This is a genomic window from Acaryochloris marina MBIC11017, assembly GCF_000018105.1.
Classification (GTDB): domain Bacteria; phylum Cyanobacteriota; class Cyanobacteriia; order Thermosynechococcales; family Thermosynechococcaceae; genus Acaryochloris; species Acaryochloris marina.
Map to the genome: position 1 here is coordinate 56,001 of NC_009927.1, position 54,864 is coordinate 110,864.

The 54,864-nt window shown below is 46.1% G+C and carries 65 protein-coding genes, 2 pseudogenes and 1 riboswitch (2 of these 68 running past the window's edge); of the genes and pseudogenes, 33 read left to right on the forward strand and 34 right to left on the reverse strand.

Annotated elements, in window-relative coordinates; translation table 11 throughout:
* The 8 genes from AM1_RS30730 to AM1_RS39100 form a co-directional block, all read left to right on the forward strand.
* Positions 1-2, forward strand: a 2-nt sliver of a protein-coding gene (locus tag AM1_RS30730) for a hypothetical protein (RefSeq protein ID WP_012166960.1). Its footprint begins 469 nt before the window's first position; just 2 of its 471 coding nucleotides fall inside the window; its start codon lies beyond the left edge, outside the window; its stop codon straddles the left edge of the window (only 2 of its three bases are visible, at positions 1-2).
* 108 nt (positions 3-110) lie between these two features.
* Entirely contained in the window at positions 111-539 is a 429-nt protein-coding gene (locus tag AM1_RS30735) for a hypothetical protein (protein WP_012166961.1), read from the forward strand.
* A 46-nt stretch (positions 540-585) separates the two neighbouring features.
* Positions 586-828 (forward strand): hypothetical protein, encoded by a 243-nt coding sequence (locus AM1_RS30740; protein ID WP_012166962.1) that lies wholly within the window; start codon positions 586-588, stop codon positions 826-828.
* A 174-nt stretch (positions 829-1,002) separates the two neighbouring features.
* Positions 1,003-1,380 carry an AbrB family transcriptional regulator gene (locus AM1_RS30745; protein ID WP_012166963.1) on the forward strand — a complete coding sequence of 126 codons (378 nt, stop codon included), beginning with the start codon at positions 1,003-1,005 and terminating at the stop codon, positions 1,378-1,380.
* Between the two features lie 202 nt (positions 1,381-1,582).
* On the forward strand, positions 1,583-1,858 hold the full coding sequence (locus tag AM1_RS30750; protein ID WP_012166964.1) for an HU family DNA-binding protein: 276 nt from the start codon (positions 1,583-1,585) through the stop codon (positions 1,856-1,858).
* A 175-nt stretch (positions 1,859-2,033) separates the two neighbouring features.
* Complete coding sequence (locus AM1_RS30755) at positions 2,034-2,840, forward strand: sigma-70 family RNA polymerase sigma factor (RefSeq protein WP_012166965.1); 807 nt, start codon at positions 2,034-2,036, stop codon at positions 2,838-2,840.
* Positions 2,841-3,350: 510 nt separating this feature from the next.
* The gene (locus AM1_RS30760) at positions 3,351-3,674 is read left to right on the forward strand and encodes an STAS domain-containing protein (RefSeq protein WP_012166967.1); all 324 of its coding nucleotides are present in this window, start codon (positions 3,351-3,353) and stop codon (positions 3,672-3,674) included.
* 121 nt (positions 3,675-3,795) lie between these two features.
* Positions 3,796-4,083 (forward strand): diguanylate cyclase domain-containing protein, encoded by a 288-nt coding sequence (locus AM1_RS39100; protein ID WP_071820008.1) that lies wholly within the window; start codon positions 3,796-3,798, stop codon positions 4,081-4,083.
* Here AM1_RS39100 and AM1_RS30765 read toward each other — a convergent pair.
* Positions 4,010-4,360: a hypothetical protein gene (locus tag AM1_RS30765; protein WP_012166968.1), complete on the reverse strand. Its 351-nt coding sequence runs from the start codon at positions 4,358-4,360 to the stop codon at positions 4,010-4,012. The two genes, AM1_RS39100 and AM1_RS30765, sit on opposite strands and share 74 nt — an antisense overlap.
* Before the next feature lie 141 nt (positions 4,361-4,501).
* Complete coding sequence (locus tag AM1_RS43520) at positions 4,502-4,747, reverse strand: hypothetical protein (RefSeq protein WP_049783874.1); 246 nt, start codon at positions 4,745-4,747, stop codon at positions 4,502-4,504.
* 691 nt (positions 4,748-5,438) lie between these two features.
* Between AM1_RS43520 and AM1_RS39105 the strand changes: the two genes are divergently transcribed.
* From AM1_RS39105 to AM1_RS30775, 3 genes are all read left to right on the forward strand, one after another.
* A complete protein-coding gene (locus tag AM1_RS39105) occupies positions 5,439-5,618 on the forward strand; it encodes a hypothetical protein (RefSeq protein WP_012166970.1) in 180 nt (59 codons plus the stop codon).
* A 5-nt stretch (positions 5,619-5,623) separates the two neighbouring features.
* On the forward strand, positions 5,624-5,830 hold the full coding sequence (locus AM1_RS39110) for a hypothetical protein (RefSeq protein ID WP_012166971.1): 207 nt from the start codon (positions 5,624-5,626) through the stop codon (positions 5,828-5,830).
* Between the two features lie 82 nt (positions 5,831-5,912).
* Entirely contained in the window at positions 5,913-6,947 is a 1,035-nt protein-coding gene (locus AM1_RS30775; RefSeq protein WP_012166972.1) for a TolB family protein, read from the forward strand.
* 113 nt (positions 6,948-7,060) lie between these two features.
* Here AM1_RS30775 and AM1_RS30780 read toward each other — a convergent pair whose 3' ends face one another.
* Both AM1_RS30780 and AM1_RS30785 read right to left on the reverse strand, forming a co-directional pair.
* Positions 7,061-7,762 (reverse strand): pentapeptide repeat-containing protein, encoded by a 702-nt coding sequence (locus AM1_RS30780; protein WP_012166973.1) that lies wholly within the window; start codon positions 7,760-7,762, stop codon positions 7,061-7,063.
* 773 nt (positions 7,763-8,535) lie between these two features.
* A complete protein-coding gene (locus AM1_RS30785) occupies positions 8,536-8,721 on the reverse strand; it encodes a hypothetical protein (protein ID WP_012166975.1) in 186 nt (61 codons plus the stop codon).
* Between the two features lie 807 nt (positions 8,722-9,528).
* Here AM1_RS30785 and AM1_RS39115 point away from each other — a divergent pair.
* Positions 9,529-9,732: a hypothetical protein gene (locus tag AM1_RS39115; protein WP_012166977.1), complete on the forward strand. Its 204-nt coding sequence runs from the start codon at positions 9,529-9,531 to the stop codon at positions 9,730-9,732.
* Positions 9,733-9,881: 149 nt separating this feature from the next.
* Here the strand turns inward: AM1_RS39115 and AM1_RS30790 are convergent, their stop codons facing one another.
* From AM1_RS30790 to AM1_RS30805, 4 genes are all read right to left on the reverse strand, one after another.
* Positions 9,882-10,565: a PEP-CTERM sorting domain-containing protein gene (locus AM1_RS30790; protein WP_012166979.1), complete on the reverse strand. Its 684-nt coding sequence runs from the start codon at positions 10,563-10,565 to the stop codon at positions 9,882-9,884.
* Between the two features lie 658 nt (positions 10,566-11,223).
* Positions 11,224-11,565, reverse strand: coding sequence for a VOC family protein (locus AM1_RS30795; protein ID WP_012166980.1), 342 nt, complete (start codon positions 11,563-11,565; stop codon positions 11,224-11,226).
* Positions 11,566-11,606: 41 nt separating this feature from the next.
* Complete coding sequence (locus AM1_RS38285; RefSeq protein ID WP_063710577.1) at positions 11,607-12,026, reverse strand: GNAT family acetyltransferase; 420 nt, start codon at positions 12,024-12,026, stop codon at positions 11,607-11,609.
* Entirely contained in the window at positions 12,023-12,499 is a 477-nt protein-coding gene (locus AM1_RS30805; protein ID WP_012166982.1) for a hypothetical protein, read from the reverse strand. Before AM1_RS30805 ends, AM1_RS38285 begins: the two co-directional genes overlap by 4 nt.
* 169 nt (positions 12,500-12,668) lie before the next feature.
* Here AM1_RS30805 and AM1_RS30810 point away from each other — a divergent pair, with 169 nt between their 5' ends.
* The 10 genes and pseudogenes from AM1_RS30810 to AM1_RS44560 form a co-directional block, all read left to right on the forward strand.
* Positions 12,669-13,169 carry a hypothetical protein gene (locus tag AM1_RS30810; protein ID WP_012166983.1) on the forward strand — a complete coding sequence of 167 codons (501 nt, stop codon included), beginning with the start codon at positions 12,669-12,671 and terminating at the stop codon, positions 13,167-13,169.
* Between the two features lie 114 nt (positions 13,170-13,283).
* A complete protein-coding gene (locus tag AM1_RS30815; protein WP_041661224.1) occupies positions 13,284-13,673 on the forward strand; it encodes a cytochrome P450 in 390 nt (129 codons plus the stop codon).
* Positions 13,674-13,710: 37 nt separating this feature from the next.
* Positions 13,711-14,019 (forward strand): transposase, encoded by a 309-nt coding sequence (locus tag AM1_RS30820; protein ID WP_012166984.1) that lies wholly within the window; start codon positions 13,711-13,713, stop codon positions 14,017-14,019.
* 2 nt (positions 14,020-14,021) lie between these two features.
* The gene (locus AM1_RS30825; protein WP_012166985.1) at positions 14,022-14,564 is read left to right on the forward strand and encodes a transposase; all 543 of its coding nucleotides are present in this window, start codon (positions 14,022-14,024) and stop codon (positions 14,562-14,564) included.
* Positions 14,565-14,614: 50 nt separating this feature from the next.
* Positions 14,615-15,577, forward strand: coding sequence for a cytochrome P450 (locus AM1_RS30830; RefSeq protein ID WP_012166986.1), 963 nt, complete (start codon positions 14,615-14,617; stop codon positions 15,575-15,577).
* 2 nt (positions 15,578-15,579) lie between these two features.
* A complete protein-coding gene (locus tag AM1_RS30835) occupies positions 15,580-16,191 on the forward strand; it encodes a hypothetical protein (protein WP_012166987.1) in 612 nt (203 codons plus the stop codon).
* Between the two features lie 75 nt (positions 16,192-16,266).
* Positions 16,267-16,881: a hypothetical protein gene (locus AM1_RS30840; protein WP_012166988.1), complete on the forward strand. Its 615-nt coding sequence runs from the start codon at positions 16,267-16,269 to the stop codon at positions 16,879-16,881.
* Between the two features lie 537 nt (positions 16,882-17,418).
* Positions 17,419-18,522: a CobW family GTP-binding protein gene (locus AM1_RS30845; protein ID WP_012166989.1), complete on the forward strand. Its 1,104-nt coding sequence runs from the start codon at positions 17,419-17,421 to the stop codon at positions 18,520-18,522.
* 230 nt (positions 18,523-18,752) lie between these two features.
* A complete protein-coding gene (locus tag AM1_RS30850) occupies positions 18,753-19,148 on the forward strand; it encodes a GlcG/HbpS family heme-binding protein (protein WP_012166990.1) in 396 nt (131 codons plus the stop codon).
* A gap of 5 nt (positions 19,149-19,153) precedes the next feature.
* Positions 19,154-19,481: pseudogene (locus AM1_RS44560) on the forward strand (hypothetical protein); the annotation flags it as partial.
* Positions 19,482-19,492: 11 nt separating this feature from the next.
* Here AM1_RS44560 and AM1_RS30855 read toward each other — a convergent pair.
* The 3 genes from AM1_RS30855 to AM1_RS44100 all read right to left on the reverse strand — a co-directional run bounded on the left by AM1_RS30855 (position 19,493) and on the right by AM1_RS44100 (position 23,195).
* Positions 19,493-21,346, reverse strand: a complete 1,854-nt coding sequence (locus AM1_RS30855; protein WP_012166993.1) for a calcium-binding protein — start codon at positions 21,344-21,346, stop codon at positions 19,493-19,495.
* Positions 21,347-21,844: 498 nt separating this feature from the next.
* The gene (locus tag AM1_RS30860; protein WP_012166996.1) at positions 21,845-22,888 is read right to left on the reverse strand and encodes a formamidase; all 1,044 of its coding nucleotides are present in this window, start codon (positions 22,886-22,888) and stop codon (positions 21,845-21,847) included.
* A gap of 172 nt (positions 22,889-23,060) precedes the next feature.
* Positions 23,061-23,195 carry a hypothetical protein gene (locus tag AM1_RS44100; RefSeq protein WP_269150241.1) on the reverse strand — a complete coding sequence of 45 codons (135 nt, stop codon included), beginning with the start codon at positions 23,193-23,195 and terminating at the stop codon, positions 23,061-23,063.
* On the opposite strand from AM1_RS44100, the gene AM1_RS40230 reads away from it, so the two are divergent.
* Positions 23,194-23,367, forward strand: a complete 174-nt coding sequence (locus tag AM1_RS40230) for a pentapeptide repeat-containing protein (protein WP_148216018.1) — start codon at positions 23,194-23,196, stop codon at positions 23,365-23,367. The two genes, AM1_RS44100 and AM1_RS40230, sit on opposite strands and share 2 nt — an antisense overlap.
* Positions 23,368-23,538: 171 nt before the next feature.
* Here AM1_RS40230 and AM1_RS30865 read toward each other — a convergent pair whose 3' ends face one another.
* The 7 genes from AM1_RS30865 to AM1_RS30895 form a co-directional block, all read right to left on the reverse strand.
* Positions 23,539-23,943, reverse strand: coding sequence for an ExbD/TolR family protein (locus tag AM1_RS30865; protein ID WP_012166998.1), 405 nt, complete (start codon positions 23,941-23,943; stop codon positions 23,539-23,541).
* The gene (locus AM1_RS30870) at positions 23,927-24,580 is read right to left on the reverse strand and encodes a MotA/TolQ/ExbB proton channel family protein (RefSeq protein WP_012166999.1); all 654 of its coding nucleotides are present in this window, start codon (positions 24,578-24,580) and stop codon (positions 23,927-23,929) included. The genes AM1_RS30865 and AM1_RS30870 overlap by 17 nt, the downstream gene beginning before the upstream one ends.
* Positions 24,581-24,795: 215 nt before the next feature.
* Positions 24,796-25,872 carry an iron ABC transporter permease gene (locus AM1_RS30875; protein WP_148216019.1) on the reverse strand — a complete coding sequence of 359 codons (1,077 nt, stop codon included), beginning with the start codon at positions 25,870-25,872 and terminating at the stop codon, positions 24,796-24,798.
* A 9-nt stretch (positions 25,873-25,881) separates the two neighbouring features.
* Positions 25,882-26,661, reverse strand: a complete 780-nt coding sequence (locus AM1_RS30880; RefSeq protein ID WP_012167001.1) for a metallophosphoesterase — start codon at positions 26,659-26,661, stop codon at positions 25,882-25,884.
* The gene (locus tag AM1_RS30885) at positions 26,658-27,974 is read right to left on the reverse strand and encodes an ABC transporter substrate-binding protein (protein ID WP_238549349.1); all 1,317 of its coding nucleotides are present in this window, start codon (positions 27,972-27,974) and stop codon (positions 26,658-26,660) included. The genes AM1_RS30880 and AM1_RS30885 overlap by 4 nt, the downstream gene beginning before the upstream one ends.
* Positions 27,937-28,824 carry a (2Fe-2S) ferredoxin domain-containing protein gene (locus AM1_RS30890; RefSeq protein ID WP_012167003.1) on the reverse strand — a complete coding sequence of 296 codons (888 nt, stop codon included), beginning with the start codon at positions 28,822-28,824 and terminating at the stop codon, positions 27,937-27,939. Before AM1_RS30890 ends, AM1_RS30885 begins: the two co-directional genes overlap by 38 nt.
* A 24-nt stretch (positions 28,825-28,848) precedes the next feature.
* Positions 28,849-30,915 (reverse strand): TonB-dependent receptor plug domain-containing protein, encoded by a 2,067-nt coding sequence (locus tag AM1_RS30895; RefSeq protein ID WP_012167004.1) that lies wholly within the window; start codon positions 30,913-30,915, stop codon positions 28,849-28,851.
* Positions 30,916-30,934: 19 nt separating this feature from the next.
* Positions 30,935-31,077, reverse strand: a riboswitch (cobalamin riboswitch).
* Between the two features lie 194 nt (positions 31,078-31,271).
* On the opposite strand from AM1_RS30895, the gene AM1_RS40235 reads away from it, so the two are divergent.
* Positions 31,272-31,460 carry a hypothetical protein gene (locus AM1_RS40235; protein WP_187152983.1) on the forward strand — a complete coding sequence of 63 codons (189 nt, stop codon included), beginning with the start codon at positions 31,272-31,274 and terminating at the stop codon, positions 31,458-31,460.
* A 379-nt stretch (positions 31,461-31,839) separates the two neighbouring features.
* Here the strand turns inward: AM1_RS40235 and AM1_RS30905 are convergent, their stop codons facing one another.
* From AM1_RS30905 to AM1_RS30920, 4 genes are all read right to left on the reverse strand, one after another.
* The gene (locus tag AM1_RS30905; protein WP_012167009.1) at positions 31,840-32,799 is read right to left on the reverse strand and encodes a pyridoxamine 5'-phosphate oxidase family protein; all 960 of its coding nucleotides are present in this window, start codon (positions 32,797-32,799) and stop codon (positions 31,840-31,842) included.
* 36 nt (positions 32,800-32,835) lie between these two features.
* The gene (locus tag AM1_RS30910; RefSeq protein ID WP_012167010.1) at positions 32,836-33,435 is read right to left on the reverse strand and encodes a glutathione S-transferase family protein; all 600 of its coding nucleotides are present in this window, start codon (positions 33,433-33,435) and stop codon (positions 32,836-32,838) included.
* 111 nt (positions 33,436-33,546) lie between these two features.
* Complete coding sequence (gene grxC / locus AM1_RS30915; protein WP_012167012.1) at positions 33,547-33,822, reverse strand: glutaredoxin 3; 276 nt, start codon at positions 33,820-33,822, stop codon at positions 33,547-33,549.
* Between the two features lie 41 nt (positions 33,823-33,863).
* The gene (locus AM1_RS30920) at positions 33,864-34,841 is read right to left on the reverse strand and encodes an NAD(P)/FAD-dependent oxidoreductase (RefSeq protein WP_012167013.1); all 978 of its coding nucleotides are present in this window, start codon (positions 34,839-34,841) and stop codon (positions 33,864-33,866) included.
* Between the two features lie 294 nt (positions 34,842-35,135).
* Here AM1_RS30920 and AM1_RS30925 point away from each other — a divergent pair, with 294 nt between their 5' ends.
* Entirely contained in the window at positions 35,136-35,702 is a 567-nt protein-coding gene (locus AM1_RS30925; RefSeq protein ID WP_012167014.1) for a TetR/AcrR family transcriptional regulator, read from the forward strand.
* Between the two features lie 489 nt (positions 35,703-36,191).
* Here AM1_RS30925 and AM1_RS30930 read toward each other — a convergent pair whose 3' ends face one another.
* The 3 genes from AM1_RS30930 to AM1_RS30940 all read right to left on the reverse strand — a co-directional run bounded on the left by AM1_RS30930 (position 36,192) and on the right by AM1_RS30940 (position 38,714).
* A complete protein-coding gene (locus tag AM1_RS30930; RefSeq protein ID WP_012167015.1) occupies positions 36,192-36,698 on the reverse strand; it encodes a TIGR02652 family protein in 507 nt (168 codons plus the stop codon).
* A 190-nt stretch (positions 36,699-36,888) separates the two neighbouring features.
* Positions 36,889-37,284 carry a Fur family transcriptional regulator gene (locus AM1_RS30935; RefSeq protein ID WP_012167016.1) on the reverse strand — a complete coding sequence of 132 codons (396 nt, stop codon included), beginning with the start codon at positions 37,282-37,284 and terminating at the stop codon, positions 36,889-36,891.
* A 308-nt stretch (positions 37,285-37,592) separates the two neighbouring features.
* A complete protein-coding gene (locus AM1_RS30940; protein ID WP_041661268.1) occupies positions 37,593-38,714 on the reverse strand; it encodes an NAD(P)/FAD-dependent oxidoreductase in 1,122 nt (373 codons plus the stop codon).
* 386 nt (positions 38,715-39,100) lie between these two features.
* Here AM1_RS30940 and AM1_RS30945 point away from each other — a divergent pair, with 386 nt between their 5' ends.
* The gene (locus AM1_RS30945; protein WP_012167019.1) at positions 39,101-39,529 is read left to right on the forward strand and encodes a Fur family transcriptional regulator; all 429 of its coding nucleotides are present in this window, start codon (positions 39,101-39,103) and stop codon (positions 39,527-39,529) included.
* Positions 39,530-39,682: 153 nt separating this feature from the next.
* On the opposite strand, the gene AM1_RS30950 is transcribed toward AM1_RS30945, so the two are convergent.
* Positions 39,683-40,108: a Fur family transcriptional regulator gene (locus tag AM1_RS30950; protein ID WP_012167021.1), complete on the reverse strand. Its 426-nt coding sequence runs from the start codon at positions 40,106-40,108 to the stop codon at positions 39,683-39,685.
* Between the two features lie 521 nt (positions 40,109-40,629).
* On the opposite strand from AM1_RS30950, the gene zigA reads away from it, so the two are divergent.
* The 5 genes from zigA (at position 40,630) to priA (AM1_RS30975) (ending at position 47,063) form a co-directional block, all read left to right on the forward strand.
* A complete protein-coding gene (zigA, locus tag AM1_RS30955; RefSeq protein ID WP_012167023.1) occupies positions 40,630-41,838 on the forward strand; it encodes a zinc metallochaperone GTPase ZigA in 1,209 nt (402 codons plus the stop codon).
* 248 nt (positions 41,839-42,086) lie between these two features.
* The gene (locus tag AM1_RS30960) at positions 42,087-42,572 is read left to right on the forward strand and encodes a Fur family transcriptional regulator (protein ID WP_012167024.1); all 486 of its coding nucleotides are present in this window, start codon (positions 42,087-42,089) and stop codon (positions 42,570-42,572) included.
* A 171-nt stretch (positions 42,573-42,743) separates the two neighbouring features.
* On the forward strand, positions 42,744-44,771 hold the full coding sequence (locus AM1_RS30965; RefSeq protein WP_012167025.1) for a GspE/PulE family protein: 2,028 nt from the start codon (positions 42,744-42,746) through the stop codon (positions 44,769-44,771).
* A gap of 369 nt (positions 44,772-45,140) precedes the next feature.
* Complete coding sequence (locus AM1_RS30970) at positions 45,141-45,461, forward strand: hypothetical protein (protein ID WP_012167027.1); 321 nt, start codon at positions 45,141-45,143, stop codon at positions 45,459-45,461.
* A gap of 36 nt (positions 45,462-45,497) precedes the next feature.
* Positions 45,498-47,063, forward strand: coding sequence for a replication restart helicase PriA (gene priA / locus AM1_RS30975; protein ID WP_390610078.1), 1,566 nt, complete (start codon positions 45,498-45,500; stop codon positions 47,061-47,063).
* A 24-nt stretch (positions 47,064-47,087) separates the two neighbouring features.
* Here the strand turns inward: priA (AM1_RS30975) and AM1_RS30980 are convergent, their stop codons facing one another.
* Positions 47,088-48,332, reverse strand: coding sequence for an ISL3-like element ISAcma10 family transposase (locus tag AM1_RS30980; RefSeq protein ID WP_012160803.1), 1,245 nt, complete (start codon positions 48,330-48,332; stop codon positions 47,088-47,090).
* A gap of 100 nt (positions 48,333-48,432) precedes the next feature.
* Between AM1_RS30980 and priA (AM1_RS30985) the strand changes: the two are divergent.
* Positions 48,433-49,383, forward strand: a pseudogene (priA, locus tag AM1_RS30985) (replication restart helicase PriA); the annotation flags it as partial.
* A 42-nt stretch (positions 49,384-49,425) separates the two neighbouring features.
* Here priA (AM1_RS30985) and AM1_RS39125 read toward each other — a convergent pair.
* The gene (locus AM1_RS39125) at positions 49,426-49,593 is read right to left on the reverse strand and encodes a metallothionein (protein WP_071820010.1); all 168 of its coding nucleotides are present in this window, start codon (positions 49,591-49,593) and stop codon (positions 49,426-49,428) included.
* 153 nt (positions 49,594-49,746) lie between these two features.
* Here AM1_RS39125 and AM1_RS30990 point away from each other — a divergent pair, with 153 nt between their 5' ends.
* The gene (locus tag AM1_RS30990) at positions 49,747-50,118 is read left to right on the forward strand and encodes an ArsR/SmtB family transcription factor (RefSeq protein ID WP_012167029.1); all 372 of its coding nucleotides are present in this window, start codon (positions 49,747-49,749) and stop codon (positions 50,116-50,118) included.
* Positions 50,119-50,310: 192 nt separating this feature from the next.
* On the opposite strand, the gene AM1_RS30995 is transcribed toward AM1_RS30990, so the two are convergent.
* From AM1_RS30995 to AM1_RS44105, 6 genes are all read right to left on the reverse strand, one after another.
* Positions 50,311-52,191, reverse strand: coding sequence for a fatty acyl-AMP ligase (locus tag AM1_RS30995; protein ID WP_012167030.1), 1,881 nt, complete (start codon positions 52,189-52,191; stop codon positions 50,311-50,313).
* Positions 52,192-52,582: 391 nt separating this feature from the next.
* Positions 52,583-53,629 carry a cobalamin biosynthesis protein CobW gene (cobW, locus tag AM1_RS31000; protein ID WP_012167031.1) on the reverse strand — a complete coding sequence of 349 codons (1,047 nt, stop codon included), beginning with the start codon at positions 53,627-53,629 and terminating at the stop codon, positions 52,583-52,585.
* 58 nt (positions 53,630-53,687) lie between these two features.
* Positions 53,688-54,095 (reverse strand): DUF1636 family protein, encoded by a 408-nt coding sequence (locus AM1_RS31005; protein WP_148216020.1) that lies wholly within the window; start codon positions 54,093-54,095, stop codon positions 53,688-53,690.
* A gap of 7 nt (positions 54,096-54,102) precedes the next feature.
* Positions 54,103-54,279, reverse strand: coding sequence for a hypothetical protein (locus tag AM1_RS42545; protein ID WP_012167033.1), 177 nt, complete (start codon positions 54,277-54,279; stop codon positions 54,103-54,105).
* Positions 54,269-54,733, reverse strand: a complete 465-nt coding sequence (locus tag AM1_RS31010; RefSeq protein WP_012167034.1) for a hypothetical protein — start codon at positions 54,731-54,733, stop codon at positions 54,269-54,271. Before AM1_RS31010 ends, AM1_RS42545 begins: the two co-directional genes overlap by 11 nt.
* Positions 54,717-54,864, reverse strand: partial view of a methionine synthase II (cobalamin-independent) gene (locus tag AM1_RS44105; RefSeq protein ID WP_041661225.1) — the 3' portion only. It continues 137 nt past the right edge of the window; only the last 148 of its 285 coding nucleotides appear in the window; the start codon falls outside the window, past its right edge — the gene reads right to left on this strand; the stop codon is at positions 54,717-54,719. The genes AM1_RS31010 and AM1_RS44105 overlap by 17 nt, the downstream gene beginning before the upstream one ends.

The following is a 54,864-nucleotide window of genomic DNA, read 5'->3' on the forward strand; positions in this document are numbered from 1 at the left end:
AATCGTTATTGATGCAGACTCAGATACTTACTCACGGAGGCTGTTCCAAACTTGAAGGTGTGATGCAGAATCTGATAGGTTGCCCCTAATCCTCTGAGTAGAATTTAATTATGTCTCAGCAATCTGAGTCCCCACAATGGCAACCCATTAGGGTGATGCACGAGTGTATTCCGATGGTCGATGGCATGTTGGAGGAGGTGCAAAGCCAGCACAGCAATATGCTGGAAGCCCAGAAGAAACCCCATACGATGGATGATGCCACCATTCAACGGGTGATTGACGTGTATTCTGAGCAGCATGAATTCTTGTGGGTCTATCGGGAGCAGTTCTCTCGTTGGAAACAGGAAAGCCCCTCACCACAACAGTTGAAGGATATCATCAGGCTTGAACAACAGGTGGAAAAGATTGCCCAAGCGCTCACGGGCATTCTGAACATTGTCGACGACATCAAGGACAAAACCATCGAGAGCATTCTGGGTAAAAGCGACATGGAACTAGCAATGGACGTGCTGATGGGCAACCTGAAGATGCCCGAGTAGGGTTGCTAGCATGAGTTTAGATGATTGAACTGGGGAGATATTCCAAATGCCCAGCACTCAAGAGCCCGTCAGAGGTATTCCTCTGAAAGAAAAACCAGAAGGCATATCTCGGTGTGGGATGTCTCATGCAACGATTGCCCAGAATATTTTTACGAGTCGTTGGTATGAGATATCTGCGAACGGGCAAGTCATTGGTTCGGCTTTGGATTTGGACTTTTACAAACAGGATGCTACTCAAGGGCAAAATTCTGGGTCTACAGTCAAAACTAAGGAATTATCGAAGGTTTAAGGCTGAGTTACTAACACAATCGCTCATCCTATTTCAGTTGAAGCTTCTTATGTAAAAATTCGATATCCCATATCACCCTGACTGATAGGGTCGGTTATCCGCTAACCACAAACCAAAAACTCTATGCAATCATTTAGTGGTTCAAGTGATACTGTCAGAGAGATTTTTTAACCCATGCCGAGAAAGAAAAAGCAAACTAAACCCTTAACAGGAAAAGACTTAGTAGCCAAAGTAAAGCAATTGAGTGATTACACTCGTGAAGAAAAAGCGAAAGCTTGCGGATACATTTCTGCTGATAAAGATGGCTCTGAACGAATTAAAACTATCGCGTTTCTCAATGCTCTATTGGATGCGGAAGGCATCGATTTAGATAGCCAATCTCCTAACGGAAACGGCAATAGTGGGCGCAAAGCAAGTTATAAAGTCAGCGTTCAATCCAATGGCAATATTTTGGTTGGCCGTACATATACCCAAGCACTAGAACTCGAGCCTGGGGATGAATTTGAAATTGCTGTCGGTCGCAAACATATTCATTTGACCAAGGTTGCCTAGAAGTCTTAATTGTTTATCCAAACTCCTCTGTTAATTTTTTACGGGGGAGTTCAACACTCTGATGAGTAATGAATGATATACCTGGGAAACCTGGAGTGTTCTCCACCACCTCTTTCCTGATTCAATCAAAATCTTAATCCTCAAGAAAACCTCACATAGAAAGCCTAAAATCCAGTGCTGACCCACTCTTTAAGGTATAGCCATGAACAAAGGCGAATTAGTTGATTCTATTGCTGAGAAATCTGGAGCGACTAAGAAACAGGCTGATGCTATTCTCTCAGCCGTTACCGAAACGATTATCGATAGTGTTAGCTCGGGCGAGAAAGTCACTCTCGTAGGCTTTGGCAGCTTTGAGGCAAGAGACCGAAAGGCCAGAAATGGACGCAATCCACAGACAGGGAAAAAGCTCACAATCCCAGCAACAAAAGCACCTGTATTTAGTGCTGGCAAGGTCTTCAAGGAGCAGGTGAAAGACTGATAGACTGGGAATATCGCTAAAGTTTTAACCTCATTCCGACATCCAAGCTGGTGGATATTTCTATGATTCTGCCAGCTTCTTTTTGCATATCTTGACCTTAAGAAACATCAATTATCCTTCCCATAACGGGCCATTCGAGGTAATTCTCTACCAGTGACGTTTGCGAGGTGATGTGATGGCTACGAACTATGACAGTCTTCATTACTACCTCCAAGAGATGGGCCGTTACCCACTCCTATCCCATGAAGAAGAAATCGAGCTTGCCAGACAAGCTAAAGCGGGAAGCCTCCGAGCTAAGCAAAGGATGATTGAGTGCAATCTGCGTTTAGTTGTCTCTATTGCCAAGAAACACCAGAACAGAGGACTACCACTCCTAGACCTGATTCAAGAAGGCAGCATTGGGTTGAGCACCGCAGTAGACAAATTCGAAATAGCCCAAGGTTGTCGTTTCAGCACCTATGCCTACTGGTGGATTCGACAAGGAATTACGGCTGCCCTCCGAGCAAAGTCACGTCCTATTTACCTTCCTCAGTATCAATGGGAGATGATCAACAAGATCAAGAAGCACTACCGAGAACTCAATCAAAAGCTCGGTAGAGAACCATCCTTATCCGAATTATCCGAATCCACCGAAATCAAACCGAAGACCATTAATCTGACCCTGCAATTATTCCAAAAGATATCATCCCTGGATCAGCCCGTTGGACCTGAACAAAAAGATTCTCTCCTCGATCTATTGCCAGGAGATAATCAACCCACGCTTTATATGGAATCCCTACAACGTGACGAGCAACTGTTTCATGTAATGGCTCATCTGGATGAACGGGAGCGCTTAGTACTCAGTCAGAGGTATGGGCTGGAGGATGATCAGCCCAAATCGATGAGGGAAATCGGTGAACAGATTGGATTGAGCCATGAAGGGATTCGACTGATTCTCAAGAAAATTATGAAGAAGCTAGAGAGATACGCTGAGTCTGCTTAGAGCAGTAATCATGGGTATCCAATATTGATCAAGAGGCAGCGCAAATTCAAACCAATGCGGAGAGAATATTAATGATTGGTAGACTGAGATACTAGATGACTATTTCGTTCAAATACCTCACTCTTTGATCACATACAAAGACACTGGTCTGCACCTTAAAGGAGCTGCCAATGTTTTTATAGATAACGACCCTCGACAGGTCCAGAACGCCCCTACAACACAGCATCTCCTTGGGGTATACAGGTAAGAAGTTTTAGATCATAGATACAGGAAGGCTCTGACAAAACCTCATTCAAATCAGTTCACTTAATTCTGGGGAAACCCTGGAGGCTGATTGCATTCTTGATGGTTTAAGGGTATTTCAGTTGGACTGAGAGTACTCCCTCGCTTTCAGTATCGGTAATTCTTTATACAAAGAATTGTGTTCTGGTTTGTAAGCCATTTTTTTATCCAGTGCCTTCACCCCTGCCTGGCTCACCCTCCAAAAGGACTGATTTAGGAGTTCTATCAATGAGCTACAAAATTATCCAACCTACTGAGTTCATGGATGATAGCAGTGCCAACCAGATACGCTATGAAATTAGCAAGGCAATGGCTAATGGTGTGAAGACGATTCTTGTGGATCTGCAAGAAGTCGCCTTCATCAATAGTTCCGCAATAGGTGCTTTAGTGGCAACCCATAAAGTAGTGTACGAAAAAGGGGGCACCCTTTCTTTATGTTCACTGAACGAGCAGGTTAAAATCTTCTTTGCTTTAACCAAAATGGACCATATTTTCGATATTTTTATAGACCGTCATGAGTTTATGCAGAAAAATGGTAGCGCCACCAACTAGCCATATCCAGGCGAGATGACTCCCACCGAAGCCTTCTACAACGGCCCCCATCCTGACTGCCTAACAGAAGTATCTCAAAGCCTTTATTTTCATGGTTTCTAAGAAAAGAGTGGGTTGACATGTGAGGCTAGACTTAACCACAAATCAGCGTTACTCAAATGTCAGGCTCCACCCAAATTTATCGTCAACTGCTTATTTCAAAATCTATAGCGATACCCACGGACATCTTCAGGGTGATCTGTGTCTATCTCGGGTCACATTCACCATTCAGCAATGCCTCAAACGCCTGCTAGCAGGACGATATAGTGGCGAAGAATTTTCCGCATATCTCGACTCTAACAATGCCATATCGTCTTTTTTGCCAGTGCTTGGAAATCTGACGTTTCATCTGGGAGTTCTAATTCCTTGAGGGGCTGACCCAACTCATAGAGTGAGTTTCTAGTTTTAACATAAACATGGCCTGCACCGCCGAAGTACCGCTGAATTGTGGAGGTCGTCATACTGACACCAAGGGGATGTTGAGGATGGCCATATAGTTTCCCTCTGATCACCGCTATGCCATCTTTTTCTACATCAATCCAAGACTCAATAATAGGGATATTCTGAGTATCTTCTTGTGGGGTTTGGCCAGACTTATAAGAGGCGTTCTCCACAAAAAAGCCAGTGATATCTTCAATCGTCAACATGGAAATTTGGGGTTGCAAAAATATACAAAATAGAAAATAAGCAATTTAGATAAATTATTACTATATATATAATTTAATTAAAATCTAGTCATATTAACTCAGGAATATTACTGAGTTTCAGGATGTCTCGGCAATTTATAATCACAGCAAATGTATTCCGTTAAAGGAGTAACATGCTCTCCTAAACGAGAGAGCTGCATTATGGTCAGCAATGTGAATGGCTAGAGCCTCAATCAGTTCTTGATGACTCATTTCAGATGATTGATTTAATGTCTGTTTAATCATGAAATCAGCCATTGGACCAATATGAATAGCCAGTTCTTGTTTGCACTGACTGATAAACTCCTCATCATCATTGGCTAGTTCCAAGGCTTGCTGAGTTGCCATTTCAGGAGGTGTAGACGGCACTCTCTTTTGAGGTGGCTTTTGAGTAGCTGGAGTCACCTTAAGTGATTCAAGCGAAGTTGATAATTTTTCCTCGGACTTCGAAGAATGCAGAGATTGAGCCTGAGTAGGGAGTGCAGCCTGACGACATCGCCAAGTCATCAAGTAAGTAGGGAACTCAACTAATATATACTTCACCCCTTTAGTACAAGCTTCCTCACAAAACTCTATGGCTGTCTGACGCCACGATTTATGAAAAGACGGACCTGGCACAAAACTTTCCCCCTGGATTTCCAAGGAAGATGACCGATCATGCAAGAATCCTCGTGCTTCTAATTCTTCAGATATAAAGATGGACGCCACTTTTTCCTTAAGTCATTTGTATCTCGCGATAAAAAGCTAGGTCTTAAGTTCATCTGAACTGACTGTGGATGAACTCGCCTTGATAAGCCACTACTCTCAGGTTGCCCTAAAGGCTGATTGCAGCCATCAAAAATAGGTATGGGTTGATCAACTCTTCTATACAGATCACCAAAAGAGGATCAGACCTACAATTTGTGCGATCGGTCTTTAAATTGACAATGCCAAAGAAACCCTCCAATAAAATCTGTCAGGCACACCCAAAACAACGGGGAAAGACATGAAAATCATTAAAAAAGGGAATAATAAGCTCTAGGCACATCAGTAGCTTGACATGACAAATTTCACACTTCAAACATCAGATCTATCACCAGAAATTGCTGCGTTGAAGATGCAGTTAGCAATTAGTCTGCAATTTCATCACAGGAAAACAATAGAGCGTTTGCCACTAGAAGCAGCCATGCAAGTGATGGCTGAAGTTTGGGATGCTTGCGACCATCAACGAAGTAGCTAAATCCAATGAAACCCACCCAAGCCTTCTACAACGGCACCCCCATCGCCCCACCCTCAAACCATCCGACGATAGAACAGAATATGGAGCTACTGGACTGGCATCCGATTTTCACGGGACGGTGCCCCAACTGTGAGAGGCCGATCCGGAAGACTACGCCACCGAGGAGTCACTGGGACTGTGGGAGTTGTGGGTGGAGGGATGATTCAGATTAACGATACAACTAACCTGATTCCTATTTTTTCGTGAGAACTAATCGATATACTTGATGTACTCCAGCCAGCATGAGATGACTCAATGCAGCCTGACAGTTATCCTCTAATTGCGCTCAAGATACTACTCTGCATTGGTCTCTGTACTGCCTGTACTAGAACGAACTCAGAAGACTTTGTTATTGCCTTCACGGGCGAGCAAGATAAGAACAACAGAGATATTTTTCTCATGACGGCTGATGGTTCAAACCGTAAACGGTTAACCACACACCCAGGAGAAGACTGGAGTCCTGTTTGGTCGCCAGATGGCACTCGCTTAGCCTTTATATCTGACCGAAATGGTCAATCAGACCTCTATCTTATTAATTTAGATGGTAGTCAGTTAACACGCCTTACTTCACATGCTGCTAGGGATGAAGATCCCGCGTGGTCTCCTGACAGTCAACACATTACCTTTGTAAGCAAACGCGATGCCAATCAACAGCATCCTTACAATACTGAGATTTATCTACTCAATATCAAGGACTCCGAAATCAAGCGTCTGACTGAACACGTGGGGGAAGACAGTAGTCCAAGCTGGTCTCCTGATGGACAGCAGATTGTATTTTCTCGCAAGATCCAAGACAATGCAGATTTATTTCTGATGACCCCTGAAGGGACAGAGTTCAAACAACTCACTGATGATCCAAATGATGATTGGAATGCTGACTGGTCTCCTGATGGACAGCAGATTGTATTTACCTCAGGTCGAAGTAATAATGTTGACCTTTACGTGATCAATGCTGATGGGTCTAATCTCAAGCGCTTAACCCAAGATCCTGAAGACGAGAACCAAGGGCGATGGTCGCCCTCAGGCCATAGGATCGCTTATATTTCACTATCGCAAAATCAATGGGATCTTTACACGATTCTCCCAAACGGCACAGGACGGACTCGTGTGACCAATGATGATGCTTTGGAACTTGCCTTTGACTGGTTACCTAACAGCAATAAAATTCTTTTTGAGAGTAAGGATGGTATCTATCAAGCTAATGTCATTGGATCTAAAAAGCAGCAGATGACAGATAATCCAAAAGATGGTTCTCCTACATGGAAACCATTATCTAAAGCTTTTAAATAACTCTGTTTCACGACAAAATCATCTTTAGCCATCTCATATTCTTAATTTTGCAAGTCGTTTAATGGACTTCAGTCATTTTGGAGTATTGAATATCGAAGCACCGTCAACCGCAACTAGTCAGCCAATAGTATTGAATCTGAACCAACGTCAGAATTACCATCTGAAACCATCGATCCATCAAACCTTTGCTGAATTCCATTTCCTTGGCTACTCTCATCCTTCCACTCCTGCGGTATATCTCTAGCATCGGCCCAACTACCAATTGATGACCAATTGGTTTCAGGATCAAAACGGATATTGAGAAGGTCTGATCTCTCAAAATTAGCTCCTTCAAGATCCGCACCAGAAAGATCCGCTTCATAGAGATTAGCCTCACATAGGTAGACTTCACAAAGGCTAGCTTGACTGAGGTCTGTCTCACTAAGATTGGCTTTGTAAAGATAGGCTCTACAAAGGTTAGCACCACGGAGATCGGCTTTATAGAGGTTGACGTTATAGAGATTGGCTTTCCAGAGACTAGCCCTACACAAGTCAGCCTCAATGAGGTTGGCCTCTTTCAGGTTCGCTTTACTTAAAATGGCACCACGAAGATTGGCTTTCCAGAGGCTGGCTTCACAAAGGCTGGCCTGATTGAGATTAGCACCCGTGAGATTAGCCCCGATCATGATCGCTTTATGAAGGTTAGCCCCATGTAGATCCATCCCAGTCAGACTGGCCTTGCTGAGGTTAATCGATACCTTGAGATTTTCCTTTCTCCACTCGTTCCAAACTTCAACACCCTGACTCAGCAAGGCTATCTGTTCCTGATTAGCCATCGTTAGTTCTCAAGAATGCTCTGAAGTCAATTCTCTTATCCCATGCATGATAGCAATGCTATCGGGAAATTTTGGAAAGCAAACATGAGATTGAAATCCCCATATTCCCAGTAACCCAGAAACATCAAAGAAAAGGTCTTGGAATAACTTGAGACAACTCATCTAAGCTACTGGGGGAATTCGTTAGACTAGGGAGTAAGGCTTGCAAACTGCAATCCTCACACCACACTAAACTGACAGTTACCCATAACACTGTCAGTTTTTCATAGCCAACACCCCTCACCAGGTCCAAAACAGAAAGACCCCCTTAAAGTACGGGGGACTCCAGGGGGTAGACTGTTAAGAACTTTTGGTTCATAGATACAGGAGGTTCTGAGGCCCCCTTCAGAATCTATCAAGTAAATCTGAGGAAATTTGGGGGCAACCCCCTCTCGCATACTCCCAAACATGTTTACCAGAGCGTTGTTTAGGACATTCTTATTAACTTAAGGTGCTGAATTATATGAAGGTAATTGAGGTCGGTTCGTCTCCACTCAGCACACCGACCCAACCAAAACCAGGACACTCAAGCCAACCATAGTAAAGACCCTAGAGACCCCAAGCCCTAATTCTAAGATAGAGACAAAAATCTGATTGATGTAGCTCTCCTAACAGTTATCAAAAACGAAGAGCTACATCTAAGGGACATCCCTCCATAAGGAAACCTGACATTCTTAGTATGCCCAAAATCTAGTATCCGACAGCTTACAAACCCTTTTCAAAAACTATGCGAGCTAGGTTTCAAGCATTCCTTTCAACTCAACAATCCAACCATAATACTCTTCGTTTTGCTGGTTTCGGGGAAGGTGGCTTTGTAGTTGGATCAAGTTTATTAGCTCTTGGGCTCGGCTTAACTTCTGCTCTGGTATTCTCGACCAATCAGGATTGGCTGCAAACTCTTCAATGAGCAACAGTGACATCTATTTTTATCCTTGCCAATTGAAATTTGCATCGACACTTTATGACAGATATCACCCATCAAACTGTATCAATTTCAAATAGCTATTCAGTGATAAAAATCACAGCATTACTCTTCTTTTAAGCAGAAATAAATCGTATTTTTATGTTTTTAATTAAATACCTCTGTAAATCGTGCCATAAATGCTTATAAGCACTTTGAGGCCAGAGCTGCCTGGCCCTCGCCAAGACCCAGGACAGCAAAATACCTCCTAAAGCATGGTCTCTTCAGGAGGTATACAGTCCAGTCAGCAACATTCTGCAATAGAGATTTGTGTGAAACCTCTATTGCAGAATCTACCAATCAAATTTGGGGAAATTTGGGGGCAGCCCCCTCCGACATACTCCCTAAGCGAGTTAATTAAAGCGTAGTTTTAGGGCGTTTTTGTCAACTTAAGATCCTCAGATGCTTAACGTGAGAGAACTTGAAGGCTCCGAAACTTCATCTCCAGCAGCAAGAAACCCCTCAATGCTCACCAGTAGCTTCAAGGGGTGATCCTGTATTCAAGGATATCAACAGGGTCTTAAGGAATGCTATTCAAAATCTACCAAGCAAATCTGAGGAAATCCGGGGGAACGTAAGCCTCATCCTTAGCAGCAGAATCCCCCTAAAGACTCGCACTCTAGAGGGATTCTAGTCTCAGCCTCTCTCCTAGAACCGCCTGAATCCTGGGATATTGGCTGATCTTTTATTTTTAATCTACCAATCAAATTTGGGGAAATTGGGGGGAAGGTAAGACACTAGCCTAAATGCTTGCCATAATTCAAAGATGACTCCCACCCAAGCCTTCTACAACGGCACCCCCATCGCCCCACCCTCAAACCATCTGACGACAGAACAGAATATGGAGCTGCTGGACTGGCATCCGATTTTCACGGGACGGTGCCCCAACTGTGAGAGGCCGATCCGAGAGACCACACCACCGAGGAGCCATTGGGATTGTGCGGAGTTTGAAGCTAGTCAGGGAGAATGAGTGCTTGAGATGCTCAATTGGATGACAATAGCAATACTGGAATTGCGATCACAAACCCCAACCCATGATCACTTACACCAGAACGACCGCAGACCGCATTCTCCAGCTTTGCCACCGAGTTTTACGGCCAGGTTTGCCCATCGCTGAGGTCATCTTTGCAGAAGACCAGGGCCAGGAAACACGCCATTATGGAGCCTACAAAGTGCATTTGGATTTTTTTTTTGACGGACAAGATGCGACCGTTTTCTCTTGGCGAGGATACCAAGACCGATGGTCACGATGCTTCCCAAGAAAGTACTAGGCTCAGGAACAGCAACGATCTCATTTGAGGTAGAACCGTCAAATATTCCGCACAGTGAGAATGGAGAATCAACACAGAATTGTTGTCTTGGACCAAAGTAATACGTGTTCAACGGGCCAGGACCAGCAGAGTAACCCTGGTCAATGGCGTTTCGATTTGGAACTGAAGCACTAATCCCTTCAATAACCCCGGTAACGCCATCGCCCAAAGGACCACCATCTAAGTCATAGACAAGACCAAATAAGTCTCCAAATCCATAAGTTGTCGGTGGTGTTAACCGATTCCCAGAAAAGGAGACTCTAAAGTCTGAAACTTCACTGGAGTTTTGAAGTCCTCTGAAATACGCAATTTGACCATCGCCATTCAGGTCATCGGCGATGAAAAAACCTTCAGCGTAAGCGCCTTCATCAAAACCATCTTGCCTGAAGTTATAGGTAAGGGAGGCTGCCGTTACTGGGGGTGTAAAGCCCAGAATCAAGTTACAGGAGGTATACGCACAGGCCACTATTGCCAAAAACTTTGAGTTCTTCATGTTTGAATCTCAAATTTTCGATAATTATAGAATCAGTAGATCGAAAAAAACAACAATATTTCAGTTAATGCTCTATTTCTAGTAGAAATTATTTCCTTATAGTTAGGATTGAAGGAACATAGTTTGAAAGTTTGAGCAGTCCATCATTTACGAGGAACAATTCCACACTAAAATTCATCTCAGTGGCTCAGTACATAAGTTGACAAATATGGGCACTCTACACTGAGACCAACAATGGTCAGTTAGTAGAATCTGCACTTCCAGCGATTTGGGTGATGATCCAAACTACCTCCATCTTCGTATTTAGGCGTTACCCACTGGAACTTATGGCCTTAACAACGGCTATTTCCGGAGGCAACTATGGATGGCTACACTCTCATTTGGTTCTTAATCTGGCAGTCTATCTACTTCTCTATGTTCTTACATTTCTTCCTTAGCGATGCTTTGAGGAGTCACCCAGAAGAACAATGACTTTGTAGAAATAAAAGCATGTTCTCGCAAGGTACCGCTATTTGCGATCTTATCCACGTATCGACATACCCCCAGCCCGCCCCTCATACTTGTCCTCGGACTCTCAGGGTTTCGTCTCTGGCACTTCAGCAGGGCCGCAGCGCTTCTGGTGGTGGTTCGGGTGGTGGGGTGTGAGGGAGCTGGGGTATCAGTTCTCTGCACGTCTTGGGCCAATTAGACCAATCAAGTTTCCATCAGGATCCATCACCTGGCACATATACTTCCCATCTTGTCGATCTAATGGGCCACGATAGAGCTTGGCTCCTAAATTGAGTGCTCGTTCAAGAACCACATCGAAATCTGCAACTTGCCAATAGGCAACATGTCCCGCTGCTCCTGATGGTACTTTGTTATCCGATTGATGAAACCATACTTCTTGATTGCCAACTTTTATAAAGAAGTGCTCCAATTTCTCTAACCAGGTAACCTCAATGTCAAATAAGCATGAATACCACGCTGCTGCCGCATAACGATCAGAGACAAAGTACATAACTTCAGCAACACATTCAAACAAGCTACTCACATACCTCTTTAATCATCGGCTATCAGTCGCTTGCCAAAACTTACTACCTTATCTTCTGAGAAACCAATGCACTCATAGAATTTTATTGCTTCCAAATTATCTTCGCGAATTTGTAGGTTGATTTTTGGGCATCCAAAATCCTGAAGCAGACGTTCAGCCTCGTTCATCATTTTGCGCCCCAATCCCTGCCGCTGGAACTCTGGATCAACTGCAAGATAATTAATCCAACCCCGGTGGCCCTCAAAACCAGCCATAACGGTTGAAACAACTTCTAGATCAACAATTCCAACCAAAAACCAATCTGACTGTACAAGAAGCTTACGAGCTATATCCTTGTACGGATCATTCCATTGTCTTAATAAGCCACACCGTTGCCATAGATCAACAACAACTTCTTTATCTTCAGAATTGTGAATCAGTTGTTCTATTTCTCTTCTACTAAATTTTCAATTTTACTAATTATCGCTTTAGTTTTAAGGATGGTTTCCCCATACTGTTCAACCCTAACATTAATAGTGTCACGGGTTTCTAAATATTTTTTGGGAAATGTAAGGTGAGCAGTTATCTCTTGTTCTGAATCTATTTCCATTGTCACTAATAATTGATTAACACAATAATTCCCTGAATCGTCATTATCTTCTATATAAGTACCATCCTTTTTATATTCAGTCCAGCCGATGCTTTGGCCGCTAATAATCCAATATATACGCTTATTAATAATATTTTGTTTTAGCCCATCTGTAGTAGAGTGATTTTCACATCCTCGTTCAGATGTCGGGGTTTCAAGTATTTGAGCTTCAGCTTCTAATATACTTCCTTGGATAGGAAGAGTATTAGCTATTTCACCGAAGCTAAATCCAACAGAAGAAATAGTAAGGCAAATAAGAAATTTGTAGTTCATTTATTAATATTTTTATGATGTGACGGCTAAAATCTATTTATTGATTAGCACAATCTTAATCTAGAATCCCGAAGAATATATTTGGTCCCTGCTTCAAAAAGTATTCTTTAAGACTTTTACTTTGGTAAATGTGTCATTTAAACTAGCGGTGCATCACAGGACTCCCCCCATGAAACCCCCAATCATCAGCCTCAACCCCAAGCCCATCCCTCAGACCACCCCAGGCCAACCCAAGCCCGCCCCTTCCGCTCAAAAGCTCCTAAGCAAAACAGCATTCCCCAAGAAGGCACCGGAGGGTACATGGCCACCTAAGCGAGAACCAAGACATGAGGAACTGGGAGGAATACGTCACAGTTCTAGGCGAACTTCCCGGACAACCAGACCAAAGAAAGTACCTCAGTCGGCATCCTCAGAAAACCTCCAGGTTAGTCAACCGCGAACTCCAAGAGAATCAGCAGAGCTTGAGAGACTATTTCGCAATCTGGAGCTGAGTCAGAAGGATTTTGTTGAGCAAGTTAAAAAGGGAGGGGATGTTGTCGTTGGGCACCGTCAGAAGAATAAGGGGATGAGTTGGTCTGAGAGAGGAAGTCGAGCCTTAGGCATACTGAAAACCGTGGAGCTTAATGGTCAATGGGAACAGCTTTGGTTCCCTCAAACCATTGCAGAGTAAGAAAACCCGGAATAATTTACAGGTGGGATTTTTCCAGACATCTATTCGACAAGTGTGTAGTAGATCGCAAGTCTCAAATATATGATTCCAATTCATCAAGGATTTTTGTAACTTATGGCAACCAGCACCCCTCCACCTATCTATCCTGATGAAGCACTTGGGGCTAGCGGCCTTCTTGGCATCTGGCAGTTGCTCAAGTTTTCTCGAAAACCGATTGAATTTTCGGTCAAATCTGCACAAGAATATGGAGACGCGGCAAGAATTAGCATTGGTTCGATTCACGTCTATATTTTTCATCATCCTGACCTGATTTCCGAAGTCCTCAGCAAAAAAAACGAACACTTTATTAAGGACATTAGCTATCGTTCTCTAGCAGGATTCCTTGGTAATGGACTTCTACTTATTGATGGAGAACATTGGCAGAAACATCGACGCCTCATGCAACCTGCTTTCACTCAAGATAAGGTATCTACCTATAGAACTCATTTGAGATCTTTTGCCTAATACGCGAAACTGCTAGAAGCGTTCTATTTCAATTGTTATGGCCTACTCAAGCAGTCTGACTGATGCCGAATGGGAAATCCTCAAACCACTGTTACCAGAATTTCTACCCCCCAAGAAAAAGACAAGGCCTCTGATCTGGAGTTACAGAGAGCTGATTGATGGGATGCTTTATCGACTCAAAAATGGGTGCAACTGGGAGGACCTGCCCAAAGACTTTCCCCCCTCCTCAACGGTCTTTTGGCACTACAACGTGTGGCGCAAAGCAGGCTCGATTGAGACATTGATGACGCTGCTGCATGGACAGGTTCGTGAGCAGGTAAAAAAAAGTCCAAATGGACAACGTTGATAATGGCAGACTCGCAAGCGGTGAAGAACACTTGCAATGCGAGGGTGGAGTCGAAAGGGTTCTGTTTCTACAAAGCCACCAATGGAATCAAGCGCCATCTAGCTGTTGATACCCTTGGCTTTCCATTCTTTACCCTTTGCACCCCCGCAAATGTCTCAGACGATATGGGCTTACTGATGATGTTGACCCTCAATATTGAGTACTTCAAAGCCAAGCCGGTCAATATCCCTAAAATCACTTTTTTGTTGGACAACGGCTATCACGTGGACACCTTGACTCAGAAGCTTGGGGCAATCTATCCAGCCATCATGAGAAAGATCAGATTTGAGCTATCGCCGAAACCCTCAAAAGCAGAAAAAGCGGCTCAAGGGAAAACGGGCTTTGTTCCGGTTGCAACCCGGTGGGTCATTGAGCGTTCCAACGCTTGGATGGAGCGCTGTAAGAGCCTGACTAAGAACTTTGAACGAACGCTTGTGAATGCAAAAGCGCAAATGGATTTGTGCTTCGTCAGGCTTATGCTGAAGAGACTTGCGGCTAATTCTTAAAGATCTCAAATGGGTTCTATATTGCAACGGCTATAGAAGAGACTAACAAAATGCTCGGCACTTGGAAGACTGGAGAAATCCATGATATCCATCAAGATATGAGCCAGCTTACTGTGAAGGTGATTACCAAAGTACTCTTTGGCGTTGATATCACACAAATGGCCTTAGAGATTGGGGATGCTCTAGAATCAATCTTGCTTCAGTACTATCACAAGGCACAGACTAGCTTCTTGCTACCATCTTGGGTGCCTACACCGGGCAATCTTAGAGCTAATCGGGCTATAGAATACCTTAATAAGCTGGTCATCGACATCATTGAACAGCGTCGAGAATCTCCACAAGATGATTTGTTATCTAGTCTGCTCTTAGCTCAGGATGAAGATGGCAGTCAGCTTTCTATGAAAGAGCTGCGTGATGAGGTGATGACACTCTTACTCGCAGGGCATGAAACCACTGCCACGGCACTGACTTGGACATTAATGTTGTTGGCTCAAAATCCAGAGGTTGCACAAAAGCTAGCCTCAGAAACTCAATCGGTCCTGGAGGGAAGGGCACCAGGCATCACAGACCTACCGCGCTTGCCATACACAGAGATGGTTCTCAAAGAGTCGATGCGTCTGTATCCACCAGCTTGGGCATTGAGTCGAGAAGTAGCCCAAGATTGTATGATTGGCCCTTATTTCCTGAAAAGAGGAACATCTGTTTTTTTTAGTCAATGGGTTGTTCATCGAGATACCCGGTTTTTTGACAATCCAGAACAGTTTTTACCAGAGCGGTGGCAGGATAATCTAGAGCTAAATCTGCCACGCTGTGCATATTTCCCCTTTGGAGCAGGACCCAGGGGGTGCATTGGCCAAGCTTTTTCCATAATGGAGGCGACGCTAATACTGGCGATGATTTTAAAGCAAAATTACTTCAAGCTTGTCCCGGACCAGGCTATTGAGCTGTTACCGTCAATAACATTGCGTCCAAAATATGGAATTAAGATGATTTTGGAGTCTTCCAACCTCTAACCATGACCAACCCAATCATCAGCCTCAACCCCAAGCCCATCCCTCAGACCACCACAGACCAACCCAATCCCGCCCCTTCCGCACCCAAGCTTCTAAGCAAAACAACCTTCCCAAAGAGGGCACCAGAGGGAACCCGACCAGCCAAGCGGGAACCAGGGCATGAGGAGCTGGGAGGAATACGTCGGATTGTTAGGCGAACTCCCCGATCAGCCAAACCTGAGTACACTCCCAAGACCCGGACCTCAGAAACTCCCCAGACCAGTCAACCGAGAACCCCTAGAGTGTCGGCAGAGCTGGAGAGGCGATTCAGGAATCTTGAGCTAAAACAGAAGAATTTGGTGGAGCAGACCAGGACGCGAGGGGAGCTGGAGTATCTGGCTGTTGCCAAGAATGGCTCAGGGAGATTCTGGATTACCGTGGCAGGAACGGGGAAACCCTTTGTGAGGGAATCGTTTGCTACACCGGGATTTTGCTGGGAGTGCGCGGTTGAGATTGAAGAGAGCTTTGAGATTTTGCAGGTGATTGAGCTGCGGCCAGGTGAGACTATGGAGCGGATCGGGGAGATGATCGGGGTGTGGTTGGAGAGGGAGCGGGTGAGTAGGGTTTGGGGGTGATCAGCCTGAGACCTTTTGTTTCAATGTGAAGGTGGAGTAAGACAATAGTCTCAAGCTGTTCAAGGGGTTAGAAATATGAACAAGGTCCTCACAGATTGGGTCACAGTCAAAAACTTAGATATCCAAAACCGTTCCTTATTATTCCGTGTGGGAGGGCAAGATCGTGCTGGAGTAGTCGCCAAAGTTACTGGGTTATTGGAACTCCAGCACCTATATGTGGAAGCCATTCAGTTTAATCTGATTTTGCCCGAACAAAACCAATTTGAGATGGAAATTCTCGCCAAAGGAGCCCTAGAAGATTTGACCTGCATTCAAGGTCGCATCCAATCTAATCAATTTTTGCAGCCTGTCTCTGCTGCCCAAAACACCTATCTCTATTGGCCGCAGGCTTACATGATGCATCTTGCCTTAAACACGCCAGACCAAGAAGGTCTTATTGCCAGAATTTCGAATATCGTTAGTACCCCTCGCGATAACAACAATCCGTTTAGTGCAGGGAATTTTGTCTATTTAGCAGGCATTACCCATAATTCAGATGGTCCTCAGGGAGGCACCGCCTATTTTAGTGTACGAGCCAACATAGCCAGTCAGTCTTTGGAAGTACAACACCAGATTCAGAATCATCTATTGGAATGGGCTAAAGAGAGTTGTATTGAAGAAGATATATGGATCCGTGATCTCAATCCTTGAACGAGGTAGCGATAATTTTTTGTCTAAGTTTTAGTGAAAATAAGATATGGGTCGAATATTTTATGTTGGCGCAGTCCGATTTTCCGATTTAGTAGAGATCAAAGAGGGCTAAGACAAATCTTTCAAACTGCTCTAGGGTCAAGTAGGTGTGAATCCATTGATTAGACTAGGTTTGAGATATCTGCACTCCTAATCGAACGTCAAACTAAAGGCTGGAGCCATTTTAGTCTGCGTCGGTGTGATGTTTGAGTCTATCACTGGCTAATCACCTGGTCTGTCTACATGGAAGTGTCTGAAGATTTTCAAAGGGGTGAGGTTGTTGAACCGCTTCCAAAATGACATTAGATCCTCCAGCAAAGCTGACTCATAATTTTACGTTTTGGTCAGTTTTTGGTAATCACAATTTAGAATGATAATCATTATCATAATGAAAAACCTCATCCCTCTCATTATTTGTGAACCATCGGATTGATATTGCCATTATTGGGGCAGGTCCCCAGGCGCTCACCCTCTTTACTCAGCAATTGGAGGACACCATTGACTAACTCAACTGCAAGCGTTCAAACATCCCAATCCCTCGACATCAAGCTGCCCAAAAAAGGCATGCCCGTTACGATCATTACGGGGTTTCTAGGAAGTGGCAAAACCACACTCCTCAACCATATTCTCAATACCAGCCAAGACCTGAAGGTCGCCGTACTGGTCAATGAGTTTGGCGATATTGATATTGACAGTCAGCTGTTGACCACCATTGATCAAGATATGGTCCAGCTAACCAATGGCTGCATCTGCTGCACGATCAATGATGACCTGGTGGAGGCGGTCTATTCCGTCCTAGAGCGAGAGGAAAAAATTGATCATATGGTCATCGAAACCACGGGGGTGGCAGATCCGCTACCGATTATTCTCACCTTCGTTGGTTCTCAACTGAGAGACTTAACGACTTTAGATTCCGTTATTACCTTGGTGGATTCAGAAACCTTTACCCCGGAATGTTTTCAGAGTGAGGCGGCCCTGAATCAAATTACCTTTGGCGATATTGTCGTTCTCAACAAAACCGACCTAGCCGCTGATCAAAAGGTGGAAGAACTAGAGCAGTGGATTCGTGAGCAAAAATGGGGTGCGAGGCTGTTGCGATCTCAACAGGGCCAAGTCCCTCTACCCCTGATTCTGGATACTACCCTCTTTGATCCCAAAGCATATGAAGAGGAAGTCAAAGCCTTTGCGGAGCAGGGGACTCATCATGATGAACATGACCATCACCATCATGATGAACATGACCACCACCACGGCGAACATGACCATCATCACCATGGCGATCACGATCATCACCATCATCATTCTGAGCACCTCACCATAGATGGATTTTCGTCAATGGCCTTTGAAAGCGATCGGCCCTTTGTTCTAGAAAAAATGCAGGCTTTCATTACCGATCAGCTACCAGAAGATGTCTTTCGAGCTAAGGGTTTTATGTGGTTTGAGAAAAATACATCCCGCTATATTTTTCAGCTCAGTGGCAAGCGCTATACGATGGACAGCGATCAGTGGCCTGATACCCCAAAAAATCAGCTGGTCTTTATTGGCCGCAATATTGACACAGCTCAGCTAAAACAACTGCTAACGGATTGCTTGGCCCCCTAATCCTTGATGTCGCTATAACTCATCCCGATTTCATAGCGCGGTAGATATGGCAATTCGGTTTGTTGCATCGTTATCCAGGACTGCAACAACACTTTTTTAGAGTCAGATTGGAAGTTTCGCTGGGACAGGAATCAATAGCCTTATACCTCTGAAATTGACCACTTGCCTTCTAATAAACAGCTCAGTAGCATAGCTTATTCAATTTAACTTCACTGAGGATATACAGAAGAATGGTTACACTCAAAGACGCACGCCGGATCATTGCAGCTGCTGAGAAAAAGGCAGAGGAAATTGGCCAACCGATGAATATTGCAGTCGCAGACAGTGGTGGCAATTTAGTTTCTCATGTAAGGATGGATGGAGCCTGGATTGGTAGTATTGACATCTCAATTAAAAAGGCCTATACATCGCGGGCTTTCGACATCTCCACCAAAGACTTAGCTGAACATAGCCAATCTGGGGGACAATTTTTTGGAATACATGCTTCCAACGGGGGACAAATCATGATCTTCGCTGGAGGGATACCTCTGATGCAAGATGGTGAAGTTGTTGGCGCTATAGGTGTCAGTGGTGGCTCAGGAGAGCAAGATCATGCTGTTGCAGAGGCTGGTGCAGACGCCTTTTAAGTGAAGAAGTTAGCGCGGTTGCGACCGACGTTATTAATGCTGATGAGTTGGGGTTTTTTTATCAAAAAAAACAGTACTGTGAGCCGGAGGAGTTGAGTGTTGGCGACTGTCTTTGACAAAACTCAGCTTCAAAGACAGTCGCTTGGTACTCAGTGACTGTATTGGATAAGTATATCGATGACTTAGCTAAAGAATTGATTGAGAATACCGCAGGCAATACCCCATGTTTGCCACTCTCGATTCAAGAATGCAGATGCCCAACGAGCTGAATTGACGGAGCATGCTTGGGAATGGCGAGGTTTAGTATCCTATCCCAAATTTATTGGGGCATAATCATCAGATCTTCAGGCAGCAAAGGTAAAGTCATCGGCATTGAGAGACGTTGTGCCCATCAGTCGAGCAATAGTTGTTCCACCGATCCCAATTTCGGTATCGTCTCCAGTGACTGTTAGGGCAAGACCGTCAAATTTTAGATCTCCTTGCCCAGAGATACCAATTATGTCAAGGCCCTGCTCAAAGTCAACGATGGTGTTGGTGCCCTCCGGCAATTCACCGTTAACAATCCAGAAGGCATCAGAGCCAGCACCTCCAGACAGCTTGTTGTCTCCGCCAATTTCTGTGAAGAAGCTATCGTCTCCGTCTCCACCAAGAGCGCGGCCATTGCTTCCCAGGAAGAACTGATCATGTCCTGCCCCACCGGAGAGTCTGTATCTTGAAGCTTCAGTTGCCTCAAATATGTCGTCTCCAGCACCACCAAAGGCTCTATCGCGGTCTGCCACAAACGTAATGTCATCACCACTGCCGAGGCTGATGCGATTATCGCCAGCTGTGCTTCCAGCGATCGCTGTATCAACGTCGTCATTTCCTGCCCCAGCAAAAACCATGTCACTAACACCATCAAAGCCAGGTGTAATAGATGCAAACAGATCATCGGCTTCGCTACTGCCTGCCACAATATTGGAGTCTGTAGGAATTAGTTCCGTATCCGGTAGCGGGACTGTTTCATTTTGGGGAGAAATCAAAGCATAAGTCCCTGCAATATCGCTTGGAGCTTGGATGAAGGTCAGATCGGGATCTTCAAGTTGGGCAATGACATCGCCGGATAGTGTTGAGATTTGTAAGAGTGTGAAGGTTTCTCCGCCAAATTCCACTTCAATATTCTCGAATTGGTAATTTTCAATTGACTTTGCCATGATGAGTTGATCTTCTTTCGGATCAAAATCGCCTATTAAGGCATAATCTTGATCACCTTGCCCGACATAAAAATCAGTTCCATCATTTCCTAGCAAAATGCGGTTAACACCAAAGGCACCATGGAAGTGGTCATAGTCACCACTTCCAGTTGTTGCAGTGGTGATCACTTGGGTGGAAGGATCATAGGAAGTGATCGGCATTCCTGCGATGACCGCATTTCCCAAGGCATAGAAGAAAGAGTCACGACCCACTACACCATTGAAAAACGTGAGTCGCTCTTCGTTAATTCCTGCCGCGAGAAAATGATCCCAGCCAGAATTATAGTCACCTGCATCCAGCAAAGCTTCTACATCAGGATTGGCTGCCAGATATGCTGTTTCATTGAAATAGGGTTTACTACGGCTCGCATAGAAAGAATTTTCAGGTGCAAACAGTAGAATTCCGTTACTGGTAAATAAGCCATCTGGAATGAGCTGGGGAACATCTTCGATAATGCCTATCAGATCTCCATTTCTAGAGATATGGACACTGTTGTCGATGGTCTCAAAATCGTAGTCTTCAGGATTGCCAGCCAGATAAATAGCATCCTCACTGAAGGGGTCAAAAAAGCGAATTAAGGCGTAGTCGCGATCGCCTTCTCCCAAATAAAAATCTTGCGGGTTCTCTTCTGCATTATCCCCCAGGTAAAAAATGTTGCGTCCCGGTGAACCTAGTAGCGTGTCAAACTCCCCCACACCAAATGACTCAACTTGAGCATTGACCAATCTTCTTCCTGATTTAATGGATTGTACAGGCACCCCAAATATCGAGGATGTTTGTCCAGAGCTATGGATAATGTCGTCACCTGTCGTGCCGTTGAAAATTACACCATTACGCTGTTGAAATTGTCCAATCTGCACGTATTCTTCTAGTCCAGAAGCATATAGACCTTGGGCTACTGCTTCAGCAACTTGTGGGTTTTGATCTAGATAGATTGCCTCATTTAAAAAAGAATTGCTTGTCATGACTCGCCTCTTTCGATGCGTTGATAAACTATGAGAATGATTATCATTCTCATGGCTGGCATGCGAGTTGTTTTTAAGCCTTTCTTTAAAACTGACTTCGGTTTTTATTTATTTAAACTGAAATATGGGCTTTTAAACCTAATATGAATAACTGAAAAAGATTAAATGGGCAATTTCATCGTCTCACTTTGAAAATCGCCACTATTATTCCGTTTGCCAGGCACGACAAAATGGATCTCCGTCTTGGAGAACAATAAATCCTTTGATTTAAAGTTGAGACTAACCTTGGTAAAAATGTCGGAGATTGATCATGGTGTATGCCAAGCTTTTCAACGCATAATGCCGTTTTCTGATTCGCTTAAACCGGAGCAACAAACGCTTGATTTTATCCTCTTTCTATCATTCCCTGCGTTAGCCATCAGTCACCTGTTAAATTGAATTCCCCCGCGGGCTCAGCCTGCGGAGGAATTTCCCCAAGAATAAATGGAAGTAAAAGAGTTAAGAACTAGTTCCCACTAAGGTCTTTGCAGATTCTTCTGTTGGCAGAGGCCCAAGCTTGACTCCATCAGGATAGTATTCCCAACCATCTCTGATCTGGATGTCTTTATCCCAGGGTAACTGGTACTTTCCTTCCGCCAAGTCCTTTACCCAAGTCAGGTAATTTTCACGCTCTCCACCAGGTTTACCCACGTAGCCTCGGCAACCAACATTGAAGACATTGTTTTCAAGAGCCCAGTTTTTGCGGGCCTCATCTACCAGTCTTGGGAATAATTCAGCCGTCACAATTTCCCAAGGATTACGATGGCCCTGCTGAAGTACATTGCCATCGTAGTTGCAAACAGTTCCTTCACCAAAGTAGTAAAACACACCGTCATAACCCGCCAAGTTGACGGAGATGGTGTACATCAAGTTTTGCCAAGCATTAGTTTGATTGGTCAAGATCCACTGATCATTGACCTGAGTTGAATATCCTGAGATGCGAATATAAACGTTGCACCCTTTATAGGCAGCTTCTCGCGCTAATTCAGGGAACATCCCATCATGACAAATACAAACTGCTAGTTTAGAGCCTTTCGGTCCATCACATACGGGCATCCCATAATTACCTGGATACCAGGGCTCAATCGGTACCCAAGGCTGCAATTTGCGATAGTGAAGGGCAATTTCTCCTTGATCATTAATGATAATTGCAGTGTTGAATGGGGGAAGTCCAGGTACATCATTTTTCTCCATAAGAGAAAAGACTCCCCAAACTTTGTTGCGCACACAAGCTTCTTTGAACTGATCAATTTCTGGACTATCTACTGTCAAAAGCATTTCGTCATATGTCCAGATTTTTGTGTTAAGTCCTTGAGTGGAGTACTCTGGCATCACAATCAGATCCAAGCCAGGATAACCTGCTTTAGTGTTGTCAACGGCTTTACAAATTTGCTTGACCTGAGTCTGAATATCTTCGGGGCCAGTGATAACTGGAACCGGATATTGAATCATGGCCACTAGCAGAGACTCGGACCATGAACTGACACTTCCTGTACTACCCATATCGAAGTCCTCCTGAGGACAGTGGTATATGACCAGCATCATATGGGGGCAGATATGTGAGTTATGTATATGCCCACACAAATGAGAATGATTATTATTCCCACTTCATGACATGCCTTAATAGCTGAATCTGTCGAGGTATTAAGAGATTATGGAATGCTGCAGGTAAATATCACTGAGTACTGCTCATAAGGAGTCTCAGCGTTTCAGACCAGGACGTAGCCGTTTTAACACTGTGTTCGCCGGTGCAGCGGATAACTGGAGTATGCAGCGGATGCTCTTGGTTTACTTTGGGAGTTGTAGTCATGACTGCTGAGGAATTGTTGGAGCGATATGCTTCTGAAGAAAGGGACTTTGCTGGCGTTGATTTGCTTGGTGCCAATTTGGCTGAGGCCCAATTAACTGAGGTGTGCTTGAATCAAGCTGATTTAACTGACACAAATCTGGTTGATGTATGCCTAATTGATGCTCGGAATTAGCTAAATTTATTTATTTCAGCAAGACCTAAATATGCCTGTAGGTGTTGAGACCCGCAAACTTAGTTCCAATTATTCAGTTATTGCCGGGCAGAACCTCCCCCAGGGCAGAGCCACAGACTGAGCACAAACTATTGTTCATGTTCCGCCAGTTAGATGGTGATCAGGTAGTCATCATGGTTTCTTTGTGGCAGCAATGGCCAGTTTCGCACCTTCAATTTCGCGAATGCGATCCATCACCGTCACGACGCGGCCATGACTCACTTGGTCATCTGCATGAATCACCACCACTACCTTGTCAGCTGAATCAGTTAGCTCCTTCACTTCTGCCTCAAGGACGTTGAGCTGAATGGGTTCTCGATTGAGAGCTAAATCCCCCTGCGCATCAATCGTGACCGTCACCTTGGTCGATAGCTGTGGTTTTACTGTCTTTGCCTGGGGCAAATTAACAGGTAAGGCATCACTGCGGTTGAGGAATAACGTGGCAATGATAAAAAAGGACAGAATTGCAAAAATAACATCAATCATCGGCACAATATTGATTTGAGCCGATGGACTGGGATCATCGGGTAAGCGCATGATTCACCCTGCCTCTTTCATAGCGGTGACGATAAAGCAACTCCAACTGCCCCCCATGCTCTTGAATAAAGGCCAACTGGCGCTGATATAAACTGCGAAACATATTGGCAAAAATCAGGGTTGAAATGGCGACAATCAATCCCGCAGCCGTTGAAATTAGGGCGGTACTTATTCCCCCGGTGACTTCTGCTGATTCACTACCGCCGATATTGCCTACATCTAGGGAGGAGAAGGAGTTGATCAGGCCCAATACCGTCCCTAATAGGCCGAGTAAAGGGGAAATACTAATGATGGTGTCAAACACCGTCGTAAATCGTTTCAATGTCGGCAATTCAGCTTGAGCTTCACTTTCTAATGCCAATCGGAATTCTTCCGGTGTCGGGTCTTCTAAGGACAAGGCAGCTAAGAATATCCGGGCAATCGGAAATCTTGCTTGCTCTTGGAGATACCTCAAGGCGTCATAGACATTATCTTGGCGATAAAGCTGCAGTGCCTGTTTGACGATCCGCAACTGGTTGCGATTCACCCTCGTCCAAAAGATGAGGCGTTCAAAAATCAGTGCGATCGCAATTAACGAAAAAACCATGAGCGGGAGCATCACCACTCCTCCCGCAATAATCACTTGGCCAAACTGCATTTTGTTGATACCCCTCCATTCATTACAGCGACAAGAGAAGACCGATTACTCTGACCGTAACCACAGCAAACGGCATTAGTTCTGAGAGCATAAAACTGCGAATAAATACACCAAGAGGCACTGATACAGCAACCACCCTTGCTGCACGCTGAGCCTATAAAGCGATGTCGAGATTTCGGCATAATCGGCCATATATGAGACATTAAATCCATAACTTAATACAAGGATTGCTGCCGCTTTAACATCAGCCAAATCAGGATGGGGGCACCCAGCACAGCCATCACTGCATTGAGGGGTAGAACGGACTGACTCCCTGGAAGTTGAGAGATCGCATCGGCAATCAAAGCTAAGATGGCACCGAGCAGAGCCACAGCTGGGACTAGGATGCGATGATCGACGGTTCGAAATAAACTCCGGCACAGATGCGGGACAGCGACTCCCACAAATGCAATAGGTCCACAAAAGGCCGTAACCGATCCTGATAATAAGGAAGAACTGAAGATCAAAAGGCATCGGGTTCGATTGACAGACAGCCCTATACTTTGAGCTTGCGCTTCCCCCAGTAACAGCAAATTTAAAGCTTTATGCAACAGTTGTGATCCCCCAAGTCCTAAGGCAATGACAGGCAACAACAAGGGCATCTGTTGCCAAGTCACATTCGAAAAACTACCAAAGGTCCAGTTGAGGTATGCCTGGGTCTGAGTAAGCAAACTGAAATGCAAAAGGATAGTCACTAGAGCAGTGGTCATATACCCAAACATGAGGCCAAAAATAAGCAGTGCTAAAGCACTACGCACCCGTTGAGCCACTAGTAGCACCACCCCCATGGACATCCCTGCGCCCAAACTGGCCGCCCCAATAATGCTGATCTGAACAAAACCATTGCCAGCGTTAGCTGTCCCTCTAGTTAAAACCACGAGAGCGGCCCCCAAACTAGCGCCAGCATTAATGCCTAGCAAGGAAGGCCCTGCAAGTGGATTGCGGAATAATGCCTGTAGCTGTAATCCGCTCGTTGCTAAGGCAGAACCCGCTGCGATCGCAGTTATCGTTCTAGGCAATCGAAACTGGAGAATAATCTGTTGCCAGGTCGGATTCGTGGCCTGACCTCCGAACAACACAGTGATCACGTCTGATAGGGGAATCGAGACAGATCCAAAAGCCAGGCTGACTAGCACCCCCATTAACAAGACACTACTTAGAACCCCTAAACCAGCGTAACGGCTGATTTGCGGCCTTCCATGTAGTGGGTCGGGAAGATGTCTATCGTTCCCATCAGTCATCGCTGAGGACATATCCATTTCTCACTGCTGTACATATTCAACCCGTTGTACCCAAGTGCGATGAGTGCCATTAGGATCAAGAGATAACAGCCGAAACCCAGGCAGATGAGTATGATCAGTTGGTACAGGTGGATTCACCTGTAAACAAGTGGAAGGACAACCGTAGAAGTAAATCGGTGAGGGACGTTGGCTGAAAACATGCTGATACTGGAAGTCCAAGTGGATATGTCCAAACAGCACCACTTTCACTTGTGGGAAGCTCTCCAACAGGGTGAGCAATGCATCAGCATTTTGCACCTGCATTTGATCCAGCCAGTCGATACCGATTGCCACAGGATGATGGTGTAGGGCAATCACCGTAGGTTTATGAGGATGTTGAGTCAAGACTGATTGCAACTGTTGCAAGGCGCTGACTGATAAATACCCTTCACCAAACTGAGCAGAAGGCAACACTGAGTTGAGTGAAATAAGCAGCCAGCTCCCCAGATGAATTGCCTGTGGCCCATAGAGTTGAGGAGACTGCAGTTCCCGATGCATGGCCTCAACTTGATCATGGTTACCAGGCAGCCAGTAAGCTGGCATCTTCAAGGGTAAGATTGCTCTCATTAAATGCTGATAAGCAACGACACTCCCTTGATCGGCTAAATCCCCCGTTAAGAGAATTCCATCCAGTTGATCTCGATTCACTTGCTGCAGAACAGCCTGTAAGGATTGCCAAGGATTAGTCCCTCGTAGCAGTGCCGTTGTATCTGCCAACAGATGGGTATCACTGATTTGTGCAAGCGTAATGGGGGCCGTCATGAGTCTAATTTTTGGTAATAAATCAGTTGATGATTAGGCAATAACTCTGGGTGGAAAATCTTGATCAAGTCTGCTAGTACCTTATGGGGGTTTACAACCCCGCTTTCCCAATAATCGTTGCCGCCAGCAGCATTGACCCGAGCCGTATTATTGAAGACGCGATCAGCTTGGACTGCAGACAGTTGACCGTAGCGAGCATCGGTTGAGATCGCATCTTGTCTCGATCTCCAATCTTGGCTGACATTAACCCAGAACTCAGCCTTCACTGCTCGATTAAACACTGCTTCAAAGTCCAGGGGTAGACTCCCTCTTGCATCTGACTCTGACCAGAGATAGTTGGCACCTGCATCCTGCAAGAGCTGGGACACATAACTTTTGCCTCCCGGCATATACCAGGTGCCATTGTGACTAAACCCCGTAAACACCGTGGGACGTTGGGCCACAGATTGAGCCAACTGCACCATCGATTGATACTCTTGGGCTATATCGGAAAAGACCTGTTCTGCCTGCGCTTCTTGATTAAAAAATAGGGCCGTATACTTTAACCACTCTGCTTGTCCCAGGGGGGATTCCTCCATATATTCCCCCACCAGGGCAACGGGTAGACCTGCCTTGACCAGACGAGGATGACTATCTGTGTCTGGGTTACCCGTTCCATAGGTCATCACCAAATCCGGTGCTGTCACCAGCAGCCGCTCCACATCTAAGGTATTGCCAGAATTAAACTCAACCAGTTCACCCCGATCAATTTTGGCCCGCACCTTTAGACTATTCACTTGCTTAAACTGGCTGACACCGACAAGGGTATCTAGCTGACCTAACAGTTCCAAGTGAGGTAAATAGGTCGTGGATAGCACGACTAGACTGCTAATCGGTACTTCCACCATCGGCAGATCTTCAAAGCCTGGGGGTTTGGGTGTTCCACACTGCACTAGCAGATACTGAAAGGTTTGGTTTGCCCCTTTCCAGGGATTCTGAACGGTAACTATTTTGTAGTGACGGTGATACTCTACCGAGAAACCCACGGCATAGTCAGACTGGACCTTATTGGGGAAATAATCTTGAGTAGGATCGTACGCAACAGGACATTGATCGGCAGAAGTTGGTGAAGAATCAGATTTCAGGGCTGATGGTGATTGGGTTGGCTGGCAACCAACTCCCCCTAGGAATCCAACGACAGCCAATCCCGCCGTTACTTTCAGCAGTCGAATCCAGCCAGAAGTAGCGTAGTCACTGATGGATGCTTTGGGTTCCTTCATCCTGTCGTCGCTAGGGCTATACAGAGGCTTGAGTTTTGATCGGGGGATAGACATGGGCTTGAATAGGGCGGCCTTGAGCGACATGCTCCTGAACAATTCGGTGGGCAATCTCAGGAGTCACGCGGGTATACCAAGTGCGATCCCCGGAATAAAACACCACTGGCCCAGCAGCACAAACTTCTAAACAGCCAGAGGTTCTCACGGCAACCTCCAAACCTGACTGCTGTACAGCCGTTTGTAATGCCTCAATAATGGGCTGCACATCCTGAGAGGGATAGCAGCGGCTGGATCGACAGACTGACAGATAGGGTCGCTTGAGTGGATTCTCAGTATAGGGAATGGGACGAGTTCCCAATACATAAATATCGCGCAACGTTTCATAGAGGCTCAGTTTATCCAGTTGGGGTGTCCCTTCCGGTAGCAAGTTCTCGTCGGCATCCACAAAGGGATTGGGTAAAAAGAGATTCATCATCTTTTCTCCAGCTCCATTCCAGAACTGAATCCCCCAACTTCGTGCTTGGCCGCGATCATTGAAGCGGCGGTAAAACGAGGCTCGCTGTACCTGTCGTTTTCGTCTCAACGCTGGAGGGGTTTTGCCGAGGGGACCACCCTGATGTTCTTCTAGGCATAGATGCAAATGCCATCCTGCCGTCACAACCGTCAGATAGCCATCGTACAAAATACAAGTTTTAGGGGCTTGGGTAAATTCCAGCTCAAGAACGCTCCCCTCTACTACGTGACCAATCTGGGTTTGTTGCCAGCACTCTTGAAACAGGGTGTAAAGCAGAGGCCCCAGGACCTCAATGGTGCAAGGAAAATCTTCATACTCGATCTGTCCTCCAGTCGCTAAGGGGTCAACGGTACGGTAGTTTAAAGGGACGACTTGACGTGAAAATTCAGACATCTTAGTTAAGTCCTACAATAAGTCCTAAAAAGTGGCACTCACACCCAGGCGAAAACTCCGACCCACTGCCGGAAAACCTGGAAATTGTTCATAATGCTGATCTAACAAATTGTCTAAACTGCCCGTGAAGGCAAAGCTATCCCCAATCGGGAAACGAAGCTTGAGATCGAGCGTGGTATAGCCCGGCAAGGATTCTGTATTCGTGTTGTTGACAAAGTAGGAACTGAGATAGCGGACAATGGCGGCGATATAGACACCTTTTGCATTCTCATAGGCCAAACCAACATTGAGGCTATCCGCGCCGCGAAAGCTGAGTTCATTACCTGTAATCGTAGGGTCGCCATCCTCAATAATTTCAGGCTCATTCAAGGTGTAGTTGGCAAAGGCATACAGGTTTTTGAGCAGTCGCACATTCAAATCCGCCTCTAAACCCAGCGTCCGCACCTTGCCGATATTTTCATAGGTACTAGGGGCACCAAACTGAAAGTTAATCAAGTTAGAGATGGTATTGGCAAAGAAGGTGAGGCGTAACAAGCCATTCTCCCCCAGGGATTGGTCAATGCCAATATCAAAACTATCGCCCCGTTCTGGCTCTAAATCAGGGTTACCCACCACATTAAAGGCAGCTAAGCCTTCTAGGTTGACGATTTGAGGTGCTCGAAAACTCCTGGCATAATTCGCCCGTAAAACCGTGGAATCTCCTATGGCAAGACGAGCCCCCACACTAGGAGAGGTAAAGGAACCATTAGCTAAACTATTGAAATCTTGGCGCAAACCAAAATTGAGATTGAATTTTGGCGTAATGTTGACGTCATAACGGGCAAACAAGGCCCCTTGATCAATGCCGCCATCATAGTTAACATCTGTGGTTCCCAGACCATAGCTAAAAGTGGTGTTCCGAGACTGGGTATTGCGGTAGTCAAATCCATAGGTCAGGGTTTGGTTTTTGGCGACTTTCCAGTTGTGCTGGACTTGTGCCCCAATAGAGCGGCGATCAACATCATCTCGTGTGCCAAAGGCTGCAGGGTCTGGATTATCAAAGTTGGAGTCCAGCAGATCCGCAAAAATCCGGCTGGTGAGTTGGGAGTTGCCCGCCTGGTCCAGTTGGGCTTGCCAAGTCAGATCTAGGAAGAGTTCTTCCGTGGTTTGCCGGGCTAAAGGGGTCAGGCTATTAAATTGGCCAATACTGTCGGGAATTGGCACACCCCCAGCCGAGCCAAAATCTTTGTTCAGATAGAGGGCGCTGAAGGTTACCTGGTTGCGATCGCTGAGTTTTCCTTCCAGCTTCAGATTCAGATTGTTGTACAACACGTCGGCGTTGTTCCGATCTGCTTGCAATCCAATCCGGTTAATCTCAAACGGAAAGTCATTCGTCGCCTGGGTGCGGGTATAGCCAACGCTCCACCCCAAATCCCCACTGCGCCCCCGAGCCTGCACGGCTTGCTCATTGAGCCCAAAACTTCCAGCCGCAGCTCTGAGGGTCACCTCCGGTTTTTCGTCAGCAGGAGCACGAGTAATGATATTAATCACGCCCCCTAAGGCATCGGAGCCATAGAGGGTCGATCCTCCACCTGGCAAGAGTTCAATCCGCTCTATATTGTCCGTCGTGAAATTCGATAGATCAAATCCACCCATAAACCCCACGTCATTAATGGGGCGACCATCTAGCAAAATCAAAACTTGAGCTGTGTTACTCCCCCGAATAAACTGGCTACTCAGAGCTCCTAGTTGTCCCCCAGCTGTGCCGTCCCTCAGAATTCCTGGGAGATATTTCAACGCTTCTTGGACCGTTCTCGCGCCTTGGGCCTCAATTTGCTCGCGATTAATCACATACACCGGGCGAGACGAATCACGCACCGTGCCTTCTCGCCGAAAGGGGGCATAAACGGGCTGATCTAAGATTTCTCCCGTGACTGTAATTTCTACTTCTTCGTCCTCCACTATCGAAGAAGGTAGGGCCTCCTCATCGGTAGGGGGATTCGCTTGTGCCAGGCTAGCTCTTGAAGTGTAGCTAAACCAGGCAGTTAAACTGAGTCCAAAAACGAATATGAGCTTCCCAATGACAGGAAACCCAACTTTTACACCTTTCATCCATACCTCGCAGATGTTGTAAGTGAGTAATAACTCGGCGGGCGTTCTGACTCTGAGGACAAAGCCTCATCACAGTTGCGGGACAGCGCCGGATTTTCACCGGACTTTCCCCGTTTCCTCTAACGGCTGTTCTCCGTTAGAACCGAATCTATAAAATTGTTTCTGCACCTTATCACAGGAATGAGATGCATTAGAGAGAAGCGGAAGGCACATAGGAATTTGCCAATATCTTGGAATAGATTGAACCGCTTGAATAAGTTTTTATACTGAGAATGATAATCATTATTATTCTTTTTTGCAAACCAGCCCCCAACACCACCAATCGTCGATTGTCCGCAGTCAAGTCAATGGTATGGATGGTCCATCGCCTTGATATGTGCGATTGGATGTTGGCTGTAGTGGATGGACGGACGGTGAAGCTCTACCGGGATACTCGGGGGATTTCGTCATCGCATGCTGATATACATCAATCAGTTTCCCCTGGCTGGGTCTCGGAACTATGCGATGACGACACTGTTCTGGGAGGCTGGATTGCGACGGTCTGAGCTGGTGAACTGCGATGTCTGCCATTTTGACCTGGAGCAGAAACGGTTGTCCATTTTAGGGAAGGGACGGAATGAATGAGAGTGGATTGATCTGACGGTGAGCGGCGTTCAGGGGATTTTCAGGTGGTTGGAGCTACGAGGGGAATGTGCCCCTACTGATCCATTATTTATATCGTTGGATCGGGTGATAGGGAGTCGTAGTTATCGGTGACATCGTTATGTCGAATAGTCCGGGCTTCGGCTAAGAAGATGGGGGTAAGTGAAGATTTTGGCCCCCATAATAGTGGCACAACCACATATTTAGAAATGACGGGTGGGGATTTGAGAGGTACCCAGGCATACTCTCGGCATGCCAAGCTCAAGTGGATCAACGAACCATTCAGGTTCCTGTATTTTCTAGGAAGGGGGAGAAGACTGGAGCTGACCAACGTAAAGGCAGGCTGTTTTCTACACAATACCCTTTCGTCAGGTGAAAATGCATTAACCGCTCTGCACCTTCAAATTCAGCAATTTCAGAACCTTCCCAAATCACGTTTGCAGCACCTGTTAAGTAGAGCAGATCTCCTTGAGTAAAATCTATAAATAGCAGTCCTGCTCTGGGATTTACCTGTAGGTTTCCAAAGGTATTGTAGTGCCGATTACCAGCAAAATCTGGAACCGTCAGGGTATGACCACCATCGATTCGAATAAATCCTGGTTTACCTCCACGATGAGAAACATCGACACCACTCGCTGCTCCAGCTGCATCTGCCTGATAAGCCGTGGCGATAAAAAAGGTATCCGCTGATGTAATCAGAGTCTTTTCTTTTTCTGATAAAACAGAAACCTCATTGATTGTTCTGGGCGCTCTTGAATCAAATTCACCCAGTTCAGACGTGCGAGCTTGAATATATTGAGGGCAATTGCCAAAGCTCTGCCTAACTTGTACTTCAAAGCCCTCTCTATGAGTTTTTGTGACAACACCATTCAGCCGATTTCGACGACGGGTATGTAGCTCAATCCCTAAAAAGCCAATGTCAATGCCCAATGCCAGCGTCATGGCTAAGGGATCGCCGGGTAAGGGCGAAGCATTCACGTTTAGAGTATATCGATCGGGTGTAGAGAGAAAGCCAGGCTCTCCAACTAGAATAGACGCCCAGGGGTTGCCCATTGCATCTACTGTACCAACGGTCACATAAGGTAATTGCGCAAAGAATCGACGAAATTGTTCGGGCAGATATTCTCGAATGATTCGTCGGCCTTGCTTATCAATCTGTGTTTGCACATTCAAACGCGATTGAATCGCTAATTCACCTTCATGGAAAGGGGATTCAGTTTTTGTCCAGCCTGGGATTACCATAGTAACTTTCCCTCTTTTTAGGGGGTATAAATCGACCTATAGACCTGGCATAGAGATAAAACCGGGAAGCTGTTTCACCTGCTCGATCCAGTTCAAAATATGGGGATAGGCATCCAGGTCAATTTTGCCATCCCTTGACAGAGCAACATAGGGAAAGACAGCAACATCAGCAATGGTTGGACGCTCAAATTCTAACCAGGTACGGGTGCTTAAGTGCTGATTTAAGTAAGTCAGAACATGCTCAGATTTTTGATAGGTGCGTTCCACGTTGATGTTACTAACGCCGAAAAAGTGATAAAGTCGAGCACTTTCAGGACCCTGACGTACTTCTCCTGCAGTTGTAAATAACCAATTGATCACTTGAACCATAGGCAGGGTTTCTGTAGGAAGCCACTGTTCACCCCCATATTGTTTTGCTAGGTATACCAAGATAGATTGGGCATCAGTCAGCCTAGTCTCACCATCCACGAGCGCTGGGACTTGCCCTAATGGATTGACGGCTAAATACTCTGGAGATTTATGTTCTCCATTCACTAGGTCCATCTCTTTCCAGTCATAATCAACTTTCAATAGTTCCAGAAGCAATCGCACCTTGTAGCTGTTGCCAGACAGATGAAAACCGTAAGCCTTAACCATTTTGAGCTTCTCCTTTTTTGATTTCTGTTTTAGTTTTTTCCCAGGGACAATAAAAGTTTGTGACCAATGGAATTGCAAAGCCTAATCCAATTGAGAACCCGCAAGGCTTCATTAAACCAGCACCTCAGTAGAGCCCAATAGCTTATCCAAAGCGCCCTGTCGCTCTAATGCGTAAAGGTCATCACTACCACCGATGTGTTGGTCGTTGATGAAAATCTGGGGGACAGAACGGCGACCATTCGTTCCACGGGCGACCATTTGATCTCGGGCCGCTTCGTCACCATCAATTTGGTATTCAGTGTAGGTTGCGCCTTTTTGATCTAGGAGTTGTTTGGCGCGACGACAAAACGGACAGGTACTCCAGGTGTAAATTTCAATATTGGCCATGATGAATATCTCCTGTTAGGTTGGCGAGATTGAGTACGCTCTTATGCAGCAGTGCGACGGGTGCCTTCGGCGCGGCGGATGTCACGCCAGATTTGAGTAGCCGCGTTTGCTCCATCAGCAGCGGCAATGACGACTTGATTCATACCGACCTTGAGATCGCCAACGGCAAAGATACGAGGATGGGATGTACGGTTCATGGAATCTGTGACCAGGTTGCCACCGTTATATTCCAACTCAATGCCTTTGAGATAGTCAGCGTGGTAATTGGACCCCATTGAGATGAGACCAGCATCAAGTTCTACGACGGAACTATCATCCAGCTCAACACCCGACATTTGATGGTTTTCACCGAGGAACTGACGGATGGGCCGTTCATTTAAGGTGTAGCCTGCTTCGGTGAAGCGCTCTCGCATCTCATGCCCCACTTCAAATAAACCATTTGTGAATAGGGTGATATGTGGAGTGAACCAACCCAGCGGGAAAGCAACTTGTAGACTACCTTCACTGCTGCCAAAGACACCAACTCGCTGGTCGCGCATTTCGTAGCCGTCACAAATCAGACAGACATGTAAGTTGTGTCCAGCGTAGTCAAACACGTTTTTCATGTCGGCGAGCTGAGGCAGATGGTCAATGATGCCACTGCCTGCGATCAGATAGCGACTGTGAAAAACTTCATAGGTCGGATTTTTTCGACCGATACGGACTTTCACAGCAAAGGTTTCGCCTTCATCGATAATCTCTTCCACATAGGCGTTCAAATAATCACCCTCTAGAGAGAGAAAGTGTTCTTTACCTTGCTTAAGGACTTCTCGACCGGGCGTGTCTGGAGGCAAACCCAAGTAATTGTGAAGTTCCTGCATCCAAAATGAGCGAGCTTTACCTTTATCGATAATCAATGTGGAGAGTAAGTAACGCTGAAGATAAATACCCGCTGACAAGCCAGCAGCACCACCACCAACTACCAAAACATCGTAGATTTGGTCGGTGTGTTGATTAACAGTTTGTCTCGTCAATTGCATCTGAACCTCCCAAAAATCAAAGCTTATAGATTGCATCAGTCCCACAAGGAGAAGCGTCCAAGTAAAGACACTCTAGATTTTTATGTAGAACGCTCTGTCTACTTGTATTATTTAGACAGGTCTGTATATTGTCAAGTCTTTTTTTAAGTTCTTGGCAAATGCGTTTAAGGTCTGAGGTGGAAAGAGATTAGCCGCTGCTCCAGAGAAAAGCTTGAATGGTAGCTATCTCCTCGTTACTTGCTACTTGGTGGATAACTGAAATAATATTTAGACAGGTCTGTATATATCTGAAGTATGACTCGCCCAAAATCGCCTCGTTCCTCAGTCCGAGATCGGATTCTTGATACGGCTTCTGAGCTGTTCTATCAAGAAGGTACGCAAAATGTAGGCATTGACCGCATTATTGCTGAGTCGGGTGTGGCTAAAATGTCGCTATATAACCACTTCAAGTCCAAAGATGCTCTGATAGCGGCGTGGCTGCAGCAGAGAGATGAGAGCTGGCGGGCTTGGTTTCAAGAGAGAGTCGAGGCTCGTGCGGTGGAACCTTGCGATCGCATCCTTGCCATTTTTGATGTGCTGGCAGAGTGGTTCAAACAGCCCGATTTTCGAGGATGTGCTTTTATAAACTCCACTGTAGAGCTGGTTGACCCGGAGCATCCAGGGTATCAAGTGGCGATTGAGCACAAACGTGCGACCTCTGGCTATATTCTTGGATTAGTCACTATGGCCGAGCTAAAGAACCCAGAAGTGCTGACCCAGCAATTATTAATTTTGATCGAAGGGGCGATTGTGGTGTCTATGATGCAGGGGAACGCCGATGCTGCTCAGCAAGCAAAACAGGTAGCTGCTACCCTACTTTAAGTGTGCTGTCGGGATGTGTCGCAAATAGTGTTTCCGAGTACAAGGAGAGGATGGAATCGAGAGTGATTAAAACCAGGGGAGCATTGATATAACGTACTTAGAATGAATCTGTCAGAAGTGATTAGCCAAATCCCTGAAAATAGCGACTGATACCCCAAATTTTCCTGATCTTTCTTGTTAAGCAGACTGGAATATTTCTTCCAGTTCACTCACGCCTTTCATAAAGAACTGCCAATTGTATTCGAGTAATTTGGCCAGTAGAATTAGCGAAAGCTAGTGAGAAGCCTGGCGTTTAGATTCTCCAACAAAGAACTGGCTCTGGGTGTCTGTTTCATCGCATTTTGAATCGCCTCATAGAGTTGTAAAGACTTCCAACTCAGTCTCTAATGCAGATCACCCCAGCTCCTCCAGTAAACTTTGGATGTCGCCTGTTTACGGAAAAAGCGCACCATCTGCCTAACGAGAAACAAAAGCTGCACTTCAGAAGCCTTAATCAAACAACCGAGAATGGGGAGAATTACTGGGAATACCTGGTTCTTTGTCGAGATCAAAATTAATCACTTGCCAGCGGGGATCTTGCTCGGGATCAGGGCCAAATTCTATGGGTAGACCATATAAACTGGGGTGTCCAGATAGGGTTTTATCAGACCAGGGGGAATGCTCTAGAAAAGTGTTAATCAACGTACGATAGCGCCGGGCGATGATGACCTTGGTCGCCCGATATCCTTCGTTATAGAGCCGATCCAACGCTTCATGAATTTCGAAACGAATGCCATCTGGATGGGTATGTTGGCGATACCATTGCCCTTCCCATAATCGCCAATGGCGTCCAGATTGTAAGTGCACTAAATCTTCAGTATTGGGATCGGCTTCAAATGCACCGTGACGTTGGCAAAGATAGGTATCCGTTAAGGTCAAAGCTGACATCATTTGTCGGCAATGGGGGCAGGGCGTCTCAGGCCCAAAAATCGGATAGTGCATGCTGACATGTGTCATGAAGTCAGGGAGAGCCGAAGAACGTGGGTTGCCGCAAAGGTGGCATCATAATAACCTTCAAAGAGCTGGCGTTTTTGATCAATAATCAGGTCAAATTTATCTTGAAAAATAGAGTGTTCTTGCTTCAGAAATAATTAAATACCTGCTGTTATGAAGCCAAAGAGATTTAGGCTTGCCTAATCCCCTTTTTTCAGGCTGAAACCTCAACTTCAATGCAATTCTGACACAGACCAAATACTTCTAGAGTGTGGTAAAAAACTTGAAATTCCTGTGTTTGCGCTAGTTCCTGCTCTAACTTGTGGACTGGACAGTTCATTAAGGGCATGGAAGTGCCACAGTTGACACAGGTGAGGTGATGTCGATGGACTGAGGCAAGACTATAAACCGCTTCTCCATTTGGTAAAGAACGCATTTGAACTTTTCCACACTTCTGAAGGACCTTAAGGGCACGGTAAACCGTTGCCAATCCCACTCTTTGTTGCTGCTTACCAAATTCTTGATGCAGATCTTGGGCAGAGAATTCTTGAGGAGTGGAAAAGAGGACTTCCAACACGCGCCGCTGATGGGGAGTTAGTTTCTCTGGCATACTCACCTTCTTATTACGTCTTGAACGAGAACAGTGTGATTGCAGATCTCAAGAGTTATCAGAATGATTATCATTATCATTTCATAATAGCGGCTCTACTCGAGAAACCGTCAATATTTCGCTCCAACCCTCACTTCTGGGAAGTCTCGTCAGTTAATGCTGTATCAAACATCTCGTAAGCGAGGCAACCCGTTGAGCTTTGCCCGTAATCTCTTTACCGATTACGACGATAGAGTGCTGGGCTGGTGGGGTATGCAGGGGCATGGCGGACGTTGAGCAATCTAGAATCTTTTCAGTAGATACAGGATTTAGCAGATACAGTCGTTGTCGCAACAAGACAGGTCATCGAGAAACATGCCTTGCTGGCGGTAGATTTCTAGAGGTGCAGGGTCAAGGTCTAACCGACGTGCGATCGCATCAGCCACTACCGCAAACCGCTGGCGAAATTTATAGATAAAGCAAAAAATAACATCGTGATGACGGACTGAGGGGCCAACCACAAATAGACCTGGCGTCAGCGTAGACTCATCTTGATCATTCAACATGGCATAACCCTCCGACCAATCGAACAGCGATGCAATCTGTTGCAAGCTGGTCTCAAAACCAGTACAGAGAATCGGGGGATGAGCCGTCAGCCATTTATGGTATTCGCTGAAGACAGCATAGCCCTCTGACACTTTTTTGACTTCCTCAATGGAGACATTGCCAATCAGTTCGAGACGGCCCGTTTGAACGGCTAGCTTTACGCGCTGCACTGTATAGGGAGACAACGCAATACTCGGATCAGTATCCGGGTTGTCCCAAGCCCCAGTCCGATCTAAAACCCTGACGCTCTTCCCTAAGGCGACTAGGTTGGTCGCGGCATCCATACCACTTTCATAGCCGCCGATGATCGTAAATTCATCCCCTGGTAAATTTTTCCAAGAGCGAATCTGAGAATTGTGAATACAATGGTCTGCTCCCACAAATGGATTTAACCTTGGGTATTGGAATTCTCCAGCAGCCCAGATCACAAACTGGGTTTTGATGTCTCCACCAGACGTCTTGAGGATAAAGCCACGACACTGAGAAAGGGGTTCAATATCCAAAACGTCTGTTTCTGTCTTCACAGGCAACTGGAAGTGATTGGCCACCGTTTGCAAGTAGAGGGCATACTGCTGGCCATTGATATGTTCTCGGCGAAAGGCGACCGCTGGCGATGTTTTCAGGGTAATGGCATTGAGATCAAGTAGGCCAAAACCATGACTCGGAAACGAGGGGGTGATTAAGTTCATCTCTGCTGGCCAGCGACTAAAGGAGGCTCCGACCTGCTGCCGTTCCAACAGGATAAAGTTTTTCAGGCCCAGATCTTGAAGCGCGACCGCACAACCTACCCCGGCTGGCCCTGCCCCGACTATCACCACGTCATAGGAAGAAGTTGTCTCTTTCATGGATAGACTTGCTGCCAGCAGGATTTTAATATAATGATTATCATTATCATAATTTTTTAGAATCAGCCAACGCCCCCATCCCATCTGATACAGAACGGATAAGCATAAGCTGGTGGACTAAATTCTAGGGAAAGTCCATAGAGCCGAGATTTAGCATAGTAAATCTGTCACCATCAGTCAGATTGGGACTCTAAATGGGGCTGGACTAGCGCTTCATATCGCTGAGCAAGGATAAGGTTGATCGCTCAAACACCCTGTTAATGCAGGCGATCAGCAATTACAGAGAGCAAAAAATCCGCTATTCTTTTCTCAATAAAATCTTCTTGTTGCTAAAGCATCCATGTATAGTTAGACTTTCAATAAGCTTATGTTCTTGAGAAAAGACTATGTACGACGCTAACTCGCTCAAAGCGGAACTGAACGATCGAGGTTGGCGCCTCACCCCTCAGCGGGAAACCATTCTTAATGTGTTTATAGACCTCGAAAAAGGCAAACATTTGAGTGCCGAAGATTTAGATACTCTCCTGCAAGAACAGGGTAAGCCCATTAGTTTATCGACCATTTATCGAACGGTGAAATTAATGGCTCGCATGGGGATTTTGCGAGAGTTAGAATTAGCTGAAGGTCATAAACACTATGAACTGAATCAGCCCTATCCCCACCATCATCACCATCTAATTTGTGTTAAATGCAATGAAACCATTGAGTTTAAAAGTGATGCTGTTCTGAAAATCGGTTCCAAGACAGCCAAGAAATTAGGATTTCATCTGTTAGATTGTCAATTATCAATTCATGCCATCTGTCCTCAATGTTAGCGGTCCTTACTACCCATCTGAATCAAGGGCTTGTCAATGGTGAATTAAGTCTGGGAAAAATTGCGAAAAGTTCTGGGCAAATCATTGGTAATGGGTCATCACTCTGCGATTGCAGGATATAAGATTAACGGGGTATCTAAACGCTTTTTGCCTTTATTCGGGGTGGCAGCGATTGCAATATCCACCATACAGCGTGATCTCATAATGAGTGACCTGTAACCCAGGGCGAAGCGCCTTAAGATCTAAATCCTGAAGCTGATCCCAGGCAATATCCTCAATCGCTCCACAAGACTGACATCGGAAGTGATGGTGAGGTTCGATATTGGCATCATAACGACAAACACCTTCTTCTAAGAGAACCTCTCGAACAAGCCCCACTTCGCGTAAGGCCTGGAGTGAGGAGTAGACCGTTGCCTGAGAAGAGGTAGGTCCATCTTGATTCAGATGATTCGTAATTTGCTCCGCAGTTGGGTGGTCTGAGCGAGCTAGTAAGTCTGCATAGACTGCAAAACGCTGGGGTGTGACTCGCAGGCCTTTCGCTTTTAAAGTTTGGATAATTTTATCTGCTTGTTGTTGCATCTATAAGTACCTACAGAAAAGTGCTAGCCATCTCTAAGAAGGAACATCTGGGGTCAAAAAATAGCTATGTGAAGCCTAGTATCCATAACTGTAAGTATCCATATCTAAATATTAATCAAAAATCAAAGTAATAAATGCTACCTAATAACTTCTAGACAAGATTTATTCTGAGAAATGCCTGTGATAGAACAACACGGCTTGGATCAAAAAATAAAAACTTTCCAATAAATTGCCGTTCTCAGGAAAGTTTTTGGAAATTTTCCAAGGATGCTTACTAGATATAGCTTTCAACGATCACGTGGTACTTGGATGCAGATTCGCGATCTTTAAGCCTAAACGAGAGGGCTATCATGCTCCATCTACTGATTACTGGGCCAACGAATGGTTACAGACAGTGACTTTTAGGCTGCTCCACGAAATTCAAAAGAATAAAATGATACGATGTATCATATCATTTGTTTTCAATATTCAATCAGTTGGCCAAACCAAAGACGAACCATATTGAAATGTAATAGAAATCAATGAGACATACAAACAAACTCCCCGTCACCGTACTTTCAGGTTTCCTTGGGGCCGGTAAAACCACCGTGCTGAGCCACATTCTGAACAACCGGGAAGGCAAGAAGGTCGCCGTAATTGTCAATGATATGAGTGAAATCAACATTGATTCGGCGATAGTACAAAGTGAAGTTTCTCTCAACCGCAGCGAGGAAAAGCTTGTTGAAATGAGTAATGGCTGCATTTGTTGCACCTTACGGGAAGATTTGCTTGAGGAAGTTAACAAGCTTGCACGGGAGGGTCGCTTTGATTATTTAGTAATTGAATCCACTGGTATTTCTGAACCTTTACCTGTAGCTGAAACTTTTACCTTTACGGATGAAGATGGCGCTTCGCTTTCTGATGTTGCCGATCTAGACACAATGGTGACCGTGGTCGATGCAGTCAATTTTCTGGAGGACTATGAAAAGGCGCGATCCTTAAAGGATACGGGTGAATCTTTGGGTGAAGAAGATGAACGCAGTGTCGCCGATTTGCTGGTCGATCAAGTGGAGTTTGCCGACGTCATTCTCATAAGCAAAACCGACTTGGTGCTCCCTTCTGATATCGAGCGCTTAACAGCCATTCTTAAAACGCTGAATACGCACGCGAAAATAGTACCGATTGCTCAAGGCCAAGTTAATATTGATCATGTGCTTAGCACCGGATTATTCGATTTCGAGCGCGCACAACAAGCGGCTGGTTGGCTCAAGGAGATGCGAGGTGAGCATGTCCCTGAAACCGAAGAATACGGCATAGGCAGTTTTAGCTACGTTGCGCGACGACCTTTCCATCCAGAAAAGTTTTACCAGTTTCTGTCCAGTAGAGACAAATACGGTAAGTTAATCCGTTCTAAAGGGTACTTCTGGCTAGCTTCGCGCCCTCAGTTTGCGGGTCACTGGAGTCAGGCTGGAGGCATAGCTCGCCACGGTGTCGCAGGGATGTTCTGGAAAGCCGTACCCAAGGAAAACTGGCCACAAGACGAAGAATATCTCGCCGCAATTAAAAAGCAATGGGTAGAGCCTTTTGGTGATATGCGTCAGGAACTAGTTTTTATCGGCCAGGGTTTGGATAAAGAACGCATCACACAAGCGCTTGATGAATGTCTATTAAGCGAGGAAGAAATTGTGCGGGGCCACACTTATTGGAAATCATTAAACGACCCATTTCCTGAGTGGGGTCACAGCGCATGAGTTCACTAATATGAATTACTCACTTTTAACAGATGTAATGAACTCAGAAGAACATGATGAAAGTGCCCACAGCGAAATATCTGCGAGCTAGTGCTTTAGCTGTAAAGGCCTTAAAGATTGACTTGTGTAATGGCCCTATTTATTGAAGTTCCCCGGAGTAAAAAAGCGATGTGCTGTGGGCAACAGAAATCAAGCAGAGCATGGTGACGTTGGCCTCTACTAAAAATGCAATTTCGTTGAGATAAAGAATGGATGCTATTCAACGGGTTATCGATCACGCAGAGCGACGCTGTAAAGAAAACGGCTCGCGTTTCACTAAAAAAAGAAAACTAGCGCTATCACTGTTACTTAAATCGGGCAAAGCACTCTCTGCTTATGAGTTAGTGGAGGCTTATAAAACTGAATTGGGTGACACCATGCCTGCCATGTCTATGTATCGAATTTTAGAGTTTTTAATGGCAGAGAACTTGGTGCATCGCCTTGATCTGATCAATAAGTATGTCGCTTGCGAACACATAAAGTGCGAACACGAACATGCTCAGACGCAATTTTTAATCTGCGGTCAGTGCCAAAAAGTTAAGGAAGTCGCGATAAGCGCACCAATTATGGATTTGCTAAAGAAAAACACTAGCGATGCAGGCTTTCATCTTGCGAGTCCACAATTAGAAATAAACTGTATATGCCAAGATTGTATGTCAACAGAATTGAGAGCCTACAGTGTGGGGAGGTATTGATTTTCATGGGAGCTACATGTCGATAATTATTACCGAAAGGATATTTGTCGTGTTGGCAGGTGACGGCTGAGTAAGTCTGCATTAGCCTTGAGTTTTCGCATAACCTAAAGCATTCGTGGATACACGGTTTTTTAGCTTCACATTTAGTTAAATTTATAGCGTTTTTATCTCATGGGGAATGACTTATCCAAGCGAGATTTGCTCGTTAGAAACAACTTTTCTCCTTCAAACGAAAAACTTATTAAGAGTGGTTATGTAGATCAAACACGCTTGCGTGAGGCGATTTATGAGAGTCGGCGGAAAGGTCGCTCTCTGTTGGCGATTCTCCAAAAAATGACGGGGAAGCCCCTCCCACCTCGGTTGCTTCGGCAGATCAAGCGTCAGCAACTCTTTGAGTTAAAAATCCTCTATGGCCTAGAGTGTCTGGATCCTGAGCTTACTCAAGTTGACTTCGATGAAATTGATCGGCTGATTCGCACCGTTATTCCCCTCGACTACTGCCGTCGCTATCAGTTGTTACCACTTTCACTCAATGAAGAAGAGGATCCGCCAGTTGTTCGGATCGGTATGGTCAATCCCGATCACCTCAGCGCCATTGATGATATTGGCTACTTATTGCGCTCCAATGGCATGACCTTCCAACGGGTCGTCCTGGATTTGGATACTTACCAAATGTTGATCGCCAAGTTTTTGGACGCTCAAGCCAAACGCCAAGCCACGATCCAAGAGAATTTGCCCGTTGAGTATGGGCTGGAAGATGATCTCGATCGCTTAGGCGGCATTGAAGATCTGGCCACCAATGATGCCGACACCAACTTAGATGAAGCACTGCTAGACGAAAATGCAGCACCCATCATTTCTTTGGTCAATAAGATTTTAGCGAAGGCCTTGCAGAACCAGATTTCAGATATTCATATTGAACCGCAAGAAGAAAACCTGCGAGTTCGCTTTCGGAAAGACGGCCTCCTCCATAACGCCTTCCAACCTCTTCCACGGCGAATTACGCCTGCCCTGGTCTCTCGATTTAAAATCATTGCCAATTTAGATATTGCGGAACGGCGTCTGCCCCAGGATGGACGTATTCTTCGACTGTTTCAAGGACGTAAAGTTGACTTTCGTGTCAGCACCTTGCCGAGTCGCTATGGCGAGAAAGTGGTGTTGCGGATCTTAGACAACTCTTCCATGCAGCTGGGTCTCGACAATTTGATTGATGACCCAATGAGCCTGGAGTTGGTGAGGTCCATGGTCGATCGTCCTTTTGGTCTAATTTTAGTCACGGGTCCAACGGGTTCTGGTAAAACGACCACTTTGTATTCGGCTTTGACGGAACGGAATACCCCCGAAGTTAATATCTGTACCGTTGAAGATCCGATTGAATATACGTTGCCAGGGATTACCCAGGTGCAGGTGCTGCGAGAAAAAGGCATGGACTTTGCCTCGATCCTGCGAGCCTTTCTGCGGCAAGACCCTGATGTCCTACTCGTGGGTGAGACACGGGACAAGGAAACCGCCAAAACTGCTATTGAAGCCGCGCTCACGGGGCACTTGGTGTTAACCACTTTGCACACGAATGATGCGGCTAGTGCCATTGTCCGCTTGGCTGAGATGGACGTAGAACCCTTTATGGTCTCCGCCTCCTTGCTAGGAGTCGTCGCTCAGCGACTGGTGCGACGTCTCTGTCCCGATTGCCGTATTCCCTATCGACCGTCCCAGGAGAGACTGGCGCAGTTTGGATTAGTGACGTCTGGGAAGACTGACATTACTTTCTATAAAGCCAATACATCTACCTCTGATGATATTCTGGCGACGGCTAACACTGAAGATGCCTGTCCCACCTGTTCAGGCATTGGCTACTTGGGGCGGTGCGGGGTCTATGAGGTGATGCAGGTGAGCGAAAAACTCAAGGCACTCATCACGGAAGGAGCCCCAACCGAGCACATTAAAGAAGTGGCCGTCGAAGAAGGAATGCAAACCCTATTGGCCTATAGCTTAAAGCTGGTTGAGAATGGTGAAACCTCTCTAGAGGAAGTTGAACGGGTCACTTTCTCAGATAGCGGCTTGAAAACAGAATTAAAGGCCAAACGCAAGACAGCCCTCAACTGCCACGTCTGTAATGCCGCGCTGTTACCAGAGTGGTTGGATTGTCCCTACTGCCTCACCCCCCGATTTACTGAGCAGCATCCTGTGAATCAGCATTAAGCCAGCCCGAGTTGCAGCCGCCTATATCAAGTTATGAACTGTGAGTTTGACCCATTTGCAATTTCTAACGGAACGCTCTCCACCAGGTATGGGTGGAGTTGCCCGCAGTACAGGGCGAATTGTAGCGTCTTTCCCATGTTGGAGGGACTGCCTCAGGTGTCTCCTTTTCATAACGGTTGGAGACACTATCTCTTTCTAGCTGGTTCTTTAGAAATTGAAGAAATCAGTGTCAATCCCATGCCTCTATAGCGTAGGGTGGTTCTTTTATAGCGATCCAATTTAATTCGTGAAAATATTTTGGAGTGAATCTACTGGTTAGCAAGGATTTGAGCCTCAGTATACTTAGAACAAATCAAACCAGATTGCTATATGTTAGAACTGACCACAATCAAGCAAACAGCCCTCGATTATCTCTTGTCCCATCTGGAAGTATTTCCAGAACATTGTCAATTGTTTGAGGTCGTTGGTGCAACTTGTTTTGATAATCACGAGTGGATGATCAACATTAGTGTAGTCGGTTTAGTTGGTAAATATTGGAATGTCTTTGTTGATGGCAACACGGGAAAAATTTCACAAGACTGCGAGTTTTATACAGATTGCCCAGACTTGAATAAGCCCCATCAATATGCCCATCTGCCAGACTATTTAAATCAACTGCTCGATCGCCAGACTGCAAAAGTTTCTAAGTAAATGAAACACAAACAATAATCTCCTGGGTGCGCCAATATGTCGACACCAAAAGCTCTCCCTACAGTAACCCCTATATCCAAAGCGGCTTCTTTTGTTGAAGTCCTCGTTGATTGTCCTGGCACTGATAAGCTTTTTACTTACCGTATTCCTTCTGATCTCAATATTTGCCCTGGGGATATTCTCAACGTTCCCTTTGGTGCACAACAAGTGGGGGCAATCGCCATGCGTTGCTTGTCGGATCTTCCGCCAGAACTAACCACTACTAGAATTTTGAGTGTCGTGGATGTGGTCTGTCGTAATTTATTTCCACCGGGATATTGGCAGATTTTAGAAAAAGTCGCCGCCTACTATCAAACGTCGTTGATGGCCGTCATTCGAGTAGCCTTGCCACCGGGTTTGTTGCAGCGATCTCAACGCCGCATTCGTTTGCACACTTCCATCAATTCCGTTGATGTCCACGGTTTAGGAACAGCTGCCCAAGACATTTTAACGCTCCTGCAACAAAGTCCAACCCAAGACTATACCTGGCAATACCTTCGTCGTCAGGTCAAAAAAGCCCAGGTCGGCTTAAGAGAGCTCCAACAGCGAGATCTGGTTAAAAGCTACCTCCAAACTCAAGCGCCAACCCAGCCTAAACAGCAACAGGCGGTCACCCTCACGACCCCCAACGTACCGGGCTTGACGAAGCGTCAACAGGAAATTCTGACCCTTCTCAAACATGAAGGTGGGGAGTTATGGGCACAAGATCTGTTGAGACTTGCCCATACGAGTAGCAGCACCCTCAAGAAATTAGCTAGTAAAGGCTGTATCACCCTGCAGCAACAGGAACGACTACGGTTGGAAACCTCTCCGATTCAGCCAGATCAACCTCAAATGCTAACCCCCGACCAAGCCAAGGTCCTGTCTCAACTTGATCGGCTGCAAGGTTACGCTGAGGTCTTACTGCATGGCGTCACGGGTTCCGGTAAAACAGAAGTCTATTTGCAGGCCATTACACCTGTTTTAGCTCGCCAGCAGTCGGTGATTGTCCTGGTGCCAGAAATTGGGCTTACGCCGCAACTGACGGATCGGTTTCGGTCTCGATTTGGCGATCGCATTCGGGTCTATCACAGTGCCCTTTCAGATGGAGAACGGTATGATACCTGGCGGCAATTCCTCACTAGCACTCCCCAAGTCGTCATTGGCACCCGGTCAGCAATCTTCGCACCAGTAGCCAATATGGGACTGATCGTTCTAGATGAAGAACATGATACCGGCTACAAACAGGATCAGCCAGCCCCTTGTTATCATGCTCGCACCGTTGCTCGGTGGCGCGCCCAACAGGAAGACTGTCCCCTTATCCTCGGTTCAGCAACGCCTTGCCTAGAGAGTTGGTCCCAAACACGGCGATGTGAGCCTCATCTATCACAGAGCAAGGTTCATTACCTTCAACTCCCTCAGCGAGTCAATGCTCGCCCCATGCCCCCCATCGAAATAGTGGATATGCGCCTGGAGTTGGCCAATCGCAATCATTCCATCTTCAGTCGACTATTGAAAAAACGCTTGCAAGAACTGCAGCAGAAGCATCAGCAAGGGCTATTATTTAGGCTCTCCGGGAATTAGCGTGGTAGCCGCTAGATATAGTGTTTAGGTCACAGCGAATGTCTGATACCCATTGAGGTCAAGAGAAATCCTTTGGAAGAGTCTTTCAATATCGAAAATACCGTAGCATCGTCTTTTTAAGACTTTGACTCGGTTATTAAATCCTTCCACAAAACCACTGGTCCACCCCTCCAGGAAATAGTTGGTCATCTCGTCCATCCAATTATTGATAGTGGTCAGAAAACAATCGAATTCCTTGATGTCACTCTTGAGTACTTGTTTACACCAAGCACGGATGGCACATTTAGCTCCGTGCTTGGTGTACCTGCCCTCAAATATCTGCGTGAGTTTCTCTCGGAGGTTGTACGCCTGTTTCAGTTGTGGAGAATAAGCAAACAATCGCTCAAGGAGTTGTTGCTCTGACTCTTTCAGATTCTCTGGTCGTTTTCTAAAAGGCCACATCGCGCCTTTGATGCTGTCATACTCTTGCTTAGAGAGCTCTCGTCGTAGACGTTTGACCTCACGTTTACGAACCGTATCAGCACAATTACGATAGGCTTTGGTCACATGAAAGCGGTCAATGACAATTTTGGCTTGCGGCAATTGTTCTCGGACTGCACTGACAAATCCTTGGTACATGTCCGTACAGACGCGCTCAATGGTTTGGCGTAAATCAATGGGAATCGATTGAAGGAAATTTGCCACTGTCTGCTGTTTACGGTCGGCTAGAACTGCCAATATATCCACCCCATCCGTCGTAGGAATCGTGATCAAAACCACAAAATCACGATGGCCTCGTTTGAGAGAAATCTCATCCATCCCCATAACTTTGAGGTCTGCATATTCGCTCCAGTCAACTTGAGCGGCAATCCAACGATCAATGATTCCACTGACGATATCCTCACTAACGCCTAGTTTTCTGGCAACATCTGAGACCGTTGAATTGATCAAGATTCGCAGAAGCCAACGCTCATATGCTTTTGTATTGGGACTGCGAGGTTCGTGCCATTCTAAATGTTGAGTTGTTGTGGGATGGTCATCGCAATACTTGCATCGATAACGCTTGGGCCGAATTTCTAAGTAAACGGGGACTTCAAATAATGGCAGGTGACGAATCCGAAAAGGCTGATCATGACAATGGAGGTCAGTAATCTCACGTCCGCATTGATGACAGGTTGTTCCTTGAAGCGTACTCTCAATCTTGATGAGCCAATCCCCTCTCTCAGTCTTCGATAGCTCTAGAACTCGAATATCAGGAAGGTTGAGCGGGATGCGAATTGAGTTATCCATTACGCCATTGCTCTGAAGTACTACCTCAGATCATTCCATAGGGATGAAAAAGGAAACACACTAAATGTAGGACTGCTACACGCTAATTCCCAGAGAGCCATTATTTATGCCTCGTCGAGGCCATAGCACTTTTGTCTCTTGCCGCAGTTGTGGTTATGTCGCTGAATGTCCTCACTGCAGCATTTCTATGACCTACCACCATAGCCCTGATTCCCGTCAAACTCTGTTGCGATGCCATTATTGCAACTACACTCAGCCCCAACCGCAAGCTTGTCCTGTCTGCAAGTCCTCTTACTTCCGATTTTTTGGAAGTGGGACCCAGCGAGTCATGCAGGAATTAGACAAAACGTTTCCCGAATTGCGAGTGATTCGCTTTGATAGTGACACCACTCGTCGGAAAGGAGCCCATCGTCAGCTTCTAAATCAGTTTGCCCGTGGCCAGGCAGACCTAATGGTTGGTACACAAATGCTCACTAAAGGAATTGATTTACCCCAAGTTCAATTAATTGGCGTTTTGGCTGCAGATAGCTTACTCAATATTCCCGATTTTCGGGCCAGTGAACGCACCTTTCAGACCCTGCTACAAGTGGCAGGACGCGCAGGTCGTGGGGAGCATCCTGGCCAAGTAATCCTACAAACCTATGCTCCGGAACACCCCGTCATTCAGGCCGTTCAACAATATTCAATGAATACCTTTCTCATCAATGAACTCAAGCAGCGCCGGGAAGCCAATTATCCGCCCTTCCAACAACTAATCCTCCTACGCATCAGTGGTCTCAATGAAACGATGGTTGAGAATACTGCCCTAGATATTGCCAATTACCTAAAGGCTTATATCCAATTACATCGCTATGAGGGCAGTATTCTCGGTCCTGCTCCCGCTAGTATTTTGAGAGTAGCCCGACGATATTATTGGCATGTGTTAGTTAAACGCCCCCAGGCTAAACTGGGCCAGTCTGAACACTGGCCGTTTCCCAGACAAGAATGCCAACAACGGTGTCCACAAAATTTACGTCTTCAAATTGATGTCGATCCTTTGAAGCTCCTCTAATCCCATCCATTCAGATCAATACAAAAGCGGGCTTAGTTCAAATTATGAACTGCATCGACAACCCGTATGTCCACAACCCGAGCCTGAGGGATGTCCATCTGCACAGGCTTGGCCACAAAAATACTGACCGCCTTTTTGAATCGCATCACTAATCGTCACGATGCAAAGACAAGACTCGCAAGCACATTTCATTTGAGTAACGGTTGCCATTGCAAACCTCCATAACTAAATATATGAACAATCATTCATGCTTCACAGCCTAACATATGAATAACTGCTCAAGTATTAAAATGTCATTAGTAATGTATGCAGAAAGCCATCTAGAGTTGATTATCTTAGGGTCAAGCCACCTTCAGTCATGTTATGTCGCACTCTCACCTTGATATCAGCACTCATTCCTTGTCGGAGAAACCCCGGTCAGAGAAGCCGGTGGTCGATCAAATTTTGTCTTTTGAAAAGGCACAGCGGATGGCTGAATTTTTAGGCGTATTGAGCGACCCTAATCGTTGGAGAATCTTATCGGCTCTTGCCATTGAAGAAATGCGGGTGGGAGAGTTAGCGGCAGCAGTTGAGATGTCAGAATCAGCCGTGTCCCATCAACTGAGAGTCCTCAGGAATACACGAATGGTTCGCCGCCGTAAATGTGGACGAACCGTGATTTACGGATTAAAAGACCACCATATTTTTAATCTTTACCGAGATGTCTCAGAACATTTGGACGAGGCGGACTATTGAACTTCGAGAACAATTGGGGTAGAACAAGGATTGCTTAAATGAAGGGTCATAGAATCCCAAACAACATCTTAAGGTCCTGTCCAATGTTTGTGTATTGACAGATTAGCCCCTTGAGAGCTTTACTCACTTCTCAAACAGCCTCTAAGTTGAGACTGACTTTCTGCCTGTAAAAAATCCGTGGACTGCCATTTTTTAAGCTCGGGGCATACTTCTTGCTACGCTGTCTAGGTCTCCCTCTAAAAATTTGGATCTACAGGTAAATCGCTGAATCTTTCCACTAGAAGTTTTGGGGATACTACCGGGCTTGAGCAGCCAAAGGGCATGGATGTGCAAATCATGCTCTTTGGCAACCGCCCGACGAATTTGAGTGAGTATATCTTTTTCGACGGTAGTAGGTTCTGAATCGGCAGTTAAGGATGTGGGCGAGACAAAATCATTGAGCTGAGGAGGCTGAGAGGATGGCTTCTTACCGTTTTTCCGATAGCGATTGATATAGTTTCTTTCCAGTTCTGCCACCACTATTAGCCGCTCTTCCCCCGCTTCAGTAATCGAAAATGCAGCGGCACAATTGGGGCGAATACCGGGATAGCTTTGAACCACAGTCCACTCAATATCCTGAGGATAATGATTACGGCCATTGACAATAATCACGTCCTTGAGGCGGCCGGTGACATAAAGTTCAGAGCCGACCAAAAAGCCATAGTCCCCTGTTCTTAAAAAGGGGCCTGCGCCTGTATCTGCCAAATGGGCCTGAAAGGTTTCCTCAGATACATCTGATTGTCCCCAATACCCTTGAGCAATACTTTCCCCAGACACCCAAATCTCGCCGACTTCTTCTGACGAGCATTGCTGCAGAGTTTCAGGATTAGCGATCACGATTTCTTGGTCTTGAAGGGAAGTGCCGCAGCCCACTAGGGTGCGGGCATTGACATCATTGGCCTGGGCCGAGACCACATGATGCTGTTCTAAGGCAGTCCCTTGGACCGTTTTGAGGGCGGGTTGGGCATCCGGTTGGCCCCCGGCCACGATTAGAGTGGCTTCGGCAAGACCATAACAAGGAAAAAAGGCTTCTGACCGAAATCCATAAGGAGCAAATTTAGTGGCAAAGTCTTCAAGGGTCTGGGCACTGATGGGTTCTGCTCCATTAAAGGCCACCCGCCAGGAACTCAGATCCAGTCCTTGGAGCTGTTCCGGCTTTATTTTTCGCAAGCATAAATCATAGGCGAAATTGGGTCCGCCGCTGGTGGTTCCTTGATAGCGGGAAATGGCTTGGAGCCAGCGAATGGGGCTCTGGAAAAACATAAATGGGGACATCAGAACCATGGGAAATCCCCCGTATAAAGGCTGCAAAATCCCGCCAATTAGACCCATATCATGGTAGGGCGGTAGCCAAATCACCGCTAGGCTCTGGGAACTATGCTCAAAGCATTGATGAATCAAGGATAAATTCTTTAAAAGATTGTGATGAGTAATCATCACCCCTTTGGGCGTTGCGGTTGAACCAGAGGTGTATTGAAGAAAGGCTAAATCTTGCCCCTGAGGATGAGTCTCTTGCCAGGCTTGGCGGGGTTCCGTAACGCTGAGGCTATCTGTTGCTAGCCACTTAAGCGCTCTCAATTCTGGAGTATCAATCAGCCGTCGCTCTAATTTCGACAGAATTTGAGAGGTGGTAAGGGCAAAAATGGCTTGGGAATCCGCGATGACGCTCTGCAAACGCATCAAGGAGCGATTCGGGCGGGGGGGATAGATGGGAACTGCCGTAACGCCTGCATAGAGGCAGCCAAAGAAGGCAGCCACATACTCTAACCCAGGCTGATAGACCAATAGGGCTCGATCGCCGGGGTGGCAGGCTAACTGTAGTGCTGCTGCGATCGCACGGGCCTTGATATCCAACTCTGCATAGGTGAAATGGAGGGCTTCTTCCTCTCCATCAACCAGAAAGGTAATCCCCCTCCGATCCGGCTGGTAAGCAGCTCGATAACGGAGCAAATCCACCAAACTTTCCACCTTCGGTGGATCCGATTCTTCGATCTTAGTGTCCCAATTTGTTGTTTTAGCCACGTTGTACTCCATCCTGAGCAAAGAATTATAGATTAGTTCTCGATTTGAACAGCCCTTATAGGCCCAAAACAACCAAAGCTGCAACTTACTGCCGATCAATCAACTGATTTCGGGTTTTATTTCATGGTTGAAATGTTCTGAAACCCATACCCTGCAGAGTATTTCATCGACATCAATTAAAATGACTCCAGTCTTTTAGTTTGACGTTTATTAGGAGTGCAGATGTCCCAAACCCAATCTAATCAATGATTTCCAACCTACGTGCCCCTAGAACAGTTCGAAACATTTGTCTTGTCCCACCTACACATCGTTAGGGAAGGAGTCGTAAGGGTCATGGGAAAATCCTCTTCGATGGGCAATCAACAGCAACACATATGGCAAAAGGAATGCCATGTCAGGAGCATTAAGCAGAAATCGCTTCAGTAATATGATGGGAGTCCAGTCCTTGGCCGATAAACACTAGTTGAGTCAGACGGGGTTCGCTAGTTTGCCATAGCCGATCATAAAATTGGTCAAAGCGTTGCCCCACTCCATGGAGCACCAACCGCATAGCTTTATTGGGAACGGCGACGAAGCCCTTGATCCGATAAATTTCTTGCTGCTGTACCAAGACTTGCAACCGTTCGATCAGTGTGTTCGGGTCAAAGGTCTGCTCCAACTCTACGCAGATGGAGTTGATGTTGTCATCGTGATCATGGTCTTCTTCCTGATCATGATGGCTGGGGCGGCTATCGAGATTATCTTCTACAGCTGCGTTGAAACCGAGCAGAATATCTGGGCTAATTTGACCGTGATGGCAGGGAACAACTTTGACACCTGACGGAGTCTGTTGCTGCAGCCACTGTTGGATGCGGCTACATGTATCCTCCCCCTGTATCACATCGGTTTTGGCCAGTAGTACCATATCCGCACAGGCTAATTGATCCTCAAACAGTTCCTCTATTGGGGTTTCATGTTCTAAACTGTCATCTGCCTGTCGCTGGGTGTTCAGGGCATCCAGATTGCTGACGATACGCCCCTGAGCCAGCGCATCTCCGTCCACCACTGTCACCACCCCATCTACCGTAGCTCCCGTGCGGATCTCAGGCCTGCGAAACGCTTGCACCAAAGGCTTGGGCAGGGCTAACCCCGAGGTTTCAATCACAATGCAGTCAATCTCATCGCGTCGCTTCAATAGTTCCTGCATGGTGGGCAAAAACTCTTCCTGAACTGTGCAGCAGAGGCAACCATTGGCCAGTTCAACGATATTGGGGCCAGAGCCGTTAGGAGTCTCCTCGTCGTTGCACACCTGGCATGACCTCAGCAGTTCGCCATCAATGCCCACTTCGCCAAACTCGTTCACTAACACGGCAATGCGACGCCCCTGGTTGTTTTGCAGTAGATGCCGCACCAGAGTGGTTTTGCCTGAACCGAGAAAGCCAGTGACCACAGTAACGGGAATTTTGTGCATGGATGAGAATCCTTTGATGAAAAGACAAACTTTATTTAATTCGATAGAAGCTGAATCATCAGCGGGTGGGGGCATCAGTAGGGAGCGGCGGCAGGATAAACGCAGTGGCCTCTCGAACCAAGTTCGGACGTTCCGAGTAGGGGACTTTACCATCGGGAGAAGTGGCGTATTGCTGGCAAAATACTGCAACCGCCTTAGCTCCCTCTGTCGGTGATATCTGACTGAGGATAAAGGTCAATTTACCGGGAGCGGCAAGGCTAACGTTGCAAGGGTGGCTGCACCCCGCCATACAGCGCAATGGTTCTAACCGAACCGTATCTTGTAGATTGCAGGCTTCGAGTGCCTGGTGGAGTTGGTTAATCAGGTATTGGCCTCCCGAAATACCGTCCCGACAGGCTTCATCCTTAGAGAATCGACATAGTGAGCAGACAAATAATGTGGTTTGGGTCATGGGCTGAGATTGCATGAGGGATTCAGGTCAATGAAAAATAGTTGTAGTTTGGAAAATCGGGTGCCAAGGGTTTAAACGCATCCCACCCGTTACAGACCACTTCGTACGCCAGAAAACCACACCAAGTGTTATGTCCTAGCGTTAGTGTGTTGGTAGCGACAAAGGCTTGTTGCCAGGTGGCTCTGGCTTCAACAGCCATCTTTGCACCTCCCGCCAGAGCTGGGTGCTAGAGCGAATTCTGAGTGGCGGCTACGCATTTCGTGATAGCAATCGGGTGGGGAAATCGCTAAGTTCTGCAACCAATTGATATCGACCTGCCCATTACCAAGGATGGCAACAAGAATATCTTGACCCGGTTGATAGGTCATAGCCGCCTCCATCAAACGATGGACAAAATCCATGTCCAGGTTATGGACCTCCAGATAGTCTTGGATCTCAGCCTTAGGAATGTATTGGATGCCGTATTCCACCAGATCGATATGCCAGTCCAGAGTAGAGACATCAACAACGTCCACATCACAAGACACTAGTCCCCGCCACTGGGTCAGGTAGCCTTGCCAGGCAGCATGACCGATGGGGAGTAAATATTCTCGAATAAAGGCTGACTGCCAGTAGCCTGAATAGCCCTGCCAGACGCTAGTGGGGGGTCGCATCGATCTCCTCCCGTAACTGTTGGGCCGCTGCTACCCTGTTTTTGGGTGACGGCATGACTTCTTTACAGCGGCGTGTTTTCAAACCACAGTCAGGATTCACCCAGATTTGCTGCATGGGCAGATTGGCAATT

What these genes read in the sequence shown, in the direction of transcription:
- AM1_RS30920 (WP_012167013.1), bottom strand. Translation starts at nt 34,841, where the DNA reads ATGCAATTGACGAGACAAACTGTTAATCAACACACCGACCAAATCTAC.
- AM1_RS39125 (WP_071820010.1), bottom strand. Translation starts at nt 49,593, where the DNA reads ATGGCAACCGTTACTCAAATGAAATGTGCTTGCGAGTCTTGTCTTTGC.
- AM1_RS30910 (WP_012167010.1), bottom strand. Translation starts at nt 33,435, where the DNA reads ATGGTTAAGGCTTACGGTTTTCATCTGTCTGGCAACAGCTACAAGGTG.
- AM1_RS31010 (WP_012167034.1), bottom strand. Translation starts at nt 54,733, where the DNA reads ATGCGACCCCCCACTAGCGTCTGGCAGGGCTATTCAGGCTACTGGCAG.
- AM1_RS30810 (WP_012166983.1), top strand. Translation starts at nt 12,669, where the DNA reads ATGAAACCCCCAATCATCAGCCTCAACCCCAAGCCCATCCCTCAGACC.
- AM1_RS30820 (WP_012166984.1), top strand. Translation starts at nt 13,711, where the DNA reads ATGGCCTACTCAAGCAGTCTGACTGATGCCGAATGGGAAATCCTCAAA.
- AM1_RS31005 (WP_148216020.1), bottom strand. Translation starts at nt 54,095, where the DNA reads ATGCAATCTCAGCCCATGACCCAAACCACATTATTTGTCTGCTCACTA.
- AM1_RS30925 (WP_012167014.1), top strand. Translation starts at nt 35,136, where the DNA reads ATGACTCGCCCAAAATCGCCTCGTTCCTCAGTCCGAGATCGGATTCTT.
- AM1_RS30940 (WP_041661268.1), bottom strand. Translation starts at nt 38,714, where the DNA reads ATGAAAGAGACAACTTCTTCCTATGACGTGGTGATAGTCGGGGCAGGG.
- AM1_RS30795 (WP_012166980.1), bottom strand. Translation starts at nt 11,565, where the DNA reads ATGTACTTTGTCTCTGATCGTTATGCGGCAGCAGCGTGGTATTCATGC.
- AM1_RS30750 (WP_012166964.1), top strand. Translation starts at nt 1,583, where the DNA reads ATGAACAAAGGCGAATTAGTTGATTCTATTGCTGAGAAATCTGGAGCG.
- zigA (WP_012167023.1), top strand. Translation starts at nt 40,630, where the DNA reads ATGAGACATACAAACAAACTCCCCGTCACCGTACTTTCAGGTTTCCTT.
- AM1_RS40230 (WP_148216018.1), top strand. Translation starts at nt 23,194, where the DNA reads ATGACTGCTGAGGAATTGTTGGAGCGATATGCTTCTGAAGAAAGGGAC.
- AM1_RS30760 (WP_012166967.1), top strand. Translation starts at nt 3,351, where the DNA reads ATGAGCTACAAAATTATCCAACCTACTGAGTTCATGGATGATAGCAGT.
- AM1_RS30885 (WP_238549349.1), bottom strand. Translation starts at nt 27,974, where the DNA reads ATGTCTATCCCCCGATCAAAACTCAAGCCTCTGTATAGCCCTAGCGAC.
- AM1_RS30965 (WP_012167025.1), top strand. Translation starts at nt 42,744, where the DNA reads ATGGGGAATGACTTATCCAAGCGAGATTTGCTCGTTAGAAACAACTTT.
- AM1_RS30775 (WP_012166972.1), top strand. Translation starts at nt 5,913, where the DNA reads ATGCAGCCTGACAGTTATCCTCTAATTGCGCTCAAGATACTACTCTGC.
- AM1_RS30825 (WP_012166985.1), top strand. Translation starts at nt 14,022, where the DNA reads ATGGCAGACTCGCAAGCGGTGAAGAACACTTGCAATGCGAGGGTGGAG.
- AM1_RS30895 (WP_012167004.1), bottom strand. Translation starts at nt 30,915, where the DNA reads ATGAAAGGTGTAAAAGTTGGGTTTCCTGTCATTGGGAAGCTCATATTC.
- AM1_RS30735 (WP_012166961.1), top strand. Translation starts at nt 111, where the DNA reads ATGTCTCAGCAATCTGAGTCCCCACAATGGCAACCCATTAGGGTGATG.
- AM1_RS30880 (WP_012167001.1), bottom strand. Translation starts at nt 26,661, where the DNA reads ATGACGGCCCCCATTACGCTTGCACAAATCAGTGATACCCATCTGTTG.
- priA (WP_390610078.1), top strand. Translation starts at nt 45,498, where the DNA reads ATGTCGACACCAAAAGCTCTCCCTACAGTAACCCCTATATCCAAAGCG.
- AM1_RS30905 (WP_012167009.1), bottom strand. Translation starts at nt 32,799, where the DNA reads ATGGTAATCCCAGGCTGGACAAAAACTGAATCCCCTTTCCATGAAGGT.
- AM1_RS30850 (WP_012166990.1), top strand. Translation starts at nt 18,753, where the DNA reads ATGGTTACACTCAAAGACGCACGCCGGATCATTGCAGCTGCTGAGAAA.
- AM1_RS30890 (WP_012167003.1), bottom strand. Translation starts at nt 28,824, where the DNA reads ATGTCTGAATTTTCACGTCAAGTCGTCCCTTTAAACTACCGTACCGTT.
- AM1_RS30755 (WP_012166965.1), top strand. Translation starts at nt 2,034, where the DNA reads ATGGCTACGAACTATGACAGTCTTCATTACTACCTCCAAGAGATGGGC.
- AM1_RS30950 (WP_012167021.1), bottom strand. Translation starts at nt 40,108, where the DNA reads ATGCAACAACAAGCAGATAAAATTATCCAAACTTTAAAAGCGAAAGGC.
- AM1_RS30930 (WP_012167015.1), bottom strand. Translation starts at nt 36,698, where the DNA reads ATGACACATGTCAGCATGCACTATCCGATTTTTGGGCCTGAGACGCCC.
- AM1_RS40235 (WP_187152983.1), top strand. Translation starts at nt 31,272, where the DNA reads ATGGTCCATCGCCTTGATATGTGCGATTGGATGTTGGCTGTAGTGGAT.
- AM1_RS30945 (WP_012167019.1), top strand. Translation starts at nt 39,101, where the DNA reads ATGTACGACGCTAACTCGCTCAAAGCGGAACTGAACGATCGAGGTTGG.
- AM1_RS30860 (WP_012166996.1), bottom strand. Translation starts at nt 22,888, where the DNA reads ATGGGTAGTACAGGAAGTGTCAGTTCATGGTCCGAGTCTCTGCTAGTG.
- AM1_RS30995 (WP_012167030.1), bottom strand. Translation starts at nt 52,191, where the DNA reads ATGGAGTACAACGTGGCTAAAACAACAAATTGGGACACTAAGATCGAA.
- AM1_RS30980 (WP_012160803.1), bottom strand. Translation starts at nt 48,332, where the DNA reads ATGGATAACTCAATTCGCATCCCGCTCAACCTTCCTGATATTCGAGTT.
- AM1_RS30875 (WP_148216019.1), bottom strand. Translation starts at nt 25,872, where the DNA reads ATGTCCTCAGCGATGACTGATGGGAACGATAGACATCTTCCCGACCCA.
- AM1_RS30780 (WP_012166973.1), bottom strand. Translation starts at nt 7,762, where the DNA reads ATGGCTAATCAGGAACAGATAGCCTTGCTGAGTCAGGGTGTTGAAGTT.
- AM1_RS30855 (WP_012166993.1), bottom strand. Translation starts at nt 21,346, where the DNA reads ATGACAAGCAATTCTTTTTTAAATGAGGCAATCTATCTAGATCAAAAC.
- AM1_RS39115 (WP_012166977.1), top strand. Translation starts at nt 9,529, where the DNA reads ATGACTCCCACCCAAGCCTTCTACAACGGCACCCCCATCGCCCCACCC.
- AM1_RS30785 (WP_012166975.1), bottom strand. Translation starts at nt 8,721, where the DNA reads ATGTCACTGTTGCTCATTGAAGAGTTTGCAGCCAATCCTGATTGGTCG.
- AM1_RS30790 (WP_012166979.1), bottom strand. Translation starts at nt 10,565, where the DNA reads ATGAAGAACTCAAAGTTTTTGGCAATAGTGGCCTGTGCGTATACCTCC.
- AM1_RS30960 (WP_012167024.1), top strand. Translation starts at nt 42,087, where the DNA reads ATGGATGCTATTCAACGGGTTATCGATCACGCAGAGCGACGCTGTAAA.
- AM1_RS43520 (WP_049783874.1), bottom strand. Translation starts at nt 4,747, where the DNA reads ATGGCAACTCAGCAAGCCTTGGAACTAGCCAATGATGATGAGGAGTTT.
- AM1_RS30935 (WP_012167016.1), bottom strand. Translation starts at nt 37,284, where the DNA reads ATGCCAGAGAAACTAACTCCCCATCAGCGGCGCGTGTTGGAAGTCCTC.
- AM1_RS30870 (WP_012166999.1), bottom strand. Translation starts at nt 24,580, where the DNA reads ATGCAGTTTGGCCAAGTGATTATTGCGGGAGGAGTGGTGATGCTCCCG.
- AM1_RS30840 (WP_012166988.1), top strand. Translation starts at nt 16,267, where the DNA reads ATGAACAAGGTCCTCACAGATTGGGTCACAGTCAAAAACTTAGATATC.
- AM1_RS42545 (WP_012167033.1), bottom strand. Translation starts at nt 54,279, where the DNA reads ATGGCTGTTGAAGCCAGAGCCACCTGGCAACAAGCCTTTGTCGCTACC.
- cobW (WP_012167031.1), bottom strand. Translation starts at nt 53,629, where the DNA reads ATGCACAAAATTCCCGTTACTGTGGTCACTGGCTTTCTCGGTTCAGGC.
- grxC (WP_012167012.1), bottom strand. Translation starts at nt 33,822, where the DNA reads ATGGCCAATATTGAAATTTACACCTGGAGTACCTGTCCGTTTTGTCGT.
- AM1_RS30835 (WP_012166987.1), top strand. Translation starts at nt 15,580, where the DNA reads ATGACCAACCCAATCATCAGCCTCAACCCCAAGCCCATCCCTCAGACC.
- AM1_RS30765 (WP_012166968.1), bottom strand. Translation starts at nt 4,360, where the DNA reads ATGTTGACGATTGAAGATATCACTGGCTTTTTTGTGGAGAACGCCTCT.
- AM1_RS30740 (WP_012166962.1), top strand. Translation starts at nt 586, where the DNA reads ATGCCCAGCACTCAAGAGCCCGTCAGAGGTATTCCTCTGAAAGAAAAA.
- AM1_RS30745 (WP_012166963.1), top strand. Translation starts at nt 1,003, where the DNA reads ATGCCGAGAAAGAAAAAGCAAACTAAACCCTTAACAGGAAAAGACTTA.
- AM1_RS30805 (WP_012166982.1), bottom strand. Translation starts at nt 12,499, where the DNA reads ATGAACTACAAATTTCTTATTTGCCTTACTATTTCTTCTGTTGGATTT.
- AM1_RS30830 (WP_012166986.1), top strand. Translation starts at nt 14,615, where the DNA reads ATGCTCGGCACTTGGAAGACTGGAGAAATCCATGATATCCATCAAGAT.
- AM1_RS39110 (WP_012166971.1), top strand. Translation starts at nt 5,624, where the DNA reads ATGAAACCCACCCAAGCCTTCTACAACGGCACCCCCATCGCCCCACCC.
- AM1_RS44100 (WP_269150241.1), bottom strand. Translation starts at nt 23,195, where the DNA reads ATGACTACAACTCCCAAAGTAAACCAAGAGCATCCGCTGCATACTCCA.
- AM1_RS30865 (WP_012166998.1), bottom strand. Translation starts at nt 23,943, where the DNA reads ATGCGCTTACCCGATGATCCCAGTCCATCGGCTCAAATCAATATTGTG.
- AM1_RS30970 (WP_012167027.1), top strand. Translation starts at nt 45,141, where the DNA reads ATGTTAGAACTGACCACAATCAAGCAAACAGCCCTCGATTATCTCTTG.
- AM1_RS30815 (WP_041661224.1), top strand. Translation starts at nt 13,284, where the DNA reads ATGGCAACCAGCACCCCTCCACCTATCTATCCTGATGAAGCACTTGGG.
- AM1_RS39105 (WP_012166970.1), top strand. Translation starts at nt 5,439, where the DNA reads ATGACAAATTTCACACTTCAAACATCAGATCTATCACCAGAAATTGCT.
- AM1_RS30990 (WP_012167029.1), top strand. Translation starts at nt 49,747, where the DNA reads ATGTCGCACTCTCACCTTGATATCAGCACTCATTCCTTGTCGGAGAAA.